Genomic DNA, 52,073 nt, shown 5'->3' with positions numbered 1-52,073 from the left:
TTGGGTCCTTGGCTTGTGGGCTTTGGTTCATCCCCTTACATAAGCTTCTTCTCAGCTGTTTCTGGAATATCGAGAAGTTTTTTGGAACTTTTTTTCGAAAATTAGAAGTTTTTTCGTCTTTTTTTTATATTGTACTTAACAAAAGTGCTTAACACCAAGAATTGTGTTACTACCATACTAACTCTTTACCCTAATTACATACTTAAATCAGCCAGTAGATTTTGACTTTTGTTGACCAAGGTGTAAATTTAAACTAGTGTTTACCGGAGGTTTTTTATATGGATATTTACACATACCCCCACGATATATTACGTCAGGATACAAAGATAATTACGGAATTTGGTAAACCAATGGAAGAGTTAGCTGAAAATATGCTCCATACCATGCATCTGTCTAATGGTGTTGGTCTAGCTGGCCCTCAGGTTGGTTTAACTGATAAGATTTTCGTTTGTCAGGCTCCTGATGAGAAACCCTGGGTTTTCATCAATCCAGAGATTATTGGAACAAGCATGGAAATCGTTCCTTTTGAAGAAGGATGCCTCAGTATTCCTGGTCTCTATGCTGATGTTGATAGACCGGCCGCCATTCAGATCCAGGCTTATAATGTTAAGGGACGACCATTCAAGTTAGAAGCAGAAGGGTATCTAGCCCGAATCATTCAACATGAATTTGACCATCTAAAGGGTGTCCTTTTTATTGACTACTTAAAAGAAAAAAAGCGTGATAAACTTCTCAAAGCTTATGACAAAAGGATGCGTGGCTAGGTGAGAATACTATTTGCAGGGACTCCGGAGATTGCTGTACCTTCTCTGGAGGCTTTAGCTAAAGCGGGATATGTTGCAGCAGTGTTGACGAATCCTGATCGTCCCCAGGGACGAGGGCGTAAACTGACTCCTTCTCCTGTTAAAGCTAAAGCTATTGAACTAGGACTACCCGTATTTGATCCTGTTAAGCTTAAAGAGCTAGCTCCTGAGAATGTAACCAATCTGGGTGTGGATCTTCTTGTGGTCTTTGCTTATGGGAAGATCTTCAGAGAAAGTTTTATCAATCTGTTTCCCTTGGGAGGCATTAATCTTCATCCTTCCAGGCTTCCCCAATTCAGAGGCCCAAGCCCTTTACCGGAAACGATACTCTCTGGTTTAGATCAAATGACTATTACTGTTCAAAAGTTAGCTTTACAGATGGATGCAGGAGATCTGCTTTATCAGGAAGACTATCCCTTGTCCGGACATGAAACAACGGAAGACCTAACAATAAGAGCAGGAGAAGAAGGGGCTAAGGTCTTTTTAAAGGTAATGGAACATTGGGAGGAATACTTAGCCAAAGCAACACCTCAGGATGATAGCTTAGCCACTTATTGTCAGCTAATTAATAAAGAAGATGGTCTGATAGACTGGGATAAAGATGCTATAACTATTGATAGACAGATCAGAGCCTATAATCCTTGGCCAAAAGCTGTAACAAGTTTTGGTGAAAATGCCCTTACTATCTATGAATCTCATATAGTAGAAGGTGATCTTCCGGGACAGCCCGGTGAGGTGCTCAAGGTAGACAAAGGGGAAGGAATTCTGGTAAAAACAGGGGATGGTTTACTCTGTATAACCAAACTTCAATTGAAGGGAAAAAAAGTCTTGGACTACAAAAGCTTTCTTAATGGAACACAAGGCTTTATCAATGCTGTGCTAGGGAGTAAAAATGAGTAAAAATTGGTTTCAAAGACTTAGAGATAAAATATTACCAACACAGGAAGATGCTGTAGAAAGCCGTTTCTTCAAGATTTCCATGTTATCCCTATTGGGGATTTTTTTATTAATGGTTATCGCCGCTTCCAGTGTGTTCTTTTATAGTTTGCGCGGACAGGAAGAAACTATGGTTCCCGATGTTACAGGAGAACAATTAGTTACCTCCCTTATTGAGTTACAGGAAAGAGAGCTGTACCCACTGGTACAGATAAAATATTCTGACAATGTTGAAGCTGGCGGCATTATTAGCCAAGACCCTGAAGGGGGCCTTCTTGTTAAAGCAGGTCGGCGAATAAATCTTGTGGTTAGTAAAGGGGCTATTGTTTCTGAGATCGAAAACTATATTGGACAGAACTTGTCTGATGTAAGGATTCATTTGCAAAACTTATCAACAGCTCCCGGAGAGAGACAGTTCTTACGATTAAAAGAACCTGTTATCTATGAATACTCGGACATTGAAGCAGGAACCATCATTGCCCAGTCACCAAAAGCAGGAACAACAGTAAGTCATTTAACAGACATAGAATTAGTCGTTAGTCGTGGTCCCAAAGGATCAACCATCATGGTTGACAATTATATGAAGTTAAATTGGGAAGCGGCTCTAAAGCGTCTATCCCATAGTGCTCTTCCCTTTGAGTTCAAATCCCGAGCTATGGAAAAAGGGGAAACAGCGGGAACTATTGTAAGTCAGAACCCTGTCGCGGGTAATGAAGTAGCCCCTTCAACAGTCATGGAATTCCTTATGGTTGCTCCAAAAGCACAAACGGGCTATAGCTTTGGTATTTTTGATACGACTCTCCCAGAGTTCGCTTATCCTGTGAATTTAGTGTTTAAAGCAGTTGATGAGAACGGACAGGAAACGGAACTTCTTAATATGAAACACATGGGGGGAGCCTTTAGTGTTCCTTATTATCAGAAGGATGGTACTTTGTTAACATTAACTATTAATGGTAATGAAGTAAAACAATATACAGTGGCACCCAAGGGGTAAGCTGTGAAGAACCTGCTCTTTGTTTGTTTGGGCAATATCTGTAGATCTCCTTTAGCAGAAGGAGTGATGGAGTCCCTAACAAAAGCACAGGGAATAGCCTGCAGAATCGATTCTGCAGGTACTTCTGCTTATCATTCTGGTGAAAAGGCAGATCGCCGCATGCGCAATACTGCTGAATCACATAATATTAATTTATCAAGTCGAAGTAGACAGATTCATAGGGAAGATGGTGAGAAGTTTGATTATATCTTTGCTATGGATCAAAATAATTACAAACAGATCTTAAATATTATTCCCACAGAATATCAGAACAAAGTACACCTCTTTCGTGATTTTGATCCTGATATAACAGCTGCGGCAGATGTCCCAGATCCTTACTATGGGGGACAGGACGGATTTGAGAATGTCTTTTCTATCGTCTATCGAACCTGCCGTAATATGCTTAAAGAGCTTGACTGGGAATGAGTTCGGATATTGTTTCTACCCTTAAGATGCTTTTGGATACAGAGGAAAATCCTCATATCAGGGCCTTATCCGGTGGAGACATTAACCATGTCTATCATTGTATCTTCCCTGCAAGGGAGTATCTTCTAAAGGTTAACACAAATCATTATCCCCATATGTTTATTGAAGAAGCTAAAGGTTTATCTGCACTAGAGCAGACTTATAAGCTTCCTATTCCCCATGTCATAAAGCATTATGAATCAGAGACACGGCAATATTTATTGATGGAGTATGTACCTACTGGAAGGAAGAGTTCTACCTTCTCTTCAACTTTTGGTAGATTACTGGCAGAATCTCATCAGGAAGGGAACTTTCAGGATTGGGGTTTTGACAGTAATAACTATATAGGTTCTACCCCTCAAATTAATAACGTTGAGGTATCCTGGCCGCAATTTTTTGCCATTCATCGTTTGCAATATCAACGTGATCTTGCTATATCCCATAATAAGTTACCCCCATCAGTGGATCACAAGCTTCTGCGTGTCATCATTCATATTAATAATTATCTCTTTGAACCGGAGCAGAAATCTCTTCTTCATGGAGATCTGTGGGGGGGGAATTACTTAGTTAATACGGAAGGACTGGCTGTTCTTATAGATCCTGCTGTCTATGTAGGGCATTATGAAGCGGATATAGCCATGACAGAATTGTTTGGCGGCTTTGACACTGAATTTTATAAAGCTTACAAGGATGTCCTTCCTTTGGATAAAGATTACTATCGTATCCGCCGTCCTGTGTATCAACTTTATCATATGCTGAATCATCTCAATATCTTTGGTGGTTCCTATTTATCATCCTGTGATGGTTTATTAACTCAGATACTAGCTTAGAGATACCAATTGTTCTGTTGAAGTACGGCAGTGATAGCCGCATGACAGGCTACTTCTGTTCTTAGAACCGCCCGTCCTAACTGAAAGGCCTGGAATCCTGATTCGGCGAATAACTTGCGTTCCTCTTCGGTCCATCCTCTTTCCGGTCCAATAGCTAAAAGTACTTTGGACTGTTTATCTGACAGGGGTTCGAAAGGGGGAAGGTCATTCCCGTTATGGAGAAGGATCTTGGTCCATTCGGAATTATCATATTGTTTAAGAGCCTGACTTAAATAGGTCATTCGTTCTACTTCCAACAGACGGGTCGTCCGTCCTTGGCTGGCTCCTTCCCAAAGGGATTCTTTATATTCTTCCTTAATCCAGAGATTACTATTGAGGTAGGACTTTTCCCCTAATTGGGTATTAACGAAGCTAACCTTTTCTATGCTCCATGTGGTTAGGTCCTTAATAAGTCTTTTGGCTACTGGAGGTCTTGGTGTTCCAATTATCATATGAATAGGATAGGGGCGGGGCCCCTGGTTCGTCCTTGAGTAATACTCGTATTCAATACGGTCGGCATCAATAGATAAGATCTGAAGCTGACCCAGGCTACCATTAACAACTCCCGCTTCTAGAGAGTCGCCAGGTTTTGATTTAAGGATTTTGGTAATATGAATGTAGATTTTTGTATTACGAAGGAAGAATCCTCTTGTTTCTTCCTGTTCTAACAGTATGATATTCAAAAAAAGCCCCCTAATGGAATAGACAAAGAATACGCATTTTAGTACATTGCCCCCTATGGCAAAGAAAACACACCCTTTAGATAGTCAACAACGAAGCAGTTTAACCAAAAAAGCACAACGGTTAAAGCCCATAGTTATGGTTGGTAAATCCGGTTTAACCGATGAAGTGATCAAAGCCGTAACTGAAGCTTTAGAAAGCCATGAGCTTATTAAGGTTAAGTTTGTTGATTATAAAGATGAAAAAAAGGATCTCAGTCGGGTTATCGCCGATAAAACTGATAGTCAACTGGTTAGACTTATTGGTAATATCGCTATTTATTATTGGTACCAACCTGATCCTGACAAACGTCGTATTAGTGTCTCATAATTATTGGTTGGAGTATTTTAAGATTTCTTCGGAAAAATATTCCAACTCAATCCCCGCTTCTTTAAACATCTGTTCTGTTTCAGAAGAAGAATGATACTTCTTTTCACAGACAACCCGTTTTATCCCACAATTAATGATAAGCATGGCACAGGTTCGACAAGGAGTCATTCGGCAGTATAAGGTGGCTCCATCTATAGAGATCCCTCTTTTGGCCGCCTGGCAAATGGCATTTTGTTCAGCGTGGACTGTTCTTACACAGTGATTAGAGGTATGACCATCTTCATGTACAGTGGTCTTTATCTGATGACCCACTTCATCACAATGGGGAAGGCCTGCAGGACTACCTACATACCCTGTTACCAGGAGTTGTCTATCCTTGGCTATAACACAGCCTGATCGTCCCCGATCACAGGTGGCCCGCTTACTGATAGCTTCACAAACTTCCATAAAATACTCATCCCAACTGGGACGTACATAATCATTACTCATGGGCGCAGTATAGCATACACTATTAGGAATGGGTAAAGAAAAGAACTGCCCTTTCCCAGAGGAAGAGGGCAGTGATAAGTCTATTTAAGCTCTAAACCTAGAGTCTTGGTTGGTTGGTCACAGACTTCAGTGGGACCGAAGTATTGTATCGCACCTGGGAATTGATAAGCATCACTCATCTTCCATTCTTCTCTTTTGGAAGCGAAGAATTTAAAAGGAGCCCCGTCCAGTTCTACTAGTGCTTTTCGAATAACCGGTTTTTGTTCTCCATGTCTTTGTTCCATGTTCATCATCATGGTGACAGGAATACCACCAGGAATCCATTGATCAGCTGGTTTATCTAAGCCCTTCACACTGGACATATAACCAGTTAAGCCACTGGCAATCAGTAAGAAGGCATTATAACCTAGGGAGTAACAGTAATCAGCGTCAAAGTTAGAAGGGAAAGCACATCGTCCTTCATAACCAAAGAAATGGTTAAGACCATTGAATTTGGCAGAAGAATTTCTCTTGTCGAGTTCTGTTGAAACCATTTGGATAAGAAGTTTTTCTGTTTCAATACGGCTTACTTGAACATTCCCATGGGGATCTCTGTCCATCATTAATTGCTTTTGGATATCCACAGGAAGGCTGGCAAATACTTTACCTGAAGGAGCACTGAGTTTTTCCATCATAAAAGCAGCCTGCCCTTCATAATCACTTAGCTTTTGGAACTCTTCTCCATGATGAGCTAGTAAATCATTAAGTTCACTAATAAGGACTTTCATTTCAGGCATGAATTCTATGATACCTTCTGGAATCAGAATAACACCAAAGTTTTTACCTTGCTTTGCTCGTACTTCTACTAGATCTGTTAAATCTTTAACAACTTCTGCTAGAGAGGTTCCTTTGTTTTCGATTTCTTCAGAAATGATACAGTAGTTGGGTTGTGTTTGAAGAGCACATTCCAGGGCAATGTGAGAGGCACTTCGTCCCATTAACTTGATAAAGTGATAGTACTTCTTAGCCGAATTAACATCACGCATAATGTTTCCGATTAATTCGGAATAGGTCTTTGTCGCTGTATCAAATCCAAAGGATGTTTCAATATGTTCGTTCTTGAGGTCGCCATCGATAGTTTTAGGTACTCCTGTAACGGATATACCAGTTCCTTTTTTGGCGAAGAATTCTGCCAGTAAAGCAGCATTGGTGTTTGAGTCATCTCCTCCGATAATGACCAAAGAAGTAATTCCCTTATCTTTACATGTTTTAAGGGCTACTTCGAATTGCTCTTCTGTTTCGAGCTTGGTTCGTCCAGAACCAATAATATCAAAACCACCAGTATTGCGGTATTGATCCATTAATTCAGATGTGATCTCAATAGTTTTATCTTCCAATATCCCACCAGGACCGCCAAGAAAGCCATATAATTTGGATTCTTTGTTTCCTTTTTTGATACCATCAAATAATCCCGCTATAACATTGTGTCCACCAGGAGCTTGTCCTCCTGACAAAATAACACCAACGTTGATCTTATCAGTAGCTTTAGGATTACTTCCTGGTACAAACTGAGCAACAGGTAGTCCATAGGTCTTTTCAAATAAGGCTTTGACCTTATCCTGATCCGCAACAGAAGACGTTGGGGCACCAAGATTGGCTTCAATTTTATCCACATCACCTTTGAGAGCTGATGGAAGCTTGGGATTGTACTCATATCGGGCTTTTTGCAGGGCCGAAATATCCATAAATGAGATCTCCTTTTTACTATTATTCTCTCTTGGAGAGTTCGCTAAAAATATATCAAGATATGGAGCTTAAGGAAAGAGGATAGCCTTTTTGAGGAAAAAGATTATAATGCTAATCATGACTATTTACATCGATGGAGACTCGTGCCACAAAGAAGCCCGGCAGATTATCATTAAACGAGCCAATAAAGAAGGAATTTCCCTGTGGATATTAGCAGATAGATCCCTTGCCATAGATCTATCTGAGTATGTTCATTTTGATTTGATTCCTTCAGGAGAAGACGCTGTGGATCAGGCAATATTGGACAGGATTACCCAGGAGGATCTGGTTGTGACAAGAGACATTCCTCTCGCCAAAAAAGTACTTGAAAAAGATGTCCAGGTTATGAATGATAGGGGAGTTGTTTTTTCTGAAGAGTTCATTAAAGAGCGTCTTGATCAGAGAAATTGGACCCTACAGTTAAAAGAAGCTGGATTGCATACCCCAGGGGGAAAAAACTATAATCAGAAAAACAAACAGGAATTCGCTAATTCTTTTGATAAGATGATTATAAATCTAACGAAATAGTGAGATTATTGTGCAAGTCTTTTACGAAAAGGCAAAAAAATATTACATTTATATGGTAGTTAAGCATAGAGATAGGAAGGATAGGATATGAACGCACAGAAAGTTTCAGAAGGTATTTTTCTTCTGACAGCTAAGGCTGACAAAGACAGATTGTTTGAAGGAATTTGGCCGATCCCTCATGATGCTGCAATCAACTCATACATTGTGAAGGGTAAGGATATTGCCCTCATTGATGGTGTCTGCGGTTGGGACGGTTGTGAGGATTCCTTTTATTCCCAAATGGATGAGATCAAAGTTGATAAAAACGATATAAAGTATGTTGTTATTAACCACATGGAACCAGACCATACTGGTTGGTTTGGCCCTTTCAGTAAGATTGTAAAGGACTTTACTGTTGTTACAACAGAAAAGGCTGCTAAACTGGTTAAGGCTTTTTATGATTGGGATGGGGACTTCATGATTGTAAAAAGCGGAGATACATTAGATCTCGGCGAAGGAAGAGTATTAAACTTCCAGGAAATTCCTAATGTACACTGGCCTGAGACGATGGCTACTTATGATACTAGTACAGGAACCTTATTCCCCTGTGATGCCTTTGGTGCTTTTGGTATGATCGAAGATAAATACTTTGATGATCAACTGACAGAAGAGGATTTTTCCTGGTTTGAATCTGAGACTAGAAGGTATTTTTCTAACATCGTAGGTCCCTTTAGCAAGTTTGTACAAAAAGCTATTAAGAAATTAGAACCTCTGGACATTAAGGTCATCGCCCCCAGTCATGGGATTGTTTGGCGCAAAGATCCCTCTGTTATTCTGAACCAATACATTGATTATGCCAGTTACATGGAAGGTCCGGCACGTGAAAAGATTACAGTTATCTGGTCTTCCATGTATGGAAATACCGAGGCAGCTGTTGAAGCCTGTCTGGAAGGTATTAAGTCGGAAGGTGTGGAATACGAAGTATACCAACCACCAAAAGACCATGTTTCATATATTCTCAATTCTGCCTGGGATTCTCAAGGTTTAGTATTGGCGATGCCTACTTATGAATATAAGATGTTTCCCCCTATGGCCCATGTTTTAGATGACTTTAAGCGAAAGAAAGTACATGGCCGTAAGGTGTTTAGATTTGGTTCCTACGGTTGGTCCGGTGGAGCCCAGAAGGAGCTGGATGAAATTACTGAAAAGATGAAGTGGGAATTCGTTGAACCTGTTGAGTTCAATGGTCATCCTACTCCTGAGGATATGCAGAAGGTAAAAGAACAATCTGCGGCTCTCGCTCGTCTTGTCAAAGAATCTGCTGCTAAGAAATAAGCTCAGTAATGAGTAAGTCTGCATAATAGGGGGCGTTTAGCGTCCCCTTACTACCCATCCCATTAAGTATATAGTATTTATCATTATCAGGATGTAGGCCCCAAAGGCTGGAGCGGTCAGGCCCTACGGGACGTACCCCATATTGATGGCCCACAACTTGAACATCTCCTGTATAGAACTGTCTAAGTTGATGAAGGAGATCTTCCCTCCCCTTAGTGGTTCTTTTGTACTCCAGAGGTGTATACCGGTCGTAAGTTGATCCCAGCTTATATAAATGCTTTCCATGATGTTGCTTGTTTAAAGGGATGAGAGCTACCCCTTTACTGAGAATATAGTCCAAAGGTTCTTTTAGGCTTATTATTAAGGTTTCTCCCCGGACATAATGGAGGGACTCTTTGGCAAAAGGATCAAAAGGTCCCATACATAATATGGTCTTATTAGCCTTTACTGGCTGTTTTGGATCCCATTCTTCCTGTAAGTAAGATCCTTGTTGTTGTAAATAGTTCTTCATTATTCTGATATAGGAATGGGGATCTATAACATAGGTTTGGAGTATATCAATAGCTCCTAAGGGCATGATGATATTTTTCTCTTTCGTATTGTGCCATACACGCACAAAGCTTTGTTTATCTTGGTTATTCAGTAGCTTTCGTTTCTGTCTGTCATTGGCCAATACTCGCAGGTGCTTGTGAGGAGTTAGTAATTGTTTTGATAGTTTCTGTTCCCAGCTGTGGTAGTCTTCGATAATTCTGGAATACTCTGGTCCCCCTTGGGTTGGTAAGGCCAGGTGCGGGCCTGATAGGGGATTTAAGAGGGCTCCTGAAGCAATGGTCCCACTTCCTGAATGGAAATGGTCTTGCAAGAGAACATGAGCCCCTTTTTGAATAAGCTTATAAGCTAAGGTGAGTCCAGCGAAACCACCGCCTACTATATGAAAGTCATACATAATAAAAAAAAGGGGGATAATCCCCCTTTTATTAAAACTCCGCGTTTCCTGGGTAACGGGGGAAGGGAATGACGTCACGAATGTTCTGCATCCCTGTTACGTACTGTACTAATCGCTCAAACCCAAGACCAAATCCTGAGTGAGGAACGGAACCGTATTTACGTAAATCTAAGTACCACCAGTAATCTTCTTCATTAAGACCGGCTGCTTTGATACGTGAGAGAAGCTTGTCATAATCCCATTCCCGTTCACTTCCACCAATGATTTCTCCCAAGCGAGGAACAAGGACATCCATAGCTCTGACGGTTTTATTGTCATCATTAAGCTTCATATAGAACGCTTTGATTTCTTTAGGATAATCAGTGACGATTACAGGACCCTTATATAGCTCTTCTGTGAGATACTTTTCGTGTTCAGATTGGAGATCTTCCCCCCATTTGATGGGGAATTCAAATTTCTTCCCACTAGCTAAAAGCTGATCTATTGCTTCTGTATAGCTAATGCGGTGGAATTCAGAATTGATAACAGATTTAAGATTATCAATAATGCCTTTTTCAATCCATTGGTTGAAGAAGGCCATATCTTCTTGGCAATTCTCCAGGACATAAGATAAGACAAACTTAAGGAAGTCTTCTGCTCTATCCATATTGCCTTCAATGTCACAGAAAGACATTTCTGGCTCAATCATCCAGAACTCTGCTAAGTGACGGCTTGTATTGGAGTTTTCTGCTCTAAAGGTTGGTCCGAAGGTATAGACATCACCTAAGGCCATGGCATAGGTTTCCACATTAAGCTGACCACTTACGGTCAGATGGGCTTCTTTACCAAAAAAGTCGTGACTGTAGTCGATTTGCTTATCCTCTGTAAGGGGAAGTTTGTTTAAGTCCATTGTGGTAACTTGAAACATTTCTCCCGCTCCTTCACAGTCACTTGCTGTAATGATGGGGGTATGAACATACTGAAAGCTATTATTCTGGAAATACTGGTGAACGGCATAACTTAAGGCATTTCTGACGCGCATAACCGCACCAAAAGTATTGGTTCTGGTTCGTAAGTGAGCGATATCTCTTAAGAATTCGAAAGAGTGTCTCTTCTTTTGAAGAGGATAATCAGCAGCTGGCGCTTCTCCAATGATAGCTAATTCATCTGCATGTAATTCGACGGCCTGGTTTTGACCGGGACTTTCTACAAGAAGGCCCTTTGTCCACACACTGGCTCCTGTTGATATTTTGGACAGGTCTTCAAAGTCATGTTTGCTTTTATCAATAAATATCTGAATATTTTTTAGTGAGCTACCATCATTGAGTTCCAGGAAAGCATGGTTTTTGCTGTCCCTCTTGGTTCGGCACCATCCTTGAACAATAACTGCTTGATCTGATGGAGTGGTAACTAAGATTTCTTTAATCTTCTTTGTACTCATTAATCCTTCCTTTCCTCCCCAATATACCAGAATATGAATGAGACCGCCACCGGTGAATATACGGTTTTGACTTGTCTATACATGTTCTGTTTGATATTCTTATAAGGCAATGCAAACTTACTTAAGGAGACTTTAATGTCAATTCAGATAATGGGAACCAAGAAGTGCAAGGATACTCAGAAGGCCCTTCGGTATTTTAAAGAAAGGGGTGTCCAAGTCCATTTTAGAGATCTGAATGACAAAGCTTTAAGTAAAGGGGAACTTGATAAGATCTGTCAAAAGATCAAAGCTCAGGACTTAATTGATGAATCCTCTTCTTTCTATAAGAAGAAAGGTTTAGCTTACATGGAATATGATCCCAGGGAAGAGCTTTTGGAACATCCTGATCTCGTTAAGACCCCTATTGTCCGTTCTGGATCTGAGTCAATCTTAGGAGTACAGGAAGCTTTGTGGAAGACTCTCATTTAAGCTTCCACATTTTGGGATCCGGATCCTCAGGTAATTCTTATTTATTTGATGTAGGGAAGTGGTCTTTCCTTGTGGATAATGGTTTTGGATTAAAAGACTGGGAAAGTAGGGTAGATAGTATTAACTATGATCCTCGAAGGATCAAAATGTGTTTTCTAACCCATACCCATGGAGATCATTACAAAGGTATTGGGCCTTTGATACGAAAATACAATATACCTCTCTTGGTTCATGAAGACATTGCAGTAAAAGTATCCCAAGATCTTCCTGAAGGTCGGGTATTTTCCCTTAGTCATGATCGATCCTATAAAAAGGATGGACTTCAATTTTCAGCTATCAAGCTCAACCATGACTCCCCTGGTACAATAGGATTTATGTTTCAGTATGGATCCTCCGCTTTGGCTCTCGTCTCTGATACTGGAGAGCTTCCTTTAGAACAAATGTCTTTATTGAATCAAATACAAATATTGTTGATCGAAGCTAATTATTGTCCTGATTTGCTAGAAGTAGGCCCTTATCCTGATTTTCTTAAAAGACGAATCGCAGGAACGAGAGGACACTTATCCAATCAGCAGGCTATTGATATTGTGAATCAGATTGGCTCTGCAAATACTAAGCTAGAATATGTGTATTTTTGCCATCTATCAGATAGTAATAATACTTTTGAAGCCCTGCAAAAAGCTATAGACAATGATATGGCCTGGAATGGGGATTATACTATATGCAGGAAGGGTGTAACCTATAAAGGAAATACAATAGGGGAGGTTTGTCTTGGGGGATAAGATATTCCAAAATGCTACTATTTTATTAGTTGATGATCAGCCGGCTAACCTGGGTATTCTTTATCACCTTCTATCGGATTTAGGAGCTTCTGTTCTTATTGGTCAAAGTGGAATGGCTGCCTTGGAGATTGCGAAGAAAAGAAGACCGGATATTATTCTTTTAGATGTTATTATGCCAGATTTGAATGGGTATGAGACTTGTAAAAGACTAAAGGCCAGTGACACAACCAAGGATATTCCTATTCTCTTTATCTCTGCTTTGGCCGATAAGAATGATAAACTTCAGGCTTTCCGTTCCGGAGGAGTAGATTATATCACCAAACCTTTTAATCAAGATGAGGTATTGGCTAGGATTACCGCTCATTTGACCATTGTTAAACAACGGCGTCAGATTAACTTTTTTATTAAAAGTTCCCCTTTAGCCATCATCTTTGTTGGTCTCGAAGGGGATTTTCATTTTCATAATACTGCTTTTCTTAAGCTGTTAAATACGACAAAAGAATGGATAAGCATAAGAACATTCTTTGATGTTCTGGATCCTGGTGATGTGCTTCTTTTTAAGAGATTTCTGGACGCTGTTGAACAGGGAGACGAATCCTCGGAAGTTCCTCATGAACTAAAGCTTATTAATGAACAGGGACATATTATCCATACTATGATCAGTTTGTCCTATATGGAAGGGGATCAGGAAGTGATGATCAGTCTTCAGGATGTTACTGAGAAGCGTAAATTAGAAGAGCAGAAGACAGGTATCATTAATCAATTTAAGCAGATGTTTTATCAATTAGAAAGCTTAGGCGATATGATTCCTGAAGGGCGGCATAAGTCTATTAATTTAGACGCCTATGGCATTACAGAGAAGGAAAAGGAAGTTATCCAGGAGCTTCAATTAGGTAAGAATAACCAGGAGATCTCTGACAGTCTGTATGTCTCCGTATCAACAGTAAAGAAACATCTCTATTCCATTTATAAGAAGCTGGATGTGAAAAGCCGGATGGAATTGGTTCAATTCTTATCAAAATAAATTTGACAATCCCCAGTTGGTAATTTAGAATTCCAATTGCTCTAAAGAGTGGTATGTAAAAATGTTAGGAAAAATCTATACGGTTGATGACTCAGAAAGAGTGCGATTCAGCTGAAGAAGGGGGGAGCGGACCTTATCGGGCCCGCTCTTTTTTGTTTTCATCGAAATATCTGGCCAATACAAAGAAATAATCAGATAACCTATTAAGGTAGCGACAGGATTCATGGAGATGCACCAGATGTCTTTGGTTTATCACACGAACCAGATGTCTTTCGGACCGACGGCAGATGGTTCGGCATACATCTGTATAAGAGGATAAAATGGTTCCTCCGGGCAGTATGAACTCTGATTTGAGATGAGCGGCCTTAAAAATGATCTTTTCCCACTTTTCCAGTTTTTCTGTGTCCTTCTGATTTAATGTCTTTAAATCATCAAATAATTCAGAATGAGGAGGGGTGGCAATCAACGATCCTATGACCAGCAGGTCTCTTTGTATGAGGCTCAGTTTTTTTAGGAAGTGCTTACGCACCAGATGGGCTTTAAGCACTCCTATATAAGAAGTTAATTCATCAATGTCACCTAAGGTCTCAAAAAGGAGATCATCTTTGGGCAGTCTATCTCCATTGTACAGACTGGACTGGCCCTTATCTCCTCCTTTGGTTGTGACTAAATCAAATTCTAACATGTTGTAAAATTATCAATGTAAGGAAGCCGGGTTGATACTTTTTGTATCTTATCCTTATTGGCCAAGAGAACAGCCGTTGTGTCCCAGGCCCCTTCTTTGAGTGCGTTTCGATAACTTTCAGGAAGATCCAAATCGTATTCTTTTGAATCTGTAATAACTTTCCTGGTATCAAGATCAATAGTAAGGGAAGTCTGGGGATTGTTGCGAACTTCATCCATTAAGATTTCTATATCTGATTTGGATAATTTTACAGCGGGTATTCCCATGGCTGTACAGTTGCCATTAAAGATCTCAGCAAAGGACTCTCCTATAACACCAGTAATGCCATATTTCTGTAAGGCCTGGGGGGCGTGCTCACGGCTAGAGCCGCATCCAAAGTTCTTATTTACAATAAGTATACTTCCTTCCTTAAAAGCGGGATCATTGAAGGGATGATCTTTTTCTGATCCGTCTTCTTCAAATCTTGCGTCGTAAAAGGCAAATTCTCCTAGGCCGTCAAAGGTGACACATTTCATAAAACGTGCAGGAATCACTCTGTCCGTATCTATATCATTGCCCGGTAAAGGGATTCCTTTTCCTGTAACTTTATTTCTTTTACTATCATCCATGGTCAGGCTCCTAATTCTCTTACATCAGATACTTCCCCAGCCAAGGCGGCAGCGGCTACCATAGCCGGACTCATAAGCAAGGTCCTACCAATGGGGGACCCCTGTCGTCCTATAAAGTTCCTATTAGAGGAACTAGCGCTTATTTCACGTCCTTGTAGTTTGTCAGGGTTCATGGCTAAGCACATGGAGCAACCTGCCTGTCGCCATTCAAATCCAGCTTCCTCAAATATTTGAGGTAATCCAAGGGCTTCCGCTTGTCGGGCTACATTCATTGATCCGGGAACAACAAAGGCACGGACGTTATTAGATACATGTCTTCCTTTTACTACTTTAGCGGCTTCCTGAAGATCGCTAAGCCGTCCGTTCGTACAGGATCCTATAAAGGCTACGTCGATCTTTTGTCCTTTAATGTTTGAACCTTCCTGGAAGGCCATATGGGCATAAGCTTTTTCTGCTACTTCTCTATCATCTGGATCTAATTCGTCTAAGAGAGGCATCTTTTGACTGATACCCAGGGCTTGTCCGGGATTGATTCCCCAAGTAACCATAGGCTCAATACTTGTTCCATCAATAGTGTAGACATCATCATACTTAGCGTCTTCGTCAGAAGCTATGGATTTCCAATAATCAAGAGCTTTGTCCCATTCGCTTCCTTTTGGAGCGTATCGTTTTCCTTTTAAATACTCATAAGTAGTCTCATCGGGAGATACATAACCTACTCTGGCACCACCTTCGATACTCATATTACAGATGGTCATCCTTTCTTCCATGGATAATGCTCTGATCGTAGAACCTGCGTATTCATAGGCATATCCAATTCCCCCTTTAACGCCTAGATCCTGCATGATTCGAAGTATGATGTCTTTTGCCGTAACACCGGGTTTGAGTTCGCCGTTGATCTCTATTTTTCTAACCTTTGGTCTATTGAGCGTTAAGGTTTGAGTGGCCAGAACGTCACGAATTTGACTGGTTCCAATCCCAAAGCCGATAGAACCAAAGGCTCCGTGTGTCGACGTATGAGAGTCTCCACAGGCTATGGTCATTCCTGGTTGTGTTAGTCCAAGTTCTGGACCAATGATATGAACGATACCCTGATCCCCTGATTCCAGATTAAAAAATTTAATATCACTATCAGCTGTATTCTTTTCTATGGCCTTCATCATGTCTTCAGCCAGATTGTCCTGTAGAGGACGACTTTGACTGGCTGTAGGTATGATGTGGTCAACTGTTGCAAAGGTTCTATTGGGATAGAGAACTTTCAGATTCCGTTCTTTGAGCATCTGAAAAGCTTGAGGACTTGTGACTTCGTGAATCAAGTGAAGTCCTATGAATAACTGATCCTGTCCTGATGGCAGGGTGTCTACTTTATGTAGATCCCATACCTTGTCAAATAAGTTTTTTCCCATATTAATTCCTTAAGTGTTGATTAAGTAGATTCAACATATTAAAATTTATTAAATTGGTCAACAATTAGTAATGCTTCTTGGGGGTAGCTGTCAAACGGTTCCCACGTGCCATGATAACTTGTCCGGTTCGCATGATTTCAAGTATTCCAAAATTCTCGAAAATATTCTCAGCAGAGTCAAGTTTAATTGTTTCACCAGTAATAAGAAATGATATTGTCGTATCGGTAAAATCAACTGTTTCGCATTCAAAAGCTTGAGCGACTTGAAGGATTTCCATTCTTGTTTCTGTGTCTATGGATACTTTTATGATAGCCATTTCCTTTGATATAATAGTATCTCCTGAGTAGTCATCCGCATGAACAACATCAACTAACTTATTAAGTTGTTTCAGTATTTGATCCAAAGTTCTCTCATCTCCAGAAGCGACGATATTCATTTGACTGAAATTGTCATTCTTAGAAGGGGATACAACCAGGGAGTCTATGTTATAACCTCTTCGGCTAAAGACCAGGGCTATTCGATTTAGTACGCCCGGTTTATTGGCTACAAAAAGGCTTATAGTGTGTTTAGGTGTATTGTTCATCCTTAGGTTCCTCCTACTGGTTTGTCTAATTTGAATTTAGGTGGTTCGATTAGCATATCCCGCAACGGTGCCCCAGCAGGTATCATAGGGAATACATTATCTTCTTTGGATACTTCGGCATCAATGATACAAGGACCTTCATTATAAGCCAGGGCTTGCTTAAGAACCTTTCTGACATCAGCCGAACGTTTAATTCTAAAACCTCGACATCCATAAGCTGAAGCAAGCTTAACAAAATCAGGATTTCCTTCCAAATCTACTCCACTTAATCGGTTATCGTAGAACATGTTCTGCCATTGTCGAACCATGCCCAGATAAGCATTGTTTATGATGAGAATCTTGATTGGTAGCTTGTTTACTGCTGCTGTGGCTAGTTCTGGGAGTGTCATTTGGAATCCCCCATCTCCTACGACGGCAATAACCACCTTGTCAGGTCTGGCCAGTTGGGCTCCTACGGCAGCTGGGAATCCATATCCCATTGTCCCCGCTCCTCCGGAACTCATCCATTGACGATGTTCTGTAATAGGATAGAATTGAGCCGTCCACATTTGATGTTGCCCCACATCGGTAGTCACGATAGCCTCACCATTGGTTAATTTATAGAACTCGTCTATGACATGTTGTGCTCTTAATCGTCCTTCCTTCTTGTAAGTTAAAGGGAACTGCTTTTTCCATGCTTTGATCTGCCTTACCCATTGGCCTGTATCTCCTTTTTGCAGATGGGGGACCATTTTTTCTAAAACTGTTTTTGCATCTCCAATAATGGCGCAGTCCATTTCTAGTATTTTATCTATTTCTGAAGGATCAATATCAATGTGAATCTTAACAGCGTCTTTACAAAATTCGTCTACCTTGCCTAGAATCCTATCATCCCATCGAGAACCAATGGACATGATTAGATCACAATCATCAACCGCTTTATTTGCATAGGCTGTCCCGTGCATTCCTAACATACCCAAGCTCAGTTCATGTGTCTCAGGAAAGCATCCTTTGCCTAGTAATGTATTCGTAATGGGTATCTGCATTTGTTCTGCAAGAAAGGCTACTTGTTTAGCTGCCCCTGATATAACGGCTCCTTGTCCTACTAATAGAACCGGTTTGCGAGCCTTACTCAAAAGATTTGCTGCTTTGATGATATCTTCCTGATTGCCTTCTTTCGGTATGATGTACCCGGGCAAATGAAAATCTTCCTCATAGTCAGGTTCTATCTCTGCACTGGACACATCTTTGGGAAGATCTATTAATACAGGACCAGGACGCCCTGTTTGGGCTATGTGGAAAGCTTCCTGAAAAATACGGGGAATGTCATTCGCATCTTTTATAAGATAGGAATGTTTGACAACAGGATAGCTGATTCCGCTTACATCTGCTTCTTGAAAAGCATCTAAACCAAGATTGGGTGTGATTGATTGTCCACAGATCACAACCAAAGGAACAGAGTCCATCATAGCTGTGAGTATGCCCGTAATGGTATTTGTTGCACCTGGACCACTAGTTACTAGAGCCACTCCCGCCTTACCAGTGGCTCTGGCATATCCATCTGCCATATGAACAGCACCCTGTTCATGCCTGGTTAAGATAAGTTTTATGTTGGAATCGACTAAAGCATCGAATATTGGTATGGCATTTCCTCCAGGAAGGCCAAATATGTACTCAACACCTTGTTGTTGTATAACATCTACGACTGCTTCCGCACCGGATATTGTTTTTTTCACCTAAAAACCTCCAAGTGTTGTTAGTATGTTGTTTTGATATGATATATTAACCAATAAAATAACAAAGTCAATATTTTAAGTTCGTATATGTATAAAAATAAGCAAAAAAATATACAAATATGAATAAATAGCTGTAATTATTAACAAAATGAAACGTTTTAAAATCAAATTATCAGTATTGTTCCTGATGCCGACACTATAAATATGGAAGTGGAATACCTGAAGAAACTCAAGCATAGTTTAAATTTGTCTGTCTCTGATTCTTTTTGGTCCCTATGGGTTATTAAAGAGTGTGAAGAAGCAAGTCCTTTTTTATATCCAGGAGAGCGACTGGATGGGGTCTATTTTGTTCTCAAGGGACAATTACATATCAGTAGCTCTTCTCTTGATATACTTATTGAAGAAGGGGGTTGGTTACTAGATTCACAAGATGAGGACGTTTCCATTGAATCCAAAGGGGCTTGTACTTTGGCGTATTTATCCTTTAAAAATCTTCATAGTTTTGTTGCTCAACATAAATACCAGAGGGCAAAGCTCTTAAGGGTTTTCCATCAAAAACAAGATGATGCCCAGATTTCTTTGCGGGTGCAACGGTCATGGATACTCTGGTTTAAGGGTTTGGGTCTCGCTATTCTTCCTATTGTGATAGGTTCTTTACTTCCTCTTTTCTTTGATCAGCCGGTATTTTATAGTTCAGCTTATCAATGGTCCTGTTTGGCTGCTAGTGTATTCATAGGTTTAGTAAGCTGGATTCTTATGGGCTTGGAATATATATCTTTAGACGAAAAAGTCCTTTATTATAGTAAATTATCACTTTTCCCCCTGACCAAAAGAGGTAGTAAAATACTCTATTCAGATATTCAATCCTTAAAGCTTGGGTATCCTAACTTTTTGTGTAAGTTGTTTAAGCTCAATCGACTTGAAATTATAACAAGTAACACCCACGACAATATAAGCATGTTTCCTGTTGCTTCCGGAGATAAAATCCAACAGCATATTAAGAGGAAGCAGGAAGATGAGGAACAGTATTCTGAAGGTCGTAAACGATTATTGATTAGAGTATTGATGGAGGAGCATTTTAACTTAAACCATTGGAAGCTGCGTCCCTTACGTTCAATAAAAGAAAAAAAGAGATTGTTTCGGAGGAAGTCCCATCGTCTTCATTCTTATTTCTTTTTATTCATACCATGGAAGCAGGTGATAGATGGTAATACGTTTCGTTTCCGGAAACATTTTCTCAACCTTTTTATCAAGGTTCTCCCTTTTCTTATCATTACAGCTTTATATGGAGGGATCGCCTTTTCCTTTCCCTATTTGCGTCCCTATGGCTATGTATTACTCCTGATGTTTGTTCCTTTAGGGTATATCTGGGAAGATTGGCGTAATGATGTATACGAACTTGGTCCCCAAAGACTATTGGATATTGAAAAGAAGCCTCTGTGGATAAAGGAAGAAATCCAGGAGCTTGACCTGAATAAGATAGTCAGTGTGGAGATACAGAAGAAAGGATTTAGTTCTTTATTATTCGATTATGGAGACCTTATTGTAAGGACTGTTGGGCAACAGGGGACCCCCCTGACTTTTAAATCCATTCCTCATCCTTTGTGGGTACAGGAGAGAATTCTTGATTGCAAAGAAGAAATTATCAAGAAACAGGAGATGAACCAGAGAATGGAGCGATTTAAAGAATATCCACTTTTACTTGATGTCTATCATCAGTTGATGCCTAAGCTCGTGACAAAGTCCTGATGGTCTTGGCTGTTAAGGATTGAAAAGTCTGGTTTTGATTGTGTATTAAATAATTTCCATTTTTCCTTTATTCTCAAAATCTTCAATACCTTTTTATTTAGGTCATCCTCGGAAAGAAGTTTGTCTTTGAACTTCTTTAGGAGAAAGAGATAAGACTCTAAAGGTTTAGAGGGCATTAAAAACTGATCTATTCCTGCTAGGTAAGCATAATAAGCTACTTCTTCTGGATTGTAATTATTCACAATGGCTCCCATATTGAGAGCGTCTGACACAATAAGTCCATCAAAATTAAGATCGTGATGTATCATATCCACCATGGGACGAGATAGAGTACCAGGAAGTCCTCTGGAATCAAGATGGAAGTTTGTTAGATGTCCCATCATTATCCAATCAGCTCCGCTTTCTACTCCTGACTTAAAGGGAAGCCACTCCCTTCCTTTTAACGTCTTGTAGGATACGGGAGATATGGCTTGAGTGCTGTGACTATCGGTTTGGGTTGCCCCGTGTCCCGGAAAGTGTTTCAACACCGCCATTACTCCTTGACTCTGTAGACCCTCAACATAAGCTCCTACAAGAGGGGCCGCTTTTTCCGCTGTCCAGTGGAAAGCCCTTAAGCCAATAGGATTGCCTTTGTAATTGTTGATATCCGCAATAGGCGCCATATTCAGATTAATACCGAGAACATGTAGTTCACTACCTTGTATGGACCCCACCTTGTACATGAGATCAGGTCTTTCCTTAATCCCAATTTTAGCCATATCAGGGAAGATCGTTACCTTTAGTTTGGGGTGGTGATAGAGTCTACTGACTTTTCCTCCCTCTTCATCTATGCCTATAAACAGAGGATAGGCTGAGGTCTTCTGTAAGTCTTGTGTTAATTGCCATGTTTGTTCTGGAGTATCAATATTATTATTAAATAAAATGATTCCCCCAGGGTGCATTGATGTAAGTATATTCAAAACGAAATCATTAAGGCTGAGGATATTGCGGCCCTTATCATCTATCGGAATAGACAAAAAGAAGAGCTGACCTACTTTTTCTTCCAGACTCATAGTTGCCAATGCCTGTTCTGCTTTGGATAAAGGTTCTGGTATCGGTTGTAGTATTTCTTTTTGATCATTTTCAGAGGCAGTTGATCGACAAGAAGACAAGAGGCTAGTAACAACAAATATAATTAAGTATAAATTAAGGGGCTTAGGACTAAGAAGCATATAAATGTAGGTTTAACTCATTTAGGTTCAAAAATCAATAAATTATAGAGGAGATTCATATGTCCCAGACAGAAGATTTGAATATAGAAAGTATTGAGGAGCTAGTATCACCTCTAGAACTCAAAAAACAGATGCCAATATCGGACAAAGCTAAATCTTCGGTTATACAAGGGCGTAAAGAGATTATTGATATACTGGAAGGTCGTGATAATCGTATGTTGGCTATTGTCGGCCCCTGTTCCATTCATGATCCAAAGGCTGCTTTGGAATATGCTCATAAATTGGCTGACTTAAAAGAGAAGTTGTCTGATAAGTTCCTTTTTGTCATGCGCGTCTATTTTGAAAAACCAAGAACCACAGTAGGGTGGCGTGGGCTGATAGTCGATCCGGATATTGACGAAAGTTATAAGATGGAAAAAGGTTTGCGTATTGCAAGATCCTTATTGGAAGACATTAACTTATTAGGTTTAGCTGTGGCTACAGAAGTACTGGATCATGTTGTTCCTCAATATATATCAGAATACATTAGTTGGGCTGCCATTGGTGCCAGAACCACTGAGAGTCAAACCCACCGTTCTTTGACCAGTGGACTGTCGATGCCAATTGGTTTTAAAAATGGGACAGATGGGAGCCTGGAAGCGGCTGTTAATGCTCTCCAATCCTCTGCACATTCCCATTCTTTTTTAGGTGTTAATCCAGAAGGTCGTATCAGTGTCTATAAAACAAAAGGGAATCCGTATGGGCACATTATATTACGTGGTGGTAAACGGGGCCCTAATTATTATGAAGAATGGGTGGAACAGGCTGAGCAGCTCATGAATGGGATTGGCCGTGAAGCAGGAATTGTTATCGATTGTAGTCATGCCAATTCGGGCAAGAAATATGTTCGGCAAGAGAGGGTACTAGAGTCTCTTATCACGCAAAGGAATCATGGTCACAAATCTGTTATAGGATTTATGCTGGAATCGAACCTCTTTGAGGGAAATCAAAAGATTGTTAATGGTTTTGAAAATCTTAAATATGGTGTTTCTGTTACCGATGAATGTGTCAGCTGGGATACTACAGAGCGGATATTACAAGAAAGTTATGATGTCCTACACTTGGCATAACAAGGAAAATAATTGGCTCCTGATAGAGCCAATTATTATTTAATTAATTATTGAAGTAGAAGGATATATCCTGCGTTGGCAGCACCATATAAGCTTGTTGAGTATTCTTTTATAACATAAACGGGAACATCTCTTAGAAATTCTCTGATGTGAGGTGCAGAATTCTTTTCAAAACTCTTCATGAACTGATAATTCTCTTTGAAGTATTTCAAGTTCTTGGAGATAATTCCACCTGCTAAATAGAACCCGTCTGAAGGGAGAAGAATCGCATTCAAGCTGGCAGCGGCATGTCCATATATATCAATAAAAAGATTCATGATTTTAAGGCACAGGGCATCTTTTTCGGCATATTGGGCAATAAGTGGCGGCTTATTTCTATCTGGAGTGTTTTTTATCTCCTTCACTTCAGGGCTTAGTTCTCCTTTTTCCTCTTCTTCTACAAAGAATTGAAAGATATTAACCAGTCCTTGACCTGATACAAGAAGTTCGTATGCGGGAGCTTCCTTGTATTTGTTAATCATATAAGTGTGAAGTCTAGTTGTTAATTCATCATAAGGGGCAAAATCTGAATGTCCCCCCTCTGATGGGCAGGCTATGTATTGGTTATTATATTCCATAGAAAAACCTACACCTAATCCTGTTCCGGCTCCCATTACAGCTCTCACATTTCCATGGGCTTCTGGATACGAGCCATCAGGATGAGCAAGTATTTCAATTTGTTTGGGATTATTAATATCTAAAAGGGGAAGACTATAGCTGATAGCCATAAAATCATTAATAAGAACAGTTGGGATAGAGAGCTTGTCTTCGATAGCTTTACCATCAACGGCCCAGTCCTGATTTGTCATTTGACATATATTGTCGACAACAGCTCCTGCTGCACTGATACAACATGCTGATATGGGTAACTCAGGGAATTTAAGTTTGAATTCTTCCAGTGTTTTGGTAATGGTATCTAAAAACACTGTTACATCATCACTAGGGAAAACACACTCCAGGATAATATCAAAAGTAGTTGCCTTTTTACCTACAATTGCTATATTGGTGTTTGTACCACCTGCATCTCCTGAGATGATAAGGTGTTCCCAGTTATGATTCTCATGAATATACCAGTTGGTTTTCATAATTAACGCTCCTATTTATGAGATATTTACGCATAGTTAGGGTAGAAAATCAACAAGCTTTAAAAAACTTTCTTGACATTAATTTGCTGGAATACCATGCTGAAAGTCGTAGGGGGCTGTAAATGATACTCTCTAAGAATACAACATTTGTCGTACTGTTCCTTCTTGTTGCTTTATTATCATGGGGGGGCGGACAAAAAGAAAAAGATCAACTTCAGCCAAAACGATGGGATAAAGAACTTCCCAGTGCTAGTGAAGCTGATATTTTTGAGGATGATTCTGATTATATTATCTATTATGATGTAGAATTCCGAAATTTGTTCTCTGAAGATTTTAAAAGTAGTATAGCCAAGTCCATTAAGAAGGATTTGTATTTCGAAGAATTTCATGGTGTTTTCATAGATGAAAAGGCTATTTATTTTATAACAAAGGAAACGGCCCGTCGTTATTGGGATAAACTTCAAAAAGTGTCTGCTATATCAGAAGATATTGTTTTTGAAGGACCTCACTCCGTTCGATGGGGGAATAAACTCATTCCTCTTGGTTTTTCTCCATACATTATCGCTCTTCAAACTAGCGTTAACTGGCAATTTCCTAGCTCAAGCTCTGAATGGTTAGATGTTGTAGATAAACTGCGTATGCCTCAAGGAAAAGTATTGGTTCCTGATTACGTAGAACTTATTAATCCTATTTCTGAGCAGTTACAGGATGGACCATTAAGGCAATCCTTAATCACTACGCTACAAAAAGTCGGGCCAAAAGATTGGGAATTGGACACACCCTATGGACATAAAAAATATTATGATTCCATTGTAGGGGGAGAATCTGTCGCTATCTGGGAACCTTCCTTTCATTTAGCAGAACTTGCTGAGGGTTTTGATGAAAAGAAATGGTTTTTGTATGTAAATACTAACCTGCCAAATCCTATAGAGGAAGGCCTGTTTATGGGATTTTCCTTGAAGATGGGATCTGGTGATAGAAAGGCTGTCGAAAGAACCCTTGATTACATGAGAGAGTTAAAAACTAGACAACAGTTGATAGATAAGTTATGTGTTAAACCATTAGATGAGGACAGTATTCAGACAGGAGACTCTTACTTAAAACGAAGTATTATGTCTTATAATCTTCAATATGCCGAATGGAATTGGGAGTATGATAAGATTCTTCAAGTTAGGCAGAATCTGGAATTAGTTTCTCGCGGTGTCGTTGTCACTATCCCGTGATGTAGCAAGTAGAAAATCAAGCTCTGCACTGGATATAACGTCTTCTGGAGAGTGCTCCTTGTCCTGTTTAATTGTCTTTTTCAGCAGATCAATGTCCGTTTTATGATTGCGAATAATCGATCTGTAGGTATCCATCTGTACTTCAAAATCAGGACTCATATCAAACTTGTTTGTGATAATGCGATCTAAGAGTTGTATGTAGTTGAGTTTGACATTTATGAGAAGCTTGATATATAGGGCTTTTTGTTTAATATTAGGGGTCTCTTCTAATGATGAGTATATCTTTCCCAGAGCCTGGTCTATGTATTGAAATTGAGCCTTAATATGTTCGTAGGTGATTTCTGTATCGATAGACACAGTTAATCCTTGTTCTATTGTCTTAATGATAGAATCAATATAGAAAAGGTTTTCCTCATAATTAATAGTGGTTTTCATAAGCCTTCCTTCATCTTTATATCGGACAGCCCGTGAGGAATCTTGACATGGAATGTTGCCCTGTGATACTTTACGAGCACCTCTTTATCCGTATCGTTGATATGGATCGAAATTTAGTCCAAAGGGAGGAGAGACATTTTGAGAAAATACGAAACTGTCTACGTCTTCAACGCGAAGGGAGACTCCTACAAGAACGGCTTAGAAGCTGTTAAGAAAATTTACGAAAAGAACAATGCTACTATCAGCAAAGAAGAAGATATGCAAGAACGATCTCTTGCCTATGAAGTTCAAAAGCAGGATAGGGGGCATTACCACCTAATTGAAGCAGATATTGAACCATCTGTTGTCATCGAAATTGAAAAAGACTTAAAGTTGACCAAAGAGCTCCTTAAATACCTTTTTGTTGTAAAAGGTTAATAAGGTAGTTAATAAAAGAGAGGATTGCCATGGCAGATATTAATCAAGTAGTGATAGTTGGACGTCTCACTCGGGATGCCGAGCTTAGATATACAAATACTGGAACTGCAGTCGGCCGAATGTCCATTGCTGTTAATAGACGAAGGCGATCTGATTCAGGTTCAAACGAAGAAACAAGTTTTTTTGATGTCGTATTATGGGGAAAGACTGCAGAATCGCTTAATCAATACCTACAAAAAGGTAAACAGATAGCGATTCAAGGTGAATTAAGACAAAACCGTTGGGAGCAGGATGGTCAATCACGAAGTCGTATTGAGATCCACGCTATGAATGTTCAATTATTGGGAGGCGGAGGAAGAGGAGACGCTACTGGTAACAGTCGTCCCGCTGAAAATAGATCAACATATCAACCCAGCTATCAGAATTCATCAAATAATGGTCCCGAACCTTTTGAAGATGACATCCCATTTTAGTATAGGAGAATACCATGTCCGAAGATGTAAAGGATAAGGAAGACAGAGACAATAAAAAAGACGGATCCGAAAGAGTTCAACAAAGAAGATCCAGACAATTCTTCCGAAAGAAAGTGTGCCGATTTTGTACACAAAATATACCATTAGATTACAAAGAAGTAGATGCTCTTAAAAGATTTGTAACAGAAAGAGGAAAGATACTTCCAAGAAGAATTACTGGTACTTGTGCTAAGCACCAAAGAGCATTAGCTACAGAAATTAAAAAAGCAAGATCTCTTGCTTTACTACCATTTGTGAATAAATAATGAACGTAAGAGAAGGACAGGTAAAACAATTCTTAGGACCTATGGTGCTAAGTATAATCCTCTATCTATCAAACATATTTAGTGTGTTTTGCTTAGTTCCTTTATTGTCTTACTATAAAAAAGGGCGGGAAAAACAGTATGTGCTTGGAAGCACATTACTGATACTCGTCATGATGATAAATCATGGGATACCCATAATACAGGGTAAGATTCAGCTATTGGGTCTTGTAACATTGTTTGATGGTACATTGGTCCTGGCTGTTATCGGAGTGGCTATTGTTAATCTCTGGCCCTTTCATCCCATGCGTAAGTTGTACAGAATCATTATAGTCACTTTGTTTGCTGCATGCTTCATAGTTCCTTTTTTGGAAAATCCAGTTGTGCAATCCTCTTCTTTAGAGGAATTAAACAAAGTTATTAAGGTTCTGAGAGATACTGGCTCAGGAATGGGCTTCGCCGGTTTGTCTAGCGAGTCGTTTTCACAAATACTCTATGATAGTCTTGTAGGCACTATGGTGTCTTTCTACATGGCTCTCGTTGGTGGCTCAATGTGGTTTGCCAAAAACTTTCGTTTGAGATATGAAACACTCGATTCCCAACCGGAAAGTGTTAAAACATTTAAGGTTTCTGATGTTTGGGTATGGTTTTTTATTCTACCCTTATTAGGAATACTGGCAATTATAGCACTTGGAGTCTTATCGGTTCCTGTTCCTGGGTGGTCCTTACATATCATAACTAACTTGTCAATGATGGCAATGTTAGTGTATGGATGGCAGGGGATAGGTATAATTGTGTTTTGGCTGGACAGAGTTCAAGCTGGACCATTATTACGTTTATTCCTAAGGACATTGCTTATTGCTTTGTTCTTTTTGCCTGGCTTAAATTTGTTACTGTTGATATTTCCCTTGCTGGGGGTATCTGAAACATGGATAAACTATAGAGATCCTAAAAGGAGCTGATAACATGAAGGTTATTTTACAGAAAGATGTTGAGAACCTTGGTGAAGAAGGTGATGTATGTGTTGTAAAAGACGGATACGGTAGAAACTACCTTTTACCACAAGGTTTTGCCACCTTATATAGTAAGAATTCTCTTGAAATTCTTAATCAAAAGAAAGGGGCAATTGAAAGAAGAAAAGCGGAAAAGCAAAAAGAAGCTATGAGTCTTAAAGATAAACTTGAGTCTCTTACCCTTCTATTTGAAATGCCTGCAGGTGATAATGGTAAATTATTTGGAGCTGTTAATAACGCTTCTATTGTTGAAGCCTTAGCAAAAGAAAGTATTAACATTCCTCGTAAATCTGTTGAAGTACCTAACCACAGTATTAAATTGGTTGGTGCTTATTCTGTTCGTGTAAAATTATATGGAAAAGAGTCGGCTAAGCTTACTGTTGAAGTAAAGGCCGAAGAGAATGCAGAGTAACGAACTCATAGGTAAAGTGCCCCCTTATAATGAAGAAGCGGAAAGTGCAACTCTGGGGGCGCTTCTTTTAGATTCTGAAAGTATAGATGTCGTCTTAAATCACCTTCGTTCTGGTGATTTTTATAAAAAAGCAAATCAAATTATATTCCAAACTATTATAGATCTCTATAACACAGGTGGTGCTGTTGATATTCTGACTGTGTCAGAAAGTCTACGGAAAGCAGATCAATTATCTGTAGCTGGCGGACCTGGTTATGTATCTAGTTTAACTAGTGAAGTTCCTTCCAGTGCCAATGTTGAATATTACGCTAAGATCGTTAGTAATATGTCTATTAGGCGTAAGATGTTGAAGATAGCAGGGGAAATCCAAAAAGATGCCTTTGATATGACTTCAGAAAGCCGGATGATTATTGAAGATGCAGAACGCAAGATATTTGAGATTACCGATGATCAGCATTCCGGTGCTTTTTCCAGTGCAAAAGAGATCATAACTGAGACCATCGATGGTATAGAAAAACTTTATCATACTAAAGAAAGTTTTACTGGTATTCCTTCTGGTTTACCTGACTTGGATCAAATGACCTCTGGATTTCAAAAATCGGAATTAGTCATAATTGGTGCCCGTCCCAGTGTTGGTAAGACGGCTTTCGCCCTTACTCTTGCTGGTAATATTGCTATTCATCACAAGATTCCTGTAGGCTTCTTTACATTGGAAATGTCCAATAAGGCCATGATGCAACGTATTCTTAGTTCTGAGGCTCGGCTGGATTCTAATAAGCTAAGAACGGGAATGTTAAAACCAGCAGACTTTCATAATATAACAGAAGCAGCTAGTCGTATCTATGAAGCCCCTCTTTATCTGGATGATACTCCTAATATAAAGCTTCTGGATTTACGTGCTCAAGCAAGACGTATGAAGGCTAAAGCTGATATTCAAATATTATTTATTGACTATTTAACACTTATATCCAGTGAGAATCCTGCCTTACCAAGACATGAACAGGTTGCTGAAATAAGCCGTTCCCTTAAGTCTCTAGCCCGTGAACTGGATATTCCTGTGGTTACACTAAGTCAGGTGAGTAGGGATTCAGAAGGGAAAAAACCTAATCTGGCTAACTTGCGTGAATCAGGAAGTATTGAGCAGGATGCGGATGTCGTCCTATTCCTTCACCGTGATCGTGGTATCGAACGGGGAAGAGATGATGGAGCTCCCAATCTTATAGAAACAGAACTGATTATTGCTAAACAGCGTAATGGTCCTGTAGGTACTGTTGAGATAGCTTTCCTACCTCATTACACTAAGTTTGAATCTATGTCTAGAATGAATTAGATATAAAAAACTCAGGATTAACCCTGAGTTTTTTATTGTTGAAATCACTGAAAATTAATTATAAATGAAACTTAGATGGTCTTCAATATCTTCAGAACCATAATATTTATCATGATTGATAAATACCCATTCATCATTAAAAAGCAAAGAAAAGGCCCCCAGGTAAGATCCTGTTTTACGGTTCCAGAAACTAATACTCTGATCCTTATTAACAGCTATTACCAGCTCTTTTGAACTTTTGATACGTAGAGGGAAGGTTTCAGTTGGTTCAAGATCTACCCATTTGTCTTTGACATATTGATGCACCTGATGATCGGGGAAGGTTGTAAATAAATCTTGATCAAAATGAAGATTATAGTTTAATTCTTCACCCTCTATAGATAATAAAGTCTTTTTATTCATTAATAGATCACCAGAGTATTGATTTAATTCTGTTATCTTCTGTCCACTGGATTTATCAACACCCAGAGTAAAGAGTTTGTCATCAGAGCCAACAAGGGAATAGATTATAGAAGCACTATCGTCAATAGGTAGCGTTTCCCCTGTTGTATAATCTAATAGTAATAAAGGACTCCCTCTTCTTGCCACATGACTACCGACAATTTTATTGTCCTTGTAGAACGAGGCATCAAGGAGACCCAAGAAGGAATATTGAAAACTAACGTCTGTGAAGTCTGTGTTAAAAACCTTAATTTCCCCATTATCTGTGAGTATTAAGTTCTGCCCCTCTTTGTAATCGATTTTCTTAATAGCTCCCGTACTGTAAGGGGAGTTTTTAATCTGATTGTCATTAGTGAACTCAACAATTGCCGAATTACCTGAAGTAGGGAATAAGAAGTAATTAGCTCCTGCAGTGGATATAATATGGCTGTTTAAATCTTTATGACTTTTTAAAGTATATTGTGATAAATCCTCTATATTGGAACTTGTGAAAAAGGGGCTCTTTATTTGATATAAAGCTTCATCTGTGCTTATCCAAAGCTCATCTCCCCGGATACTGACATCATCTACGTTTTGCATGACATTAGTTGCCAGAGAATATTGTTTATCACTTCTGATGTAGAAGTAGTTTAAATCCCCCCTATAGTCACCAGTGATAATCATTCCTTGAGCATAGGTTAAAGTTGATATTTGCGATTCCGAAGCATCTGAATGAAAAGCTGCTTCTTCATAGTGATCATTTTTAAAAGTATAATGTTGAATGAGGTTTGAACCGTTATTGTCTTTAATGACAGCAATATGATCTTCATTGTAATTAATATCATCACTTTCTAAACCGGGAATTTCTTTTTGGCTAACCACTTTCCCTGTCAAACGGTCGATAACATATAGAACATTACCTTTTGCTGCCGTCATATATAGTTTGTTATTGGTGATTCTCCAATTCTTTAAGTCATTAATCGTATCTGCTTTTGCTTTTAGTAAGCCTGTTTTAAGATCCCAAAAGCTTAAAGAACCATTTGAAGAATAGGTCATCACCGTTTTATCACTGGATCCTAAATAGGCAAAGGAGATAACAGAATTAATGTCCTGAAGGTATTTTGTTTCTTTGAACTTTTCTGTATCGAGTATTGTCATACTGGGAATATCCACTTTATTAATAAGCAGATAAGTTCCTTGAGTTGAGTAACTAAAGGATATTGGCTCAGTCTCAAAAGACTGGGAATAAAGCACTTTGCCTGTTTTCCAGTTAATTACCTTAATACGGAAGTAATCGAGATTATTGGACTCAAGAATCGTTAGCTGAGGCTTCTCAGGATTTAAGTCCATAGTTTTAATAGGATGGGAAGACTGGTACACAACCCGAGCTAGATCCTTTGTACGAATGTCCCAGGCTTTAATAGAGCCATCAGTACTAGAGGTGAATATGAGATTTGATGAATTGTCATACACAATCTGTGAGACTTCCCCCTTGTGGCCGCTATTAAGAAGAACTGTTGTTTCCCCAAAGACCGCCAAGGGTAACAGAAAGAGTAAAATAGTAGTAAGATGTTTCATTTATTCACTGTCTCCCATTATTAAATTGTTAACTGATATATAGGGCTTTTTTAAAATAACCGAATAGGGATATTTCTCCACCAAATCAGGTAGATCCTTTCCTATTTTATCATACATAGTCTGGGGTACTTTCAGGACTCCAATCTCATCAGCCTTCACACCTTCAATGTGAAATATATACTGATCATCCATAAGATCATGAAAATAAACTGTTACATCTTTGTCATCTTCCACTTTTTTATAAATCTGATATTTTATGACCTCTATCACACTTTTGTTTAAGTTGCTCTGATAGAGTTTGATAGCCTCTTGTAATTCCTTAAATCCGATGGCCACATCCGTAACTGAAGGATCTACTTTAACTTGATCCGTCATAAAGGATAGGCGAGAGATATCAGGAAGCCATAATAGTGCTGTCTTATCATTTTTGAGTATTATCTTTATCTCTGGCTTCAATTTTTCATTGCAGTCAGGACAGTCAATAGTCAGGAAAGTACCTTCCAGTATTTCCTGTTCTACTGAGGAATCCAGGTCAATCACCTCTTTCCAGTCTGTCTCAATTATCTTACCACAATGGCACTGTATCTCCATTCATTGCTCTCCTAGTAAAAAAAGTTAATATCATTGATAGTGGATAGGATTAATAAACCAAAAACAAATATAGCACCTATGAACTGATATCTAAAGACTGTTCTTGCTTTTAGTGGTTTTCCTTTAATAGCTTCCACTATAAACAAGAGGATTTGTCCTCCATCAAGAGCAGGGATAGGTAACAGATTCATAACAAACAGAGCTACACTAAGCATAGCCAGCATATTGAAGAATTGATAGAAACCTAAGGCTGCTGCCTGGCCTATAAAATAGGTAATCATAATAGGACCAGATATTGATTCAGTGATATTGTTTCCCTTAAAAAGAGAAAGTATACCAGAAAAAATAGAAACAATCAGTTTCTTTGTATCGTGAAAGGATTGAACAATAGATTGACTGAAGCTCTTACCTTCTGTTCTAAAGTTCTCAAGAGCAAAAGAGAAACCTACTGAAGGATTACCAGAAGTGTAATCAACGATTAAGGTTGTTTTCTTTTTTACTCCCTGTCTCAAATACTCGATATCTAATTTTGTAGGTTCACTCTTAAGGATTTTGTTTACATCCGCCTCTTTAGTAAAAGGAACGCCATTAATGGATGTTACAACATCTCCTGATTTTAAATCGGCTAATGCAGCAGGACTATCTTCTTTAACAGTATCAATAACAGGATCCACCCATCGGTAGATTCCAATGATAGTGCTACCAGTTTCTTCATTCTTTTTAGGAGTAATGATTAATGACTTTCTTTGATCATCACGTTCTACTAACAAGTTGAGAGACCCTTCTGTGGAATTAATGATATCCCTGATATCTTTAAAAGACTTTGTCTCCTCTCCATTAATCGACAGAATTCTATCTCCTGTCATTAAACCGGCTTCATCAGAAGGAAAAGTTTTATTTTCTACATCACTGGCCAGAACGATTTTATTACCGGAGGATACGTAATTATAACCAATTAAGGAAATGAAAAACATAATCACAAATGTTAATAGGACATTAAAGAAGGGACCTGCTAATGCCACAGTGATACGTTGAAGAGGGTGAGCTCCGAAATAGGTGCCCTTTTTCCTTTCAAACACTTCTTTATCTTCCAGAATGGCTTCTTGAATGATATCTTCACCTGCCATTTTACAGTATCCTCCGATGGGGAGGATACCAATGCGGTATTCCACTTCTTTTGACTTCCATTTTACAATCGGATGTCCCCATCCAATACTAAAAGCTTCTACTTTGATCTTGTTAAGTCTTGCGAATATAAAGTGTCCTAATTCATGGATGAACACGACAAATCCCAGGCCTAATAGACCTAAGATGCCATGAAGTACAGCTTGTAACATTTTTGATGTCTCCCTAGTTTAGTAAAGTATCCAGATAAGAAGATAATAATAGACAGGGGCTGCGAATAGCAAAGAATCAATACTGTCAAGAAGTCCTCCTCGTCCTGGAATGATGTCTCCCGAATCTTTCACAGAAGCACTACGCTTAATGGCTGATTCGATAAGATCTCCTAATATTGTCATTATTCCTGTAAGGAAGCCCCAAAGTAATACAATAGGAAGCTTAGTGATACTTAAATCAGGAATCACTAGATAGATAAGTAATCCTACAACGCAACTGGAAAATAAGCCCCCTAAGAATCCTACTAAACTCTTATTGGGACTCACCGCAATAAGTCCTCTGGACTTCTTACCGAAGAGCACTCCAAAAAACCAGGCCATAGAATCATTTCCATAGGTCATAAGGATAAATATTAGTAGAGGATAAGGACTATAAGGGTAGGATTGATCAACCAAATTGGTCAGACTGAGACGGGTTGTGTAGGCAAAAAATAAACCAGGGTAAAACAGGCTGGTTAGGTACCCCCCAATTCTACTGATAACAGGTTTAAAATCTTCATTTGACTTACCAATCACCTGGCTGCTGAAGATAAGGGTTACCCCAATAGTCAGTACTGCCATCAACACATGACGGGATGTAATCCCCATGAGTTCAAGATAGGTAAATAAAGGAAAAATTATACCCAATGAGAAAGCTAATACGGGATGTAGCTGGGCGCCCTTTTTCTTAAATAAGTTCGCCGTCTCTAAAGCTCCCAGTCCGGAAGCAATCATGATAACTATGTTAACAAGAAGGTAGCGATCATTAGGAAAAGGAAAAGCAATAACACCAAGAACAGCTGGTAAACCTATAAAAAAAATGAGCAGTCGTTTAACAACTTTATTCATGACTTTATTCCCCCATAACGTCTTTCCCTGCATTGGTACTCTTTTATAGCCGTAATAAGATCTTCTGCTTCCCAATCTGGCCATAATTTATCAGAAAAATAGAATTCCGAATAAGCACTGCGCCAAAGCAGAAAATTACTTAACCTTTTTTCTCCTGCGGTTCTGATGATAAGATCCGCATCGGGTATCTCGGGACAATCCATATAGGAGCTAACATTCTCAGTATTTACTTCTTTATTATCATTGTTTAGTTTTTGAACAGCACGGATGATTTCATCACGGCCACCATAATTAATAGCCAGATTTACAGTTAGTTTATGGAAATCCGCTGTATCCATGGCTACCTGATGAAGTTCTTGTTGGATATCTGCTGGTAAACCATTTATATCGCCGCTATGAACAACACGGATTTCATTTTTGCGATAAAAATTAAATTCACTTTTTAAATGTTTCTTGATTAATATCATTAGGAAGGAAACTTCTTCTTCTGTTCTTTTCCAATTCTCTGTTGAAAAGGCATATAGGGATAGATACTTAATTCCCAGATCCACTGCTGCTTTAGTGATTCGCTTGGCAGCTGATAATCCCTCTAAGTGTCCAGCAGACCTGTTTTTACCGCGGGCTTTCGCCCAGCGGCCATTACCATCCATAATGATGCCAACATGGCAGGGTACTTCATTGTTGGACATTAGATCTCCATAATCTCCTTTTCTTTTTCTGAGAGGAGACCATCAATCTTCTTGATAAAGTCATTAGTAACGTTTTGGATATCATCTAAGGATGCTTTCATCGCATCTTCGGTGATTTCTCCATCTTTCTGCGATTTCTTAATAGATTCATTAATATCTCTTCGGATATTTCTAATAGCTATCCGGTTGTTTTCTGCTGTATTCTTGGCTATTTTAACCAATTCTTTACGACGATCTTCAGTAAGAGGGGGGATATTGATTCGAATAACTTTACCATCATTGGCTGGAGTTAAACCTAATTCAGAAGCGAAGATAGCTTTTTCAATAGCACCTAAGGAACCTTTGTCCCAGGGTTGAATTGCGATGAGGCGTGCTTCAGGTACGGATATGGAAGCTACCTGATTCAAGGGTGTAGGAGTTCCATAATAGTCAACCATGACTTTGTCGAAAAGAGAAGCAGAAGCACGACCAGTTCTAATAGCATTAAACTCTTCTTTAAGGTTTCTAATGCTCTTATCCATGCGGTTCTGAGCTTCCTTCTTTATTGCATCCATTTTATGCTCCTTCTATTAAATAGAACCGCTCCTTTTAGGGAGCGGTCATATCTCTTGTCAAATATCATATAGGTGAAAAGGTTTATTGTCCAACAGCGAAGTATACAAATCCTGTTAATTCCACTTTTCCACCGATTTCCTTAGCTATTTCTTGTCCAGCTTTTGCTACAGACAGTTTGTCATTCTTAACAAAAGGTTGGTCTACAAAACAGATTTGGGAAAGATGTTTGTTTAATTTACCTTTAACGATTCCAGCTACAACATTATCAGGTTTACCAAGATTAGCTGCTTGGGTAGTGAAGATTTCTTCCTGTTCCTTAAGGTAAGCAGGATCAACAGCTTCACTATTTAGGTAAAGAGGGCTGAAAGCTGCCGCGTGTAACGCACAGTCAAAAGCGTATTCCCTTACCTTATCGTTAGAAGCAGTGGCTTCAGAATCGGTTGAGATCTTTACAAGAACTCCAATTCGTCCATCACCATGGATATAGTCAACGATAAGATCACTTGAAGTACCAGTTAAAAGAGCAAGTTCTTTAACACTGATGTTTTCTTTGATCTTAGCGCCTAATTCTTTTGTCTTTGTTTCTTGTTCTTCTGTTAAAGCGGTCTGGTTGTTATCAACCAGTTCTTTAAGTAAAGCTTGTCCAGCTTGAACAAAGTCTTCGTTTTTAGCGACAAAGTCAGTTTCACAACTTAAGTTCATTACACCGGCTTTGCTACCTTCAACATAAGTAAAAATACGTCCTTCGTTAGCTTCACGACCACTTCGTTTAGCTGCTGAAGCCAATCCCATTTCTTTAAGGATTTTTTCTGCTGATGCGAAATCACCATTAGCTTCTGTAAGAGCTTTCTTACAGTCACCGAAACCAGCACCAGTTGCGTCTCTTAATTTTTTAACATCCTGAGGACTTACTGCCACAATAATCTCCTATTCGTCTTCGTCTTTTGAGGGATCAATTTCTTCATTAACTTCTTCATCGTCTTGAAGAGTTTCGATAACCTCTAATCCAATTTCGTTGTCCGCTTCAATAACTGCGTTGGCAATTATAGAAGTAAAAAGGGATATCGCTCTAATCGCATCATCATTACCTGGAATAGGGAAATCAATGCCTTCAGGATTACAGTTTGTATCTACAATAGCTACAATAGGAATTCCGACTCTTCTTGCTTCAGCAATGGCGATTTGTTCTTTTCGGGGATCGATAACGAACATGATACCAGGAAGATCTTTCATTTCCTTAATACCGCCAAGGTTCTTCTCAAGCTTATTACGTTCTTTCATAAGACGAGCTACTTCTTTCTTGCTCATATTATCGAAAGTTCCGTCGATTTCCATCTTTTCGAGCTTCTTTAATCTGTGAAGTGATTTTTTGATGGTAGTGAAGTTGGTTAACATACCACCTAACCATCTGTTGTTTACCCAGAACATTCCACATCTTTCAGCTTCAGACTGAATAGCGGCTTGGGCTTGTTTTTTTGTTCCTACAAATAGAACAGATCTACCATCAAGGACAGCTTTCCTTACGGCATCATAAGCTTCTTTGATAGATACGATAGTCTTCTGCAAATCAATGATATGAATACCATTTCTTTCTGCGAAGATAAATTTCTTCATTCTGGGATCCCAACGTTTAGTTTGGTGACCAAAATGCACACCTGACTCAAGCAGGTTTTTCATGGTAACTACTGCCATGTTTCCTCCATCCCCATTTATTATACCGGGGTCCTTCTCTATGTCTCGATAGAACGATACTTGTCTATCGGAAAATTATCGTCACTCAATATGCCATATAATAGATCTCGTGGCAACCCTACAATGTTAGAATAAGAGCCTACAACTGAATCAATTAGTTCTGATCCCTGACCCTGTATTTTGTAAGCTCCTGCTGCATCTGTCCATTCTCCTGAATTCAGGTAATTTTCGATGTCTTCGGAGTTTAATTTTTTAAAGGATACTTTGGTACAATCTGACTGACAATTCCATGTTTTGCTGTGCGGGTTGTAAAGGGCTATCCCTGAAATAACCTTATGCCTTACACCAGAGAGCTCCTGTAGCATTTGATAAGCATGGGCCCTGTTTTCAGGTTTACCCAAAGGAGTATTCCCTAGAAAAACAAGGGTGTCACAGGCTAGAATCCAGGACGTATTAACATCTTCTTTGTTCTCTAGAACCCACAAGCCCTTTTGGTAGGCTATATCCTGTACCATTCTATCAGGAGTTGTCTCCTGGGTGATTTCTTCTCCCTGAGCAGGAATCACTGTGAAGGTAAAGCCCTCTTCTGTCAAAATGTCCCTACGTCTGGGACTTGCGGAGGCTAATATGAATTGTTCCATATTCTATAACTTCCTAAATAGAAAATATCCAAAAGCCCCACCTAGAAAAAAGCCGGGATTAATTCTAATATTAAAGGAGAAAACATCAAGATTTATTCCTATGGCAGGCAAGGTGGCTGAGAAGTTTACACCAGTCAATAATAGAAGCCTTTCGATGGCTTCCCAGAAGAATAAACCAACAAGACAGTACCCCAGTATTAAGAGGAATAAAGCGGGACGATTAGTAGTTGAGTAATTCATTAATAAAATATTTCCTTTTTCTAGTAATTGTTACGATATTAATACTAAAATTAATTGAGGTAAATGGTAAGATAAATGCAGAAGCCTGATTATGTTACTTATTCAAACAAAGAACGAGAGACCTTTTTATCCCAATTAGGCAACTTTAGTCCCAATCAAAGGGATATTTTTCATAAGCTATGTGAAAACTGGCAGCCGGAAATCAACTATGAGGTCTTTGTTCGTAATCAAACAAGTAATTTTAACTATATACACACAGAACTGAAAAAGATATTCGAATTATTAAAATTAAAGGGAATGGGGATCATATCCTTCAAGAAGGAAGGAAAGGAATTCGTTCCTAATAAGATAATTCTGACCAATCAGGATAGTGACAGTTTCTATCAATTTTCTCTTATTAACTGGTATAACAGGATGGAAGAGGATCTTTTTTATCCCTTCCCTATACGAAAAGAGTGTATTGAAGCTTGGGGTAAGGTTCCCAAGGAAACGTTAACTCAGCTCACTAAGGAAACTTACAATCGAGAGTCCATTGATAAATGGAAAAGTTTTGATGGGGTGATCCTCATTAAGATAACTGATGCGTTAGACCTCTATGTTGCTCCCAGTGATCTGGTAAGGCTTATTCAGTTATGTAAACGAAAGATCATAGGGTATTTGGAAAATCCGAGTTTAACCAATAAAATATCAGGTATACTCGGGATGAATACAACGGAGCTTCAACGTCAGATTGCTGATAAGAATCCCAAGTTCTGGATCCTGTTAACCCAATCAATTGTGAATAACAAGATGGACATCATGCAGACGCCGAGAGTCCTCATAAAGGATGACCTCTTTCTTGCTTCCTTAATCTATGGGAATTACATTCATGCCGAGATTGTTGAGGCTAAGCGTCGTAAAGATGCGGAAAAAACGCGAGAGATCGATATGGCTTATCTTGCAGATCAAGTCAAAGGTCAAGGGGGAGAGCTTTTATCTGAACAACGCTTTCAGCAACTCGTAGGAACCATGAAGAGTAAGTATGGCGATGATTTTGATAGTTTCCATAATGATTTTATGAAGAAATATCTCATAGCCAGTTCAAGAACGACATCCATCATTAATAAGGTAAGAGATAAATATATTCATAGGGAGAATGTTGTTACCTACTTCCGGTTGGAATATCAAATAGTCTTTGAATGGCTCCAGAAGGAATATAAGGAAAGTATGGAGTTCATCGTTCGATCTAATAAGTCGGAAGACACCTCTCTTTTTAATAAATCGAATTTGGACTATGACATCCTTAGAAGGGTGAAGGATAAATATCCAGACTTCGGGTTTTTGTTGGAGAATCCCCGTTTATTGGCTGAGTCTATCATTCAGACAGCAAGGGAAAATGGGAAAATCAAAACAATAGATGAAGCCAAGCCCATGCTTAATCCTTTCTTCTTGCCAGATCGAATAGAATATAGGCCTTTCTATAATCTCTTTAAGATCGAAGTAGACCGTATCTTTGATGCGGTATTCTCTAAGATGAGTATATGGAGACAGCTATTTTATCGTATATCCGGTCGTTATGAAAGCTATCGTAAGAAGTTTGAAAAAGTAGCGGGAACCATACGTTCAGAGGAAAAACTCAACCTCAACCAGGAGAAAGACGAGCGCCTTCAAAAAAGACGTGTTCCTTCAGGACGGCGGCAAGCTTTATCAGCAGAAGGTGTCGGTTCCCGTTCAGAATCCAATAAAGGTAGTAGTTCCTCTCAAAAAAGCCGACCAGCCAAAAGAGCGCCCAAGCCCCGAAGTTATAACAAAAGGGAACGGGATCGTGCCTGGAACGACTTTGGTGATCGACTCGGTCGAAAGTAATAAAAGCTTACATATGAAAGAATTGATCCATCTTAAGGGTCTTTTCCAATCGGTAGTGAACAAATAGAAAGAATATCACAAGGGGGAGGGAGCCGGCAGCCACTATGACCGACCAGGCTTGCTGCGTTCCTTTTATCCCATTGAGATACAGAATCCCTTCAATACCTATATTCAAAAGAGAGATGCCTATAAAGATGAAGGCTGGGATATTGAATCCCTTTCTTTTACTCTTTACTGTCATTAGAACAATTAAAGCAATGACCAGGGTTAATACAACTAATATAGGAAGACCTATGTTCCAATACCAATTATGTTTTGATATATACTCAGCCACATAGAGAATCCCCCCAAAGGTCAGAAAGTAGCTAATAGCAAAGGAAAACTTCTTATTAAAGAATACCAGGGGAAAAAAGGCTAACAGGAATACGGTTATCAAGCTCAGTGCTGGATAAATAGACCAGCTAATATGGTGGTTAATGAGCAAATCAATAGCCATCACCAATAAAGTAATAGGCACAAAGAATATGGTTAGGATCTCTATGGCGATTCGTCTTTTGGTTTTTGATTCCAAACGTTTCTTCATGCGCTCCTTTTCTACAGGAGCTTCTAATAACTCATCTTCCGGAATTAATCCTGACAAAGTTGGGATAGGTGTGCTGCACAAGGGACAATGGCTCCGGGTCGATTCTACTTCGACACCACATCGTGGACAATAGGGCATTTAAGACTCCTTTTGATTAACAGAAATTTTTACGGGAATACCTTCTTTTATAAGGCTATGGAAAAAGACCTTCTCAATGGGATTCTTTTCAATAGAACGTCCCACAGATATATAGAGGTTCCCCTTATAACTAAGGATGGAACAGTTTGTCTTATCAGAAGGGCCGGGAGGGGGAAAGAAGAGAAAGTTCTCCACATGTTTTTCCATCCAGTCCGGAATCATAACAGGCCCTAGGTTAGACAAGCTTGAAGTAAAGTTCTTTTCTTCCTTTTTGGCTATCATCTTAATAAAGGTTATTTTAACAAACAAAGGCATCACTCTTGTAATGGGAAGAAAGACCCCCCGCACATTACGGGTGATCTGTTGATTAATGAACTTTTGATCCACCTCCACACGCATATAGTGATGAACCTTATTCATGATCTCTTCAATTGTATATCGGCCTAGTCTTGGATCCAGAGTAATAGGTACAGTAAGAAAGAAGTTTTTCATGGTTCGGGAAGGATAGAGCTTCCTCAAGTTAACAGGAACCATAATCCTGATAGGCTTCTTTCCTTTTGTTTTATAAAACAATTCCTGGAAAGCGTAAATATAATAGGCCAATAGGAACTCGGTGATACTGACCCCTTTGGATTTGCTCACTTCCTTGATCTTGTCTAAAGGGACTTTACCCGTTGTTATATAATACTTGCCTTTCTTAGAGAGGTGGTAAGGAATTTTAAAAGCCTTACTATACTTCGGAGGCGGAGGAAGCTTTTTCTTATAATGGGTCAGAAAGGAATCTTCCCATTCTTTGTCTTCCGTCTCCCCATGGGGATCTATAGCCAGATTCTTTGCCTCTCCTGTGATTCCCATTTCTTCAAAATAATAAAACAAGAGGGTCTTAAGGAACTCAATAGCCCCTGTTCCATCTGTTAAGTAATGGCTAATCTCCAGGGCTATCCTCTTCTTGTACACCCTGATTCTCAGAGAATCTTTGAGCCCTTTGTATTTTGGGAGGCGCATACAGGGGGATTGGCTATCGAGATAGATAGGAAGATTTGTTGTTTTTTGGAAGAAATGCCAGAAGAATCCCTTCCTTAAACGAACAAAGAAGTAGGGGAAGCGATCCATACATTTGAGGACAGCTTTCTCCAATGCTGCATAACGCACAGGTTTATCCAGGGTGGCGCTCATGCGAAAGAATGTGGTATACCGCCGTGACGATAGTATCGGGAATATGATAGCTGCATTATCCAGCCTAAACCAATCAGGTATTGTTGCCATGTCTTAAATATACTTCCTAGTTAAAATGGGTCAACTTCAAAGTGAAGAAGATGATACTGAAATCTGCTACTCCATGGGATAGATAAATCGTTAAGTGGTCATGATACTTCTCACGGATCATCCTCCATAGCCATGCGGCTATCACAAGGATGATAAAGCAGGCAAGGGCTAGATACCAGGGGATAAAATAAATCAATACTAATATATGATAACCGCCAAACATAAAGTCACTTAAACAAAGGGATGAACTATTATTCTTTAGTACAAACCGCCAGTAAGATTCCTCAATAAAGGAATGGATGATGGTAAAATAGATTAATAAAGGGAGTTCGATGGTTTTATTAAAACCAAAATCCCCTAGAGTCTGGCTTAGGTCCAGGCCCTTGAGTTTAACCAAAGGCCACAAAAGATAGAATCCGGCCCCGGAGGACCCACAGACAAGAACCGCTCCTATGAGAAGGAGCGGTTTTGTTTTATTATGATCCTTAATCAAATTTAGATCTTTACGATAAATCCAGACAGCTAAAGCCAGGAGCCCGTTGTAGGTGAACAACGCAATAAACGCATTGTGGAGTAACACCATCCCTATGACCACAGCCAAATAGGGGGCAAACATGAAGATTTGCCGTTTACTGGTATCGAGGTTCATAACCTATCCTTTTAGTGATGGAATAAACGGATTTTAGGATTCACAAAGGTGATACCGTATTTGTCGCAAGTATCTAAAATGTCCTGATCCCTAATGGATCCCATTGGGGAGGCTATGTATTGAACACCATAACTATGGGCTAACTCTATATTGTCTGTTTGTGGGAAAAAACCATCTGATATTAGACAAGTCCCTTCCAGGTCTTTGAGTAGCTTTTTGTCTGCGAAGGTTTTCTCCCTTTCTTGTTCAATGAGCTGATCTTTTTCCGTTCGGCTAACTTTTCCTAGCTTTTCTAAAAAGGAATAATCCAGGTTTTGCTTCTGGTACCAGACATTAGCCTTTGACAGGGCTAGACCGGAGCACAGAATACGGGACTGTTGTCCTGACCCAATACCAATGACCTGTCCCTTATTAACTGCACAAAGGGAATTGGACTGGGTGTATTTTAGTGTAATCATACCCAGAAGAAGATCTCTTTTAATATCATCATTAAGTTTATTGGTTTTTGTGGGAATCTCTTCCAAGTGTTTCTCAGTAATGACCATATCATTGCGGTCCTGTTTAAGAGTGATCCCATAAATATCCCGTGATTCCACTTTAGGTGGTTCGTAGTTATAATCCATCTGGAATACAACATACTTACCTTTTTTCTTTTCCTTCAGAATGGCCAGGGCTTCTTCATCATATTCAGGAGCAATAATCCCGTCAGATACTTCCGCTTTAATGAGGGTAGCTGTTGCCTTATCTACCTTATGACTGAGGGCGATAAAATCACCGAAAGAAGCCAAACGGTCAGACCCTCTGGCCCGAAGGTAAGCAGAGCCTAAAGGGCTTACTTCCTTTGTGACAAGGTAAGCTTTTTTTTCTTGTTCCGATAATTCGCCGGCCAAGGCCACACCGGAAGGGGTGACATGTTTGAAAGAGGCCGCTGCAGGACAGTCAAAGGCCTTACGTATCTCTTTCACAAGCTGCCAGGAGTTTAAAGCATCAAGAAGGTTGATGTAACTGGGGGTTCCGTTTAATAAGCTTAATGCCTTATTAGGGTCTATGACTTCACCATAACTCTGGTTAGGGTTCATACCGTATTTCAATTGCATTGCCATTCATCCTTATTAGTTGGTTTGTCTATTATTAACATAGAACCTAGGCCTTGGCTATCTCCTTGCGGATTCCTCCCAGGTAGATAACCAGACCAATGACAGGAATTATGGTCAATCCGGCCATCAATGCTGTATAAGATCCTAGTATGTCATAGACTAATCCTCCCAGGGCAGGACCGATAATAGCGGCTATTCCGTAGTGGGCGAAGATAAAAGGATAGACTTCAGCCATGGCTTTGATACCAAAGTAACGGCTGCTATAGGCGGCGAAAAGAACTAAGGTTGCCCCAAATTGCAAACCTGTTAAGGCCACTCCGATTAAGAAGAGAACGGGACTTATAGGACTGGCTAATAAACAAAGGAAGCCCAAGGTCATTAATAAAGTAGATATTAATAATGATTTGGCTCCTAAATGATCAAAGAGATAACCCCATAATAGTCTTCCTGTGGCATTACCTAGGGTCACTAAAGTCAGAGCCACAGTGGCGATAGCTGTATAGCCATAATAGTCCGCTAAACTAGTGACTTTGCCAATAACGATAAGACCCCCTAGGGAGGCTAAGAACATTGATATGGCCAGGTACCAGAATAAGCGACCTTTAGGAAGAGATAATTCGAAGCTTGTCTTTTCTATATCTTTTGCTTCACTAGGTGGAAAAGCTTGGAAGATAGAACCAATCACCAGGATAACCGCTCCCAGAATACCAAAGTATAATAAGGCCTGGAGTATGTTCAGGTTATGAGCCATAAGAGTATTGAAGAACTTACTAGCCCCAATAGCACCTCCACCAAATCCCATGACAGCTAGACCGGTGACTAATCCCTTGTGATGGGGAAACCATGCCACCGCTGTAGAAAGGGGGATTACATATCCGAAGGCAATCCCTACTCCTAATAAAATACCTAAAGATAATAGGAGCACAATAAAATGCCCCTGACTAAAGGAAGCTAATAAAAAGGAAAGTCCAAAAAGAATTGCGCTAATTATAGCTAATACTTTAGGACCCCAAACGCGTAAAAGCCGTCCTGTAATGATCGTTCCACAGGCAAAAACCCCAATGGCTATGCCGTATATCAATTCAGTCTGCCAGGATAAGAGATGATAATCAGCTCTTAAAGCTTTTCCCACTACAGACCAGGCATAGACTGATCCTAAAATTATCTGCATAAGGATACCTGATATAAGTACCATCGTTCGTTTCATTTAATGTCTCCTTTGTTGTCCGTTTTTCATGATTTCCAGCATTTCCCCAATGTTGTGATGTGCCTCCAGGGGATGACGTAAAGACACATCCGGATTGATACGGTATCTATTTTGCCGTCCCTCCTTGTAACGGGTTATAACACCACCATCTTCCAGATCGGTGATGATGCTTTGAACAGCCCGTTCGGTAATACCAATCGAGTCAGCTACCGCCCGTAAAGGGGCTGGCGGATTGGTATAAAGGTAAAACAGTACATGACTGTGGTTGGTAAAAAAGGTCCATTTGGACTTGTTATCATTACTCATACAGGTAATGTATCAAGAAAATTAAATCACGAAAAGTATTTCATGTATTAAAATTCGTATAAATAAAATAGTTAAAGACTGGTCGTTGGTACAATGGCAGGTTATATTTATGGATAATTATGAAAGAACAGTTAGATAAACTAATCACCAATGTTCAATCCCTTATCTATATTGAACGTAGAAAACTCGAATACATACTAGCAGCCATGATAGCCGGGGGGCATGTGATGCTCTCCGATTCCCATGGGGTAGGTAAGACTTCCCTTGTCCGGGCTTTGGCTGCCTCTATTCAATGGAAAGAAGGAAAAGGTTTTAACCGTGTTCAATGTACGGTTGATTTGCTTCCCCAGGACATTCTGGGTTATACCCGTATCGCCGGGGACAACTTGCAAATGGAATTCCATAAGGGACCTATCTTTGCTCACTTTCTCCTCTGTGATGAGATCAATCTCCTCACACCAAAGACGCAAGGGAGCTTTTTTCAGGCCATGGAAGAGCAGCAGGTCACCGTAGAAGGTGTAACCCATGAGTTGGAAAATCCCTTCTTTATCATGTCCACTATGAACCTTAAGGGAGCACATCTTTTTCCTCTTCCTGCTCCTCAATTAGACCGGTTCATGATTCAGTTGTCCATGGGATATCCCAGTCTGGAAGATGAAAAGAAGATCATTCACCAACATGGTCATACGAAAAGCTGGGCAGACTTTGCCCCTGTTATGAATGTGGATGAGTTAGTATCTATTATGGGAAAGGTAGATGAAGTTCCCCTTCATGAGGATATCGTTGATTACATAGCCCGCTTACTACAAGCTACAAGGCAAAACAGCCGACTTGATACAGGGGCTAGTCCACGAAGCGGGATTAAAATATCCCGGATGGCCAGAGCTTTAGCCATTGTTAGGGGATTGGATTATGTGTCTATTGATCTCATTAAGGAACTGGCCTCTCCCGTTCTGACTCATAGGCTTATTCCTATTGATCCTGATACTAAACCTGAATTGGTACTGGAAGAAATTATGAGTAATCTCAAAGTTGATCCTCAGTACAGTTCTGTTGTCCGTAAGTAATGAAAAAATTTCCAGTGACTCCTCTGGGAGTCATTACCATGATTATATCCGCTTTTCTCTTGGGCTATTCCCAATATATACAGATTCCTATGGGATCCTTTCTGGGTGTTATAGGCTTTATTCTGCCACTTGTCTTTGTTGTAGGTGGGCTGATTCATCGTTCTCAGTTTGAAGAGACCTCCTTTCGTCTGGAACATCCCAGCCGTGTTAAGGCTGGTCAGGATATTCCTATTAAAGGACATTATGCCGTTTATCCTCCTTTATTCTTCCGACTCAGGGTCGCCTTGAGTTATGAAGTAAGGAATGGAGATGACCTTATCTCAAGAGGTCGTGATTCCTGGATTATTGGAAGGGGGGATACGGCTCACAACATTAGTTCTAGTGTCTCAGGTCGTTTACACATTCGTATACGCTATTACTGGGTGGATATGTTGGGCTTTACCTCGTCCTTATTGGAGCCAAAGGGGGATTCTGAAGTCTCGATTTTGTGCCAGAGTATGGATAATAAAGTATTCAATATTGACCATTTGTCTGACAGTTCGCAAACTCAGCAGACCCGCAAAAGGGATGAATTGGAAAAGATCTATACCAGAGCGTATGTTCCGGGAGACTTAGTTCGTGACATTAACTGGAAAGCTTATCAAAAGTTTCAACAGCTTATCACAAGAATTCCACCGGAATCTCTGGGGGAAAGCACTAAGCTGACGATCTATTATCGTCCCCCTCTAAAGGATTGGGGGGCCTTGAGTATGGTTCATCTTCAATGGAGTAAGAACTTCCTTATGAATTTCATCAGGGAACAAAGACGGAAAGATCCCCATGTTGCTATGGATATTTATCTGGGACATCAATTTCTGGAAATCTCATCAGAGGATGAAATCGATGATCTGGAAAAGGCGGTGGCTCAGATAAGTTTTACCAAAAGTGAACATCAACTACCTCAACCGGGTACTTCTGGTGTATCTCTTATCTTCACAAGTGCATTGGATGGGGCCCTTAGTGCTATGCTCAGACGAACAGGTACGGATCATGTCTACTTATATAGGACTGTTCATAGTACATCCCAGATACCGAAGATGGACAATCAAGGTCTGTCATTGATCAGACAGTGGAAGGGACAGGTTTATTTTAATCAGCAATCCCTTATTGATGGTATTCCTAAACGGGAGTTAGATATTAGTAGCTTATGATATTATTAATTGTACGATTTGCCCTTTATTATATAGTGCTTGCCACACCTTTAGTGCATCCCATGCTGGCCTATGGCTATGATGGAAATGCCTTGTTCGGCTTATTTTTCTTTGTTCCACTCATGGCTTTAGAAGCCTATTTCTTTTCTCCCAGGAAGGATAAGAAGCTATGGATAGCTTTGCCCCTCATCAGTCTTGTGATAGCGGCCCTCTACCTGGGGGTCAACATTTCCACCCTCCATTATTACCTCATTGGTATATGGGCCTGGCTTGTGACCTGGCAGGCTTTTAGAAGTAAGCGTTATTATCTTCTCTATCCTGAGCCTTTTGCTCTCGCCTGGATACTGGTTAAGATGAGCCTCTTACTCCAAACGGGACAGGCTGCGGGCTCTGGATCGGATATGATCCGTATGTTCCTGGTTGGTCTAGTCATTGTGGGATTCATTGGTTCTCTCTTAATGATTTATTTAATTCCCTCCCGGGGAAAAGGTAAGTATGGTTTGGAAGGGGGCATTATTCTCCTTATAGCCATACCCCTTGTGGCAGGAGCTATGTTTCAGACGGCTCCAAAGGTAATTACCCAAATGATCCGGGACAATACTCCCGACGGATTAAAGCCTAATAGTTCTCCATCGGATAAACGAAATCCTGATGAAGGGGAAGGGCAGAAGACCGAAGGTGATCTGAGGGAGGTGCCCTCTAATAGTTGGGATAGCGGGAAGGATGGTTCTTCTGAGAACTTTGAACAGCGCCTGGTGATGATCGTCCAGACCAAGGAAGATACCCTTTATCTTGCTCAGACTTACTGGGGAGATTTTGATGGGACAATAGGATTCTACCCTGATTTTAATAGTTCTTTAAATCAATTAAGCCGAAACCGTTATCTAGAGACCTGGACCAATCAGGATAAGAATTATGATTCGTATCGTTTCCAGACACAGGTAAAGGTTTATTCAACATTAAGTAATATTCAGATACCCTATTTCCCTTTAGAAATAGAACCGGTCAAAAAGAATGATCAATACTATCCCTTGAGTTATGAATTTGAAGTTCAATCAGAGCCTTCCTATGCTACTGCTTATATTGATCAGATTCCCTATACACCTTTAAGCGACAGGGAAAAAGAACAGTTATCCCCCTATTTAGACCTGGATTTGTCCGACAAGGATTACCGGGACATCCGGGATTGGATTGATCAAGCGGATCCGGAACTTTTGAGGGATAATCCCTTACAGGCTATATTCTCCCTTTTAAGGGGTTATCAATATCAGTTAGGTTTTACAGAAGACACGAGTGTCGACAGCATTCGTACCTTCCTCTTTGACACAAAAACTGGAGATTGTACAGAGTTCAGCCATACCACAGCTATTGTGGGACGTATGCTGGGTATCCCAACAAGAATCGTTACGGGGTACTTAGCCTCTAAAGGACTACAGGAAAAGGCCCACAAGATTGGTGTGTCCCGCTTACAGGCCGCCCATCCTGAATTAGCCCTTGTGAATCCCTCTGATTTAATAATGGTCACCACAGCTCATCGCCATGCCTGGGTACAGGTTTATCTGGAACGTATGGGCTGGGTTGATGTGGAGACCACCGCCTATGCGATTCCTCCAGCTCCTAACTTTAACCTGAATAATTCTGATGTGATCATTCCTCAGTTGGAAGATCGATCTCAACCTCCAGAAGGTTTTGTGTTCCCTGTTAAGCTGGTTATACAGATGTTGATTGGCTTCCTGGGAATCCTCTTGGTAGGTGCTTTCGCCTTTCATAGGGTGGCTATGTTCCGCCTCTGGCATAAGGGATCACAGCCTAATGAGAAGGGTGTACAAGCTCTGTATCTGTGGATTATCAATCAATATAATAGTTGCCGGACTCCTTTGAAGAATCCTTCTTATACAAGAATTGAGTTTCAAGATGTCTGGCCTGAGTTTGGATCTTTTGCCCAATTATATGATAAAGCCCTTTATGGGACCCATTTATCTGATCTGGAATTTGGTGAAATTCATCAAAGCTTGCGAACAGAAGCAAAAAAACTTCACCAGAGCTTTAGTTCCTGGGAGAAGATAAAAGCCTTCTTCAGCATAAGGAGGGTTGTCTAATGAAACGGAGCTTCCTCATTCTTCTGATTGTTATGGGTATAAGTTCCTGCGGTATTCCTGAATGGACGGAATTTCGGGGCACCAAAGGTTTAGGTAAAGCCTCTACAGCTATACAACCTCCTTTGGTCACCAAATGGGAGTTCCAATTACAGGAACAACCACAGGATAGACGTTTCTTTAATCAACCTTTAGTGGAAGGGCATACTTTGTTCTTTGGATCTGCTGATGGAAACTTCTATTCCTTTGATATTAACTCCGGTTATATGAACTGGTCTTACAGGACCAATGGTCCTATTAATGCTGTTGGTACGATCATTAAGGATAAGGTTCTCATCGGTTCCGGCGATGGAGCCGTGTATTGTCTTAATAAGGAAACAGGTACTCTGGATTGGACGTTCCAAACCAGAGGTGGAGTGAATTCTACTCTGGTTCCCTGGAAAGATGGAGTCATGGTCGCTTCTGATACGGATGCTTTCTATTATTTGAATCTGGACGGGCAATTGGATTTTAGCCTTCCTAATCCCACTTGGATACGGAACTCTTTTCAGATCCGGGATGATATTATGGCTTTTAGTCCGGGAGCTGGAGCCCATGCCCATGACCTATCTGTCTATGATCTAAATGAACAACGGCCTTTATGGTATATCGATACGAGTAATTTTCCTTTGAATTGGTTCAGTTTTCCTTCTATGGATAGGGGACAACTCCATTATGCTGCTGCCGGTTTTAACGGTCAGGAGTGGATATTCCAGTTCAATAGTGTCAATGTCCGTACAGGAAATGTGCGATGGAGACGGGTTGATACAGGTATTGTTCCTACTAATGACTCTTTTAATGATTCGGTTCAGCTCTTCTATGAGCAGTCTATGCTCCTAGATTACGAAGCCCCGCTGCTCCTGGGGGATCAGGTGATCTATGCTACAGGGGACTATGTTCTCCGTTCTTTTAAAAGACTTACCGGACGTGATAACTGGAAAATGACCTTTGATTATCCCATAGCCACAGCACCAACCTTAGCTGGAGGGTATATCTACTTCGGCTTACGAGCTGATGATAGTATAGGTATCAGCCAACTGGTCTGTGTTGACCCTCGTAAACAAAAGGTCTTATGGCAGATACCCATAGAAGGAACCATCCTTAACTCACCTGTCATAGCTGGTTCCTGGATTATCTTTGGAACAGATAAGGGTAAATTCTTTATTCTGGAAGAGGTTTTTTAAACTTCAAATTCCCTATGATTAATCCTAGGACAACGATTAAGGCGACCGCAAGCTGCCTTGTTGTCCATACTTCCTTATAGATCATCATACCAGTAACTACCGTCACAATAGGAATAAGGTTCAGCCCTAAAGAGGCTTTATTGGCAGACATCTTAGATAGGGCATAGTTGTAGGTGAAGAAAGCCCCTGCAGTTGGTCCAATGGCCATGATGACCAGGAGTAGGGAGGTCATCCCCAAATCCTCTGGAAGGGCTGGACGGGTAACAAGTGCCCAAGGTAGGAAAAAGATAAATCCAAAAAGGAACTGCCAAAAACTAATCTGTATTGCTGTGATGTTCTGACTTACCTTATTAGTTAATATCATATAACAAGCGGCTGTAATGATGGCCAAAAGAATAGCTCCAAAACCAATAAAGGCCTGTTCCCGTGGTATGGGAAGGGGGAAAAACAACAACCACAATCCTAACATACTCAAAACAAAACCAATCCAAAAGTTCCTCTTGGGTTTTTGTTTGAATAACATCCAGGATCCTATAGCTGTGAAAAGGGGAATGGTTCCGATCAAAAGAGAGGTTAATGAAGGCCCCAAGTTCTCAATGGCATAGGTCTCACCGATGAAGTATAGTCCCGGCTGGAAGAGGCTAATAGCCAGCATAAGAAGGAGTTCTTTTTTACTGGGCAGGGGATACTTCCTCTGAAAGGGAAGAAAAAGCAAGAGTGCTATTAGAAATCGCAGAGGGATAAAAAGGGCTGGACTAACTCTGTCCAGGAGGGCGCGTGTCAGGATAAAAGATATCCCCCACAGGTAAATCGCTAGTATGAGAGCCCCATAGGGGAGCAGCTTGTTTTTCATGAATATCTCCTTCCCTGTTTATAGCCGGAATTATACATTTAGGAAACATTTTAAAAAAAATATTAACTGTTAAGTGTTCTTGTTAAGTAAAAATAAAAAAAAGACGAAAAAACTGACAATTCTCGAAAAAAAGTTTCAAAAAACTTCTCGATATTCCAGAAACAGCTGAGAAGAAGCCTATGTAAGGGGAAGAACCAAAGCCCACAAGCCAAGGACCCAAGCATACCGGCTTTCAC

54 protein-coding genes and 1 pseudogene are annotated in these 52,073 nt (G+C 39.9%); 25 read left to right on the top strand and 30 right to left on the bottom strand.

Translation table 11 applies throughout. The annotated features are described in order from the left end of the window. Positions 1–278: 278 nt before the first annotated feature. The 5 genes from def to K345_RS0105665 are packed head-to-tail and all read left to right on the top strand — an operon-like array spanning position 279 to position 4,067. Positions 279–764 carry a peptide deformylase gene (gene def, locus K345_RS0105685; RefSeq protein WP_028973354.1) on the top strand — a complete coding sequence of 162 codons (486 nt, stop codon included), beginning with the start codon at positions 279–281 and terminating at the stop codon, positions 762–764. Beyond that, a complete protein-coding gene (fmt, locus tag K345_RS0105680; protein ID WP_028973353.1) occupies positions 765–1,703 on the top strand; it encodes a methionyl-tRNA formyltransferase in 939 nt (312 codons plus the stop codon). It begins immediately after the preceding gene. Continuing rightward, on the top strand, positions 1,696–2,733 hold the full coding sequence (locus tag K345_RS0105675) for a PASTA domain-containing protein (RefSeq protein ID WP_053228101.1): 1,038 nt from the start codon (positions 1,696–1,698) through the stop codon (positions 2,731–2,733). The genes fmt and K345_RS0105675 overlap by 8 nt, the downstream gene beginning before the upstream one ends. Positions 2,734–2,736: 3 nt before the next feature. Next, complete coding sequence (locus K345_RS0105670; protein WP_028973351.1) at positions 2,737–3,198, top strand: low molecular weight protein-tyrosine-phosphatase; 462 nt, start codon at positions 2,737–2,739, stop codon at positions 3,196–3,198. Next, positions 3,195–4,067: a fructosamine kinase family protein gene (locus K345_RS0105665; RefSeq protein WP_053228100.1), complete on the top strand. Its 873-nt coding sequence runs from the start codon at positions 3,195–3,197 to the stop codon at positions 4,065–4,067. Before K345_RS0105670 ends, K345_RS0105665 begins: the two co-directional genes overlap by 4 nt. On the opposite strand, the gene K345_RS0105660 is transcribed toward K345_RS0105665, so the two are convergent. Continuing rightward, positions 4,064–4,789 carry an RsmE family RNA methyltransferase gene (locus K345_RS0105660; protein WP_028973349.1) on the bottom strand — a complete coding sequence of 242 codons (726 nt, stop codon included), beginning with the start codon at positions 4,787–4,789 and terminating at the stop codon, positions 4,064–4,066. The two genes, K345_RS0105665 and K345_RS0105660, sit on opposite strands and share 4 nt — an antisense overlap. A gap of 55 nt (positions 4,790–4,844) precedes the next feature. On the opposite strand from K345_RS0105660, the gene K345_RS0105655 reads away from it, so the two are divergent. Further along, entirely contained in the window at positions 4,845–5,156 is a 312-nt protein-coding gene (locus K345_RS0105655; protein WP_028973348.1) for a YhbY family RNA-binding protein, read from the top strand. Here the strand turns inward: K345_RS0105655 and K345_RS0105650 are convergent, their stop codons facing one another. Together K345_RS0105650 and K345_RS0105645 are read right to left on the bottom strand one after the other, a co-directional pair. After that, positions 5,157–5,645 (bottom strand): deoxycytidylate deaminase, encoded by a 489-nt coding sequence (locus K345_RS0105650; RefSeq protein WP_028973347.1) that lies wholly within the window; start codon positions 5,643–5,645, stop codon positions 5,157–5,159. Positions 5,646–5,725: 80 nt separating this feature from the next. Continuing rightward, complete coding sequence (locus tag K345_RS0105645) at positions 5,726–7,369, bottom strand: diphosphate--fructose-6-phosphate 1-phosphotransferase (RefSeq protein ID WP_028973346.1); 1,644 nt, start codon at positions 7,367–7,369, stop codon at positions 5,726–5,728. A 118-nt stretch (positions 7,370–7,487) separates the two neighbouring features. Here K345_RS0105645 and K345_RS0105640 point away from each other — a divergent pair, with 118 nt between their 5' ends. Both K345_RS0105640 and K345_RS0105635 read left to right on the top strand, forming a co-directional pair. Further along, a complete protein-coding gene (locus K345_RS0105640) occupies positions 7,488–7,937 on the top strand; it encodes a YaiI/YqxD family protein (protein ID WP_169714769.1) in 450 nt (149 codons plus the stop codon). 87 nt (positions 7,938–8,024) lie between these two features. After that, positions 8,025–9,251: an FprA family A-type flavoprotein gene (locus tag K345_RS0105635; protein WP_028973344.1), complete on the top strand. Its 1,227-nt coding sequence runs from the start codon at positions 8,025–8,027 to the stop codon at positions 9,249–9,251. Here K345_RS0105635 and K345_RS0105630 read toward each other — a convergent pair. After that, a complete protein-coding gene (locus K345_RS0105630; protein ID WP_028973343.1) occupies positions 9,241–10,197 on the bottom strand; it encodes an NAD(P)/FAD-dependent oxidoreductase in 957 nt (318 codons plus the stop codon). The two genes, K345_RS0105635 and K345_RS0105630, sit on opposite strands and share 11 nt — an antisense overlap. A gap of 31 nt (positions 10,198–10,228) precedes the next feature. Further along, positions 10,229–11,617 (bottom strand): asparagine--tRNA ligase, encoded by a 1,389-nt coding sequence (gene asnS / locus K345_RS0105625; protein ID WP_028973342.1) that lies wholly within the window; start codon positions 11,615–11,617, stop codon positions 10,229–10,231. 135 nt (positions 11,618–11,752) lie between these two features. Between asnS and K345_RS0105620 the strand changes: the two genes are divergently transcribed. From K345_RS0105620 to K345_RS22220, 3 genes are read left to right on the top strand one after another with little or no spacing between them, the layout of a single operon-like run. Further along, positions 11,753–12,085 (top strand): arsenate reductase family protein, encoded by a 333-nt coding sequence (locus tag K345_RS0105620; RefSeq protein ID WP_028973341.1) that lies wholly within the window; start codon positions 11,753–11,755, stop codon positions 12,083–12,085. Continuing rightward, entirely contained in the window at positions 12,067–12,867 is an 801-nt protein-coding gene (locus tag K345_RS0105615) for an MBL fold metallo-hydrolase (RefSeq protein ID WP_028973340.1), read from the top strand. Before K345_RS0105620 ends, K345_RS0105615 begins: the two co-directional genes overlap by 19 nt. Next, positions 12,857–13,891, top strand: a complete 1,035-nt coding sequence (locus tag K345_RS22220; protein WP_053228099.1) for a response regulator — start codon at positions 12,857–12,859, stop codon at positions 13,889–13,891. The genes K345_RS0105615 and K345_RS22220 overlap by 11 nt, the downstream gene beginning before the upstream one ends. A gap of 133 nt (positions 13,892–14,024) precedes the next feature. Here K345_RS22220 and K345_RS0105605 read toward each other — a convergent pair whose 3' ends face one another. From K345_RS0105605 to ilvB, 5 genes are all read right to left on the bottom strand, one after another. Next, entirely contained in the window at positions 14,025–14,576 is a 552-nt protein-coding gene (locus K345_RS0105605; protein WP_028973339.1) for a cob(I)yrinic acid a,c-diamide adenosyltransferase, read from the bottom strand. Further along, entirely contained in the window at positions 14,570–15,184 is a 615-nt protein-coding gene (leuD, locus tag K345_RS0105600) for a 3-isopropylmalate dehydratase small subunit (RefSeq protein WP_028973338.1), read from the bottom strand. The genes K345_RS0105605 and leuD overlap by 7 nt, the downstream gene beginning before the upstream one ends. Before the next feature lie 2 nt (positions 15,185–15,186). Continuing rightward, entirely contained in the window at positions 15,187–16,590 is a 1,404-nt protein-coding gene (gene leuC, locus K345_RS0105595; protein ID WP_028973337.1) for a 3-isopropylmalate dehydratase large subunit, read from the bottom strand. A gap of 64 nt (positions 16,591–16,654) precedes the next feature. Further along, entirely contained in the window at positions 16,655–17,173 is a 519-nt protein-coding gene (gene ilvN, locus K345_RS0105590) for an acetolactate synthase small subunit (RefSeq protein ID WP_028973336.1), read from the bottom strand. A gap of 2 nt (positions 17,174–17,175) precedes the next feature. After that, the gene (gene ilvB / locus K345_RS0105585) at positions 17,176–18,888 is read right to left on the bottom strand and encodes a biosynthetic-type acetolactate synthase large subunit (RefSeq protein WP_037571423.1); all 1,713 of its coding nucleotides are present in this window, start codon (positions 18,886–18,888) and stop codon (positions 17,176–17,178) included. A 204-nt stretch (positions 18,889–19,092) separates the two neighbouring features. Between ilvB and K345_RS0105580 the strand changes: the two genes are divergently transcribed. Then, positions 19,093–20,637: a hypothetical protein gene (locus K345_RS0105580; RefSeq protein ID WP_037571421.1), complete on the top strand. Its 1,545-nt coding sequence runs from the start codon at positions 19,093–19,095 to the stop codon at positions 20,635–20,637. On the opposite strand, the gene K345_RS0105575 is transcribed toward K345_RS0105580, so the two are convergent. Then, entirely contained in the window at positions 20,604–21,848 is a 1,245-nt protein-coding gene (locus K345_RS0105575; RefSeq protein ID WP_028973333.1) for a glycoside hydrolase family 3 protein, read from the bottom strand. The genes K345_RS0105580 and K345_RS0105575 overlap by 34 nt on opposite strands. Positions 21,849–21,907: 59 nt before the next feature. On the opposite strand from K345_RS0105575, the gene K345_RS0105570 reads away from it, so the two are divergent. Continuing rightward, entirely contained in the window at positions 21,908–22,957 is a 1,050-nt protein-coding gene (locus tag K345_RS0105570) for a 3-deoxy-7-phosphoheptulonate synthase (protein WP_156888310.1), read from the top strand. Between the two features lie 47 nt (positions 22,958–23,004). On the opposite strand, the gene K345_RS0105565 is transcribed toward K345_RS0105570, so the two are convergent. Further along, entirely contained in the window at positions 23,005–24,081 is a 1,077-nt protein-coding gene (locus tag K345_RS0105565; protein WP_028973331.1) for a glucokinase, read from the bottom strand. Positions 24,082–24,203: 122 nt separating this feature from the next. Between K345_RS0105565 and K345_RS0105560 the strand changes: the two genes are divergently transcribed. Continuing rightward, complete coding sequence (locus K345_RS0105560) at positions 24,204–25,304, top strand: hypothetical protein (RefSeq protein ID WP_028973330.1); 1,101 nt, start codon at positions 24,204–24,206, stop codon at positions 25,302–25,304. Here K345_RS0105560 and K345_RS0105555 read toward each other — a convergent pair. Continuing rightward, on the bottom strand, positions 25,269–25,739 hold the full coding sequence (locus K345_RS0105555) for a hypothetical protein (protein WP_028973329.1): 471 nt from the start codon (positions 25,737–25,739) through the stop codon (positions 25,269–25,271). The genes K345_RS0105560 and K345_RS0105555 overlap by 36 nt on opposite strands. A 138-nt stretch (positions 25,740–25,877) precedes the next feature. On the opposite strand from K345_RS0105555, the gene rpsF reads away from it, so the two are divergent. The 6 genes from rpsF to dnaB are packed head-to-tail and all read left to right on the top strand — an operon-like array spanning position 25,878 to position 29,686. Continuing rightward, positions 25,878–26,156, top strand: a complete 279-nt coding sequence (gene rpsF, locus K345_RS0105550; RefSeq protein ID WP_028973328.1) for a 30S ribosomal protein S6 — start codon at positions 25,878–25,880, stop codon at positions 26,154–26,156. A 29-nt stretch (positions 26,157–26,185) separates the two neighbouring features. Next, on the top strand, positions 26,186–26,629 hold the full coding sequence (gene ssb / locus K345_RS0105545) for a single-stranded DNA-binding protein (protein ID WP_028973327.1): 444 nt from the start codon (positions 26,186–26,188) through the stop codon (positions 26,627–26,629). Positions 26,630–26,643: 14 nt separating this feature from the next. Beyond that, entirely contained in the window at positions 26,644–26,934 is a 291-nt protein-coding gene (gene rpsR, locus K345_RS0105540) for a 30S ribosomal protein S18 (RefSeq protein ID WP_028973326.1), read from the top strand. Next, a complete protein-coding gene (locus K345_RS0105535; RefSeq protein WP_028973325.1) occupies positions 26,934–27,893 on the top strand; it encodes a hypothetical protein in 960 nt (319 codons plus the stop codon). Before rpsR ends, K345_RS0105535 begins: the two co-directional genes overlap by 1 nt. A gap of 4 nt (positions 27,894–27,897) precedes the next feature. Continuing rightward, positions 27,898–28,356, top strand: a complete 459-nt coding sequence (gene rplI / locus K345_RS19930) for a 50S ribosomal protein L9 (protein ID WP_053228098.1) — start codon at positions 27,898–27,900, stop codon at positions 28,354–28,356. After that, a complete protein-coding gene (gene dnaB / locus K345_RS0105525) occupies positions 28,346–29,686 on the top strand; it encodes a replicative DNA helicase (protein WP_028973324.1) in 1,341 nt (446 codons plus the stop codon). The genes rplI and dnaB overlap by 11 nt, the downstream gene beginning before the upstream one ends. A 54-nt stretch (positions 29,687–29,740) precedes the next feature. Here the strand turns inward: dnaB and K345_RS0105520 are convergent, their stop codons facing one another. From K345_RS0105520 to K345_RS0105475, 10 genes and pseudogenes are all read right to left on the bottom strand, one after another. Continuing rightward, positions 29,741–31,684: a WD40 repeat domain-containing protein gene (locus K345_RS0105520; RefSeq protein WP_028973323.1), complete on the bottom strand. Its 1,944-nt coding sequence runs from the start codon at positions 31,682–31,684 to the stop codon at positions 29,741–29,743. Beyond that, positions 31,685–32,275, bottom strand: coding sequence for a CpXC domain-containing protein (locus tag K345_RS0105515; protein ID WP_028973322.1), 591 nt, complete (start codon positions 32,273–32,275; stop codon positions 31,685–31,687). It abuts the gene before it with no gap. Positions 32,276–32,286: 11 nt separating this feature from the next. Beyond that, positions 32,287–33,612, bottom strand: coding sequence for an RIP metalloprotease RseP (gene rseP / locus K345_RS0105510; RefSeq protein ID WP_028973321.1), 1,326 nt, complete (start codon positions 33,610–33,612; stop codon positions 32,287–32,289). Between the two features lie 18 nt (positions 33,613–33,630). Beyond that, entirely contained in the window at positions 33,631–34,500 is an 870-nt protein-coding gene (locus K345_RS0105505; protein WP_028973320.1) for a phosphatidate cytidylyltransferase, read from the bottom strand. After that, positions 34,497–35,189 carry a polyprenyl diphosphate synthase gene (gene uppS / locus K345_RS0105500; protein ID WP_028973319.1) on the bottom strand — a complete coding sequence of 231 codons (693 nt, stop codon included), beginning with the start codon at positions 35,187–35,189 and terminating at the stop codon, positions 34,497–34,499. Before uppS ends, K345_RS0105505 begins: the two co-directional genes overlap by 4 nt. Continuing rightward, the gene (gene frr, locus K345_RS0105495) at positions 35,189–35,743 is read right to left on the bottom strand and encodes a ribosome recycling factor (RefSeq protein ID WP_028973318.1); all 555 of its coding nucleotides are present in this window, start codon (positions 35,741–35,743) and stop codon (positions 35,189–35,191) included. Before frr ends, uppS begins: the two co-directional genes overlap by 1 nt. Positions 35,744–35,825: 82 nt before the next feature. Continuing rightward, positions 35,826–36,662 (bottom strand): translation elongation factor Ts, encoded by an 837-nt coding sequence (gene tsf, locus K345_RS0105490; RefSeq protein ID WP_028973317.1) that lies wholly within the window; start codon positions 36,660–36,662, stop codon positions 35,826–35,828. 12 nt (positions 36,663–36,674) lie between these two features. Next, positions 36,675–37,436, bottom strand: a pseudogene (rpsB, locus tag K345_RS0105485) (30S ribosomal protein S2); the annotation flags it as partial. Between the two features lie 38 nt (positions 37,437–37,474). Then, complete coding sequence (locus K345_RS19925) at positions 37,475–38,077, bottom strand: Maf family protein (RefSeq protein WP_037571418.1); 603 nt, start codon at positions 38,075–38,077, stop codon at positions 37,475–37,477. Positions 38,078–38,080: 3 nt separating this feature from the next. Then, positions 38,081–38,317 (bottom strand): hypothetical protein, encoded by a 237-nt coding sequence (locus tag K345_RS0105475; protein ID WP_028973315.1) that lies wholly within the window; start codon positions 38,315–38,317, stop codon positions 38,081–38,083. 75 nt (positions 38,318–38,392) lie between these two features. On the opposite strand from K345_RS0105475, the gene K345_RS0105470 reads away from it, so the two are divergent. Beyond that, entirely contained in the window at positions 38,393–40,162 is a 1,770-nt protein-coding gene (locus K345_RS0105470; RefSeq protein WP_028973314.1) for a hypothetical protein, read from the top strand. 7 nt (positions 40,163–40,169) lie between these two features. Here the strand turns inward: K345_RS0105470 and K345_RS0105465 are convergent, their stop codons facing one another. The 6 genes from K345_RS0105465 to K345_RS19920 are packed head-to-tail and all read right to left on the bottom strand — an operon-like array spanning position 40,170 to position 45,408. Continuing rightward, the gene (locus K345_RS0105465) at positions 40,170–40,883 is read right to left on the bottom strand and encodes a DUF6320 domain-containing protein (protein WP_028973313.1); all 714 of its coding nucleotides are present in this window, start codon (positions 40,881–40,883) and stop codon (positions 40,170–40,172) included. Next, a complete protein-coding gene (locus K345_RS0105460) occupies positions 40,884–42,149 on the bottom strand; it encodes a hypothetical protein (RefSeq protein ID WP_028973312.1) in 1,266 nt (421 codons plus the stop codon). Positions 42,150–42,165: 16 nt separating this feature from the next. Further along, positions 42,166–42,798 (bottom strand): hypothetical protein, encoded by a 633-nt coding sequence (locus tag K345_RS0105455; protein WP_028973311.1) that lies wholly within the window; start codon positions 42,796–42,798, stop codon positions 42,166–42,168. 11 nt (positions 42,799–42,809) lie between these two features. Next, positions 42,810–43,895, bottom strand: a complete 1,086-nt coding sequence (locus tag K345_RS0105450) for a phosphoribosylaminoimidazolecarboxamide formyltransferase (RefSeq protein ID WP_053228096.1) — start codon at positions 43,893–43,895, stop codon at positions 42,810–42,812. Positions 43,896–43,941: 46 nt separating this feature from the next. Continuing rightward, a complete protein-coding gene (locus K345_RS0105445; RefSeq protein ID WP_028973309.1) occupies positions 43,942–45,102 on the bottom strand; it encodes an MFS transporter in 1,161 nt (386 codons plus the stop codon). Then, entirely contained in the window at positions 45,103–45,408 is a 306-nt protein-coding gene (locus K345_RS19920) for a helix-turn-helix transcriptional regulator (protein WP_053228095.1), read from the bottom strand. Between the two features lie 119 nt (positions 45,409–45,527). Between K345_RS19920 and K345_RS0105435 the strand changes: the two genes are divergently transcribed. The 4 genes from K345_RS0105435 to K345_RS0105420 are packed head-to-tail and all read left to right on the top strand — an operon-like array spanning position 45,528 to position 50,984. Beyond that, positions 45,528–46,475, top strand: a complete 948-nt coding sequence (locus K345_RS0105435; RefSeq protein ID WP_037571416.1) for an AAA family ATPase — start codon at positions 45,528–45,530, stop codon at positions 46,473–46,475. Next, on the top strand, positions 46,475–47,665 hold the full coding sequence (locus K345_RS0105430; protein WP_083963649.1) for a DUF58 domain-containing protein: 1,191 nt from the start codon (positions 46,475–46,477) through the stop codon (positions 47,663–47,665). Before K345_RS0105435 ends, K345_RS0105430 begins: the two co-directional genes overlap by 1 nt. Beyond that, positions 47,662–49,764: a transglutaminase-like domain-containing protein gene (locus K345_RS0105425; RefSeq protein ID WP_028973306.1), complete on the top strand. Its 2,103-nt coding sequence runs from the start codon at positions 47,662–47,664 to the stop codon at positions 49,762–49,764. Before K345_RS0105430 ends, K345_RS0105425 begins: the two co-directional genes overlap by 4 nt. Further along, positions 49,764–50,984, top strand: a complete 1,221-nt coding sequence (locus K345_RS0105420) for an outer membrane protein assembly factor BamB family protein (protein ID WP_028973305.1) — start codon at positions 49,764–49,766, stop codon at positions 50,982–50,984. The genes K345_RS0105425 and K345_RS0105420 overlap by 1 nt, the downstream gene beginning before the upstream one ends. On the opposite strand, the gene K345_RS0105415 is transcribed toward K345_RS0105420, so the two are convergent. Further along, positions 50,962–51,837: a DMT family transporter gene (locus K345_RS0105415; RefSeq protein ID WP_028973304.1), complete on the bottom strand. Its 876-nt coding sequence runs from the start codon at positions 51,835–51,837 to the stop codon at positions 50,962–50,964. The two genes, K345_RS0105420 and K345_RS0105415, sit on opposite strands and share 23 nt — an antisense overlap. Between the last annotated feature and the right edge of the window lie 236 nt (positions 51,838–52,073).

This window comes from Spirochaeta cellobiosiphila DSM 17781, from assembly GCF_000426705.1.
In the GTDB taxonomy this organism is placed as follows: Bacteria; Spirochaetota; Spirochaetia; order DSM-17781; family DSM-17781; genus Spirochaeta_E; species Spirochaeta_E cellobiosiphila.
Note: the sequence above shows the minus strand (reverse complement) of the source record. Positions and strands in the feature narration are given on the sequence as shown.

Bases quoted from the DNA above. Each gene is read 5' to 3' on its own strand.
- def (WP_028973354.1), top strand. From the start codon at position 279: ATGGATATTTACACATACCCCCACGATATATTACGTCAGGATACAAAG.
- K345_RS0105675 (WP_053228101.1), top strand. From the start codon at position 1,696: ATGAGTAAAAATTGGTTTCAAAGACTTAGAGATAAAATATTACCAACA.
- K345_RS0105665 (WP_053228100.1), top strand. From the start codon at position 3,195: ATGAGTTCGGATATTGTTTCTACCCTTAAGATGCTTTTGGATACAGAG.
- K345_RS0105655 (WP_028973348.1), top strand. From the start codon at position 4,845: ATGGCAAAGAAAACACACCCTTTAGATAGTCAACAACGAAGCAGTTTA.
- K345_RS0105650 (WP_028973347.1), bottom strand. From the start codon at position 5,645: ATGAGTAATGATTATGTACGTCCCAGTTGGGATGAGTATTTTATGGAA.
- K345_RS0105645 (WP_028973346.1), bottom strand. From the start codon at position 7,369: ATGGATATTTCGGCCCTGCAAAAAGCCCGATATGAGTACAATCCCAAG.
- K345_RS0105640 (WP_169714769.1), top strand. From the start codon at position 7,488: ATGACTATTTACATCGATGGAGACTCGTGCCACAAAGAAGCCCGGCAG.
- K345_RS0105635 (WP_028973344.1), top strand. From the start codon at position 8,025: ATGAACGCACAGAAAGTTTCAGAAGGTATTTTTCTTCTGACAGCTAAG.
- K345_RS0105630 (WP_028973343.1), bottom strand. From the start codon at position 10,197: ATGTATGACTTTCATATAGTAGGCGGTGGTTTCGCTGGACTCACCTTA.
- asnS (WP_028973342.1), bottom strand. From the start codon at position 11,617: ATGAGTACAAAGAAGATTAAAGAAATCTTAGTTACCACTCCATCAGAT.
- K345_RS0105620 (WP_028973341.1), top strand. From the start codon at position 11,753: ATGTCAATTCAGATAATGGGAACCAAGAAGTGCAAGGATACTCAGAAG.
- K345_RS0105605 (WP_028973339.1), bottom strand. From the start codon at position 14,576: ATGTTAGAATTTGATTTAGTCACAACCAAAGGAGGAGATAAGGGCCAG.
- leuD (WP_028973338.1), bottom strand. From the start codon at position 15,184: ATGGATGATAGTAAAAGAAATAAAGTTACAGGAAAAGGAATCCCTTTA.
- leuC (WP_028973337.1), bottom strand. From the start codon at position 16,590: ATGGGAAAAAACTTATTTGACAAGGTATGGGATCTACATAAAGTAGAC.
- ilvN (WP_028973336.1), bottom strand. From the start codon at position 17,173: ATGAACAATACACCTAAACACACTATAAGCCTTTTTGTAGCCAATAAA.
- K345_RS0105580 (WP_037571421.1), top strand. From the start codon at position 19,093: ATGGAAGTGGAATACCTGAAGAAACTCAAGCATAGTTTAAATTTGTCT.
- K345_RS0105575 (WP_028973333.1), bottom strand. From the start codon at position 21,848: ATGCTTCTTAGTCCTAAGCCCCTTAATTTATACTTAATTATATTTGTT.
- K345_RS0105570 (WP_156888310.1), top strand. From the start codon at position 21,908: ATGTCCCAGACAGAAGATTTGAATATAGAAAGTATTGAGGAGCTAGTA.
- K345_RS0105565 (WP_028973331.1), bottom strand. From the start codon at position 24,081: ATGAAAACCAACTGGTATATTCATGAGAATCATAACTGGGAACACCTT.
- K345_RS0105560 (WP_028973330.1), top strand. From the start codon at position 24,204: ATGATACTCTCTAAGAATACAACATTTGTCGTACTGTTCCTTCTTGTT.
- K345_RS0105555 (WP_028973329.1), bottom strand. From the start codon at position 25,739: ATGAAAACCACTATTAATTATGAGGAAAACCTTTTCTATATTGATTCT.
- ssb (WP_028973327.1), top strand. From the start codon at position 26,186: ATGGCAGATATTAATCAAGTAGTGATAGTTGGACGTCTCACTCGGGAT.
- rpsR (WP_028973326.1), top strand. From the start codon at position 26,644: ATGTCCGAAGATGTAAAGGATAAGGAAGACAGAGACAATAAAAAAGAC.
- K345_RS0105535 (WP_028973325.1), top strand. From the start codon at position 26,934: ATGAACGTAAGAGAAGGACAGGTAAAACAATTCTTAGGACCTATGGTG.
- rplI (WP_053228098.1), top strand. From the start codon at position 27,898: ATGAAGGTTATTTTACAGAAAGATGTTGAGAACCTTGGTGAAGAAGGT.
- dnaB (WP_028973324.1), top strand. From the start codon at position 28,346: ATGCAGAGTAACGAACTCATAGGTAAAGTGCCCCCTTATAATGAAGAA.
- K345_RS0105520 (WP_028973323.1), bottom strand. From the start codon at position 31,684: ATGAAACATCTTACTACTATTTTACTCTTTCTGTTACCCTTGGCGGTC.
- K345_RS0105515 (WP_028973322.1), bottom strand. From the start codon at position 32,275: ATGGAGATACAGTGCCATTGTGGTAAGATAATTGAGACAGACTGGAAA.
- rseP (WP_028973321.1), bottom strand. From the start codon at position 33,612: ATGTTACAAGCTGTACTTCATGGCATCTTAGGTCTATTAGGCCTGGGA.
- K345_RS0105505 (WP_028973320.1), bottom strand. From the start codon at position 34,500: ATGAATAAAGTTGTTAAACGACTGCTCATTTTTTTTATAGGTTTACCA.
- uppS (WP_028973319.1), bottom strand. From the start codon at position 35,189: ATGTCCAACAATGAAGTACCCTGCCATGTTGGCATCATTATGGATGGT.
- frr (WP_028973318.1), bottom strand. From the start codon at position 35,743: ATGGATGCAATAAAGAAGGAAGCTCAGAACCGCATGGATAAGAGCATT.
- K345_RS19925 (WP_037571418.1), bottom strand. From the start codon at position 38,077: ATGGAACAATTCATATTAGCCTCCGCAAGTCCCAGACGTAGGGACATT.
- K345_RS0105475 (WP_028973315.1), bottom strand. From the start codon at position 38,317: ATGAATTACTCAACTACTAATCGTCCCGCTTTATTCCTCTTAATACTG.
- K345_RS0105470 (WP_028973314.1), top strand. From the start codon at position 38,393: ATGCAGAAGCCTGATTATGTTACTTATTCAAACAAAGAACGAGAGACC.
- K345_RS0105465 (WP_028973313.1), bottom strand. From the start codon at position 40,883: ATGCCCTATTGTCCACGATGTGGTGTCGAAGTAGAATCGACCCGGAGC.
- K345_RS0105460 (WP_028973312.1), bottom strand. From the start codon at position 42,149: ATGGCAACAATACCTGATTGGTTTAGGCTGGATAATGCAGCTATCATA.
- K345_RS0105455 (WP_028973311.1), bottom strand. From the start codon at position 42,798: ATGAACCTCGATACCAGTAAACGGCAAATCTTCATGTTTGCCCCCTAT.
- K345_RS0105450 (WP_053228096.1), bottom strand. From the start codon at position 43,895: ATGCAATTGAAATACGGTATGAACCCTAACCAGAGTTATGGTGAAGTC.
- K345_RS0105445 (WP_028973309.1), bottom strand. From the start codon at position 45,102: ATGAAACGAACGATGGTACTTATATCAGGTATCCTTATGCAGATAATT.
- K345_RS19920 (WP_053228095.1), bottom strand. From the start codon at position 45,408: ATGAGTAATGATAACAAGTCCAAATGGACCTTTTTTACCAACCACAGT.
- K345_RS0105435 (WP_037571416.1), top strand. From the start codon at position 45,528: ATGAAAGAACAGTTAGATAAACTAATCACCAATGTTCAATCCCTTATC.
- K345_RS0105430 (WP_083963649.1), top strand. From the start codon at position 46,475: ATGAAAAAATTTCCAGTGACTCCTCTGGGAGTCATTACCATGATTATA.
- K345_RS0105425 (WP_028973306.1), top strand. From the start codon at position 47,662: ATGATATTATTAATTGTACGATTTGCCCTTTATTATATAGTGCTTGCC.
- K345_RS0105420 (WP_028973305.1), top strand. From the start codon at position 49,764: ATGAAACGGAGCTTCCTCATTCTTCTGATTGTTATGGGTATAAGTTCC.
- K345_RS0105415 (WP_028973304.1), bottom strand. From the start codon at position 51,837: ATGAAAAACAAGCTGCTCCCCTATGGGGCTCTCATACTAGCGATTTAC.